The organism is Geodermatophilus sp. SYSU D00691, assembly GCF_054050275.1.
Map to the genome: position 1 here is coordinate 1 of NZ_JBJGYZ010000026.1, position 56114 is coordinate 56114.

A 56114-nucleotide genomic window follows, 5' to 3' on the forward strand; every position below is an offset into this window, starting at 1 on the left:
CGGTCGTCGACGGGTACAAGCACCCCGCCCGCAAGTGGAGGTCGCAGCCCCCCCCCCCCGCCTGAGACCGCTTTCCCCGCCGAAAGCGGTACCGCTTTCGGCGCGGAAAGCGGAAGGGATCTAGCGTCGCTCCCCGTGGAGCGCTGGGACGTCGTCGTCGTGGGCGCCGGACCGGCGGGGACGGCGGCCGCGCTCGCCGCCGTCCGGGCGGGCGCCACGGTCCTCCTGCTCGACCGCGCCGACTTCCCCCGGGACAAGGTGTGCGGCGACGCCGTCGCGCCCGAGGCGTTCGACGTGCTGGCCTCCCTCGGCGTCGACGTCCGAGCGCTGACCGCCGGTTTCCCGCCGGTGCCGCGGCTGGCGCTGCGCTCCCCCGGCGGCGCGGTCGTCGAGCGGGCCACCGCCCGGCCGGCGCACGTCGTCCCCCGCGAGGTGCTCGACACGCGGCTGCTGGCCGCCGCCGTCGACGCCGGGGCGCGGTTCCGCCGGCACCAGGTGCGCCGGGTGGACGGCGTCGTGCTGGACGGGTGCATCGAGGCGGGGGTGCTGATCGGGGCGGACGGCGCGGAGTCCGTCGTCCGCCGGTCGCTGGGCATCCCGACGCACGCGCCGGCGCACCTCGCCGTGGCCATCCGCGGATACGCGCCGACGACGGACGACGGCGCGCTCGCGCTGGTGACGACGGGGCAGCGCTGGCCGGCCTACGCGTGGTCGTTCCCGATCGGGGACGGGCGGGCCAACGTCGGCTACGGCGAGCTGGTCGCCGGCGGCGCCACCCGCGCGGCGCTGGTCGAGGGGCTGCACCGGCTGCTGCCGGGCGTCGAGCCGGGGCCGCTGCGGGCCCACCGGCTGCCGCTGTCCACCGGGCGCCCGCGCCAGCCCGACGGCCGGGTGCTGCTCGTCGGCGACGCGGCGGGGCTGGTCAACCCGCTGACCGGCGAGGGGATCTTCTACGCCGTCCTCTCGGGGGCGCTGGCCGGGCAGGCCGCCGTCCACGGCGCGGACGCCGGTCGCCGGCTGCGCGTGGCGGTGCGCGGGCGGCTGGGCGGTCACTTCCGCTCCTCGACGGCCGCCTCGCAGCTGTCGCGCTGGCCCCGGCTGATGGACGCCGCCTTCCGGGCGGCCGCGGGGGACCAGCGGGTGTTCGACGACGTCGTCGACCTCGGCCTCGCCGACGGGCGGCTGACCGCGAGGACGCTCGCGGCCGCCGCCCGCCGGCTGTGGTGACGCGCTACTCAGGAACGACGACGCCCTGGCTCTCCAGGAAGTCCAGGTCGTCGGCCTGGTCGATCCGGTAGCCACCGCTGGTGCCAGCGCAGTTGGAGTTCGTCCCGTAGGAGACGACCGCCACGATGGCGAGGTCCGCCGAGAGGTACGGCCCACCGGAGTCGCCGAAGCAGGTGCCGCCGGTGTTCCGGTTGCTCGAGAACTTCGCCGACGTGCCGCCGCCGTTGCCGCCGACGCCGTTGAGGTTCACCAGCCGCAGGTCGGCCTTGCGCCGGGTGTCACCACCGAACGAGCTCTTGGGCCCTGAGCCCTCCAGCCCGTAGCCCACGGCCTCGTACGTCTGCTGCCGGTTCCCCGTGTAGAGGCGGTCCAGCTCCCCGAGCCCGGCGACTCGCGGGTACGCGGGAAGCGCGACCTGAGCGGTGTCCAGCTGCAGGACACCGAGGTCGTGCACGTAGAAGGCGGCGTCGTCGTACTCGGGGTGCGGGTAGGCGGTCGCCTCGATCCACTGGGGCGAGCCGTCCAGGGCCGCGGCGAAGGCCTCGTAGCGCTCCTGGTTGCGGTCGGGCGCGAAGCCGGCGCTGCTCGGCAGGATGGAGTAGTCGGGCGCCTCTGCGAAGCTGATCCAGACGTCGGTGCCGCCCGAGCCGTCGAGGTTGATCTCGCCGTCCTCACCGATGCCGTAGGTGCAGTGCCCGGCGGTGACCACGGTGTTCTCGTCGACCAGCGTGCCGGTGCAGTTGAACCAGCCGCCCGGGTCGTCGAACCGCGGGTCGACCGCGGTCGGGTCGTAGAAGAGCAACTGCCCGACGTAGGGGTGCTCCCCGCCGTCCGGCACCCCGTTGACGATGGCCTGGGCGTTCTGCGTGACCGCCAGCAGACCGGCGACGGCGACGAGCACCGTCAGGATCCGAACCCGCATCTGTTCCCCCTCCGGGATGGTTAGCCAGGGGAACGGATACTGCCGGTTCCACAACCCGGGCGGAACCCTCCGTCACGAACTTTCTACGGAGAGTGTTTGGGCGGCGTGGCGCGGGTATGCGGGGCTGTTCGGCCACCGGACGCGACGGTTCCGGTCGCCCGTCACCGTGCGGACACCTCGCGTCACGACCCTGGCGGCCGTGACCACGGTCCTCCCGGCTCGCACCGGAACCCGTAACCGCCCCCGGCTCGCCACCTCCGCGGCCGACGTCGCCATCGAGCTGACCGAGGCGGCCGCATGAGCGCCTGGCTGCCGGTCAACGACTGCCGGGCCGCCTGCGCCGACGACCCCGTGCCGCAGGTCGACGCGGCCACCCGGCGCCGGCGGACGCGGCGGCTGGCCGGCGCGGTGCTGACCGGCGCCGTGCGCACCGGCCTGCGACCGACCCGCCGGGCGCTGGTGTGCGCCGCGGCCGGCGTGCTGACCGCGCTCGGCATGCGCGTCGAGGTGCACTCCCCCGCCGTCGCCTGGCCGCGCCCGGGCACGGGGCGGCTGGTCGTCAGCAACCACGTCAGCTGGCTCGACGACCTGGCCCTGCAGACCGTCGTCCCCGGTGCGCCGGTGTCCAGGTCGGAGGTCGCCGGCTGGCCGGTGGTCGGCCGGGTGCTGGCCCGCTCCGGCGGCGTCTTCCTCGACCGCGGCCGGCTCCGCTCGCTGCCCGGCTCCGTGCGCGAGGTCGCCGACCGGCTGCGCGCCGGGGCGACCGTGCTCGTCCACCCGGAGGGGACGGCGGGCTGCGGCGTGCAGCTGGGCCGGTTCCGGCCGGCGCTGTTCCAGGCCGCGGTCGACAGCGGGGCGGCGGTGTGCCCGGTGGCGATCCGCTACCGCACCGAGCCCGGCGGCGACCCGACCGCCGTCGCCGGCTACCTGGCCGACGACCCGCTGTGGCGCAGCATCCGGCGGGTCGTGGCCACCCGCGGGCTGGTGCTGGAGGTGCACCTGCTGCCGGCGCTGGCGCCCGCGGCGGCCGACCGGCGGACCCTGGCCGCGCTCGCCGAGTACGCCGTCGCCGCGGTGACCGAGACGCGCCCGCCCGTGGTGGCGGCGCACCCGCGCCCGGCGCGCCTGCCGGGCGTTCTCCCGGCGGCCCCGCCGCGTTCACCTCGCCGTCCTAGGGTGCTCCGGCGCCGCCGCGCCGTCGGGTGAGGTGACGCTGTCGGAAGAGGAGCTGCTGCCGGACGATGACCAGGTGACCTCACAGCCCCGCTTCCGCCCTGTCGAGGGCGAGCCGTTCGAGCTGATCGACCTGCGGCAGTACCGGCTCAACGACCTCCCGGACGAGAACTCCGACGAGGACTGGGACGACGACCGCGAGCTGTACGGCCCCGACGGGCAGCGGATCGAGACCTGGCGCGAGGGCTACCCCTACGCCGAGCGGATGGAGCGGCGGGACTACGAGGTCACCAAGCGCCGGCTGCAGATCGAGCTGCTCAAGCTGCAGTACTGGGTCAAGGACACCGGCCAGCGGATGGTGATCGTCTTCGAGGGCCGCGACGCCGCCGGCAAGGGCGGCACGATCAAGCGCTTCACCGAGCACCTCAACCCGCGCGGGGCGCGGGTCGTGGCGCTGGACAAGCCCAGCGAGCGCGAGCAGACCCAGTGGTACTTCCAGCGCTACGTGCAGCACCTGCCCGCGGCCGGGGAGATCGTGCTGTTCGACCGGTCCTGGTACAACCGCGCCGGCGTCGAGCGGGTCATGGGGTACGCCACCGAGGAGCAGTACCGGGTGTTCATGCGCCAGGCCCCCGACTTCGAGCGGATGCTCGTCGAGAGCGGCGTCTCGCTGGTCAAGTTCTGGTTCTCGGTCACCCGGGGCGAGCAGCGCAGCCGGTTCATCGTGCGGCAGATCGACCCGGTGCGGCAGTGGAAGCTCTCCCCCACCGACCTGGCCTCGCTGGACAAGTGGGACGCCTACACCGAGGCCAAGGAGGCGATGTTCCTGCACACCGACACCGAGCACGCCCCGTGGACGGTGATCAAGAGCAACGACAAGAAGCGTGCGCGGGTCGAGGCCATCCGGCACGTGCTCGAGCGCTTCGAGTACACCGGCAAGGACCCCGCGGCGGTCGGCACGCCCGACCGCAAGATCGTGGGCTCCGCCGCGGACGTCCTGGACGACGACGCCGTCGTCTCCCTGCCCGGCACCAGCTGAGGAGCGCGCCGTGCCCCGAGGAGCCCTGGTCACCGCCGCCGGCCCGAGCATGCGGGCGGTGCTGCACGAGCTGGCGCTGCCCACGTTCACCCGCTGGGCCATCCGGTGGGACTGGGCGGTGCGGGCCACCGACCTGGGTGCCGACGGCGTGGCCGCCGACCCGGGCGCGCAGCAGGCCAAGTGGGCGAAGATCGGGCTGCTGCGGGCGGCGCTGCAGGAGTTCCCCCTGGCGCTCTGGCTGGACGCCGACGTCCTGCTGGTCCGCGACGACGAGGACGTCTCGGTGCACCTGCACCCCGACGCCTTCCAGGCCCTGGCGCTGGAGCAGGTGCCGGCCGAGCACCGGGTCAACCCGAACACCGGCGTGTGGCTGCTGCGCTCGTGCCCGGAGGCGTTCGCCTTCCTCGACGCGGTCGAGGCGGCCGGGGTGCAGCCCGGCCCGTGGGCCGACCAGGGCGCCGTCCTGGCCGCCCTGGGCTGGGACCGCGGCGACGAGCGCTACCACTGGGCGCGGCCCGGACCGGGGAACGCCTTCCTCGCCGGCACCAGCTGGCTGCCGACCGGCTGGAACCAGCCGTGGACCGGGGAGCGGGCCGAGGACGACTGCTTCAACAGCGCGGCGGCCTCCTACGCCGAGCGCCCGCGCGTCCCGCGGCCGCACGCGCTGCACTTCATGGGGATGACGCCCGCGGCCCGCTACCGCGCCATGGCCGCCGTCGTGGGGGCCGAGGCGCTCCCGGCGCCACGCGCCGCCGTCGACGCCTAGGGTCTCCGTCGTGCTCGGGTTCCTCGCGCTGCTGCTGGTCGTGTGGGTGGTGCTCGTCGTCGTCGGCGCCGTCGTGAAGGGGCTGTTCTGGCTGGCCGTGGTGGGCCTGCTGCTGTTCCTCGGGACCGCGGCGCTCGGCTGGATGCGCAGGCGCGGCTGAACCCCTGGCGGGTCGGGGCGTCGCTGGTCATCCTGTGCCGTCGGCGGGCGAGGGTCGCCCGCGGCGGAAAGGTGTGGTGAGGGTGGACGCGAGCTGGCAGCCGGACCCCAGCGGGGCGCACGAGCTCCGGTACTGGAACGGCACGGCCTGGACGGAGCACGTCTCCGACCAGGGGACGACGGGCCAGGACCCGCTGACCGCGGAGTTCCCGCCGCCCGGTCCCGCGGCGCCCCCGCCGGCGCCCCCGGCCTACGGCGCGACCGCCTACCCCGACCCGTCCGCCGCCGCCCCGGCGCCGGCCGCCGGCGGCAAGGTGAGCTGGAAGGACCGGCTCAAGCAGGCCGCCGACCAGGGCAAGGCGATGGCCGAGCAGGGCAAGCAGAAGCTGGCCGAGCAGTCGGCCAAGCGCACCGAGCAGTGGGCCAACGACCCCAACACGCTGTGGTTCGGCGAGAGCAAGGGCGGTGCCACCGGCGCGGCGGGCGTCTCCAAGGCCCGCTACCGCATCACCAAGGACCGCATCTGGATCGAGAGCGGCCTGCTCGGCACCCGCACCGAGAGCGTGCCGATGTGGGCCGTCCGCGACATGGACGTGCGGCAGGCGGTCTGGCAGCGCGGCAAGGACATCGGCGACGTCGTCCTGGGGCTCGACGACCCCGCGTACGGCGTCCACCAGGACACCTTCAACCTCACCGGCGTCCCCGAGCACGGCACCACGAGCGGCCAGGTCGTGCTCGACAACATCGAGAGCCCGTACTCGGTGGTCGACCTGCTCACCCCGCTCGTCAGCGAGGCACGGCACAAGAAGACCGTCGAGCGGCAGTCGTCGTACGTGCACATGCAGACGCCCGGCATGCCCTACGGCGTCCCCCCGGTGGCGCCGCCGCCCGCCCCGGCCGCCCCGGCCGCGCCGCCGCAGGTGGACATGGTCGAGCAACTGCGCAAGCTGGGCGAGCTGCGCGACGCCGGCATCCTCACGGAGGAGGAGTTCGCGGCCCAGAAGGCCAAGATCCTCGGCTCGTAGCGGACCTCGGGGGCTTCATCGCGATCAAGCACCCGCGCTTGATCGCGATGAAGCTCACCGCAGGGCGAGGACCATCGAGCAGCCGCTGTCGCCGAAGGGCTCCACCACGAACCCGAGCTGCAGCAGCAGGCCGGCGAGCGCGCCGTTCATGATCCGCTGGACGGCGTCGTCGGCGGCGGCGCCGCGGCTGCGGTCGATGCTCATCCGGTCGTGCGGGCGCCAGCTGACCAGCACCCCGCGCAGGTCCAGGTCGGGGACCAGGCAGGCGCCACCGGCCGCGGTGGGCCGCTCGCCGCGCTGCGCGCAGTCGTGCAGCGGCACGCCGGCCTCGACGAGCGCGGCGGCGACCTCGACGACCAGCGTGGTCAGCGGGTCGGTGTCGGTGAGCAGCTCGTCCCAGTCCTCGGGCAGGCCGTCGAGGTGGTCGCCCAGCTCCGCCAGCCAGGCGCGCTCCTCCGGCGAGGGCTTGCGGGCCAGCCGGCCGTCCTCGCGCAGGGTGCCGTGCACGGCGCCGGCGGCCAGCCCGCTCGCCAGCGCGGCCCAGTCGGCGTCCATGCGGTCGGGGAACGGCCCGGCGACGACGTCGGAGTCGTTCTCGTCGACCAGCCACCAGCCGGTGCGCGACGCGGCGGCGGGCGCGACCGGCGCGCTCACCGGCGCCGGGGCGACCGCGACGGCGCCCTCCGCGCCGGCCGGCCGCGCCGCGCGGGTGCCGGCCGGGTGCGCGCTCCGGCTGGCCGCCTCCGCCGGCTGCGCCTGCTTCTGCGGCACCCGGTTGCGCTCGAACTCGTAGCGGGCGGTCGACGCCGCCCCCAGCGCCACCACCACGCCGGTCAGCAGCAGGAAGCCCAGCACGGCCACCGTCGGCCACATCAACACCACGCCACCTCACGCAGCTCGGCCGCGGCGGGGGAAGGCTGCCGCGGTCAGGGAGGAAGTTACGGATCCGCCGCCCCCGGCACGGCCGCTCCGACAGGCCGGTGACGGCGCCGTCACCGAACCGTTGTCGCAGGTCGGCGGGCGGACGGGTCACGTGTCCTTCCCTGCGGCGTCATGTCGACACGGTGACCGTTCCCCCAGCGTGGAACGGCTCTTGCGGGCGTCGGTCATGCCGGCGACACGTCCGGTGGGCGGCGTGTCGGGCCGTCGGCGGCGTGGAGCAGAGTGAGGGGGTGCGTGCTCCGGCCTCCGCCTCGACGGCTCCGTCCCGGTCCGGGAGCGCGCTGCGACTGGTCCTGCCCGCCGCCGCGATGGTCGCGGCGGCGCTGTGCCTGCGGGGTCCGTTCGCCGCGGTGGGTCCGCTGCTCGGGCCGCTCGGGGAGGAGTACGGGCTGTCGACCCCGGCCCTGGCCGTGGTGACCGCCCTCCCCCTGGTCTGCTTCGGCGTCGTCTCGCCGTTCGCGCCGGCCCTCGCCGCCCGCCTCGGCCTGCACCGGGCGCTGCTGGTCGGCATGGGCGCCCTCGCCGTCGGCGTGCTCGCCCGGTCGGCGGGCGCGGCGGGGCTGTTCGCCGGCACCGTGGTGCTCACCGGCGGCATCGCCGTGGTCAACGTGCTGCTGCCGGCCGCCGCCCGCGAGGAGTACGGCCCCCGGAGCCCCGCGGTGGTGGGCGCGGTCGTCGCGTCGATGGCCGCCTCGGCCACGGCCGGCGCGGGCCTGGCCGCACCGCTGGCCGACCTCACCGGCAGCGCCCGCAGCAGCCTGCTCCTGTGGCTGGTGCCGGTGCTCGCGGCCGTGGCCGCCCTCGCCGTCCTCGCCCGGGCGCGGCGCTCCGTGCCGCCGCCCGCCGCCCCGCCCGGCGGCTCGCGCACCGCGATCCTGCGCGACCGGGTCGCCGTCGCGGTCACGGTCTTCTTCGGGCTCCAGTCGCTGACCTTCTACGCGATGCTCACCTGGCTGCCCGAGGTCCTGCTGGACGAGACGTCCGTGTCCGCCGCCACCGGCGGGGTGCTCACCGCGGTCGCCGCGGCGATGGGCATCCCGGCCTCCCTCGTCGTCCCGCAGCTGGCCGCCCGCCGGCCCGGGCAGGTCGGCTGGGTGCTCGCCGTCACCACGCCGACCACGGTCGCCGTCGTCGGGCTGCTGCTCGCCCCCGGCGCCGCGCCGCTGCTGTGGGCGGTGCTCTACGGCCTCGGCACCGGCACGGCGTTCCCGCTGGCGATGACGCTGGTGCTGCAACGCACGCGCGACGCCGGGCAGACCGGGCGGTTGTCGGCCGGGGCGCAGAGCCTCGGGTACCTGCTCGCCGCCGTCGGCCCCTTCCTGCTCGGCCTGCTGCACGAGCTGACCGGCGGCTGGACCGCCGGGCTGGGGGTCCTGCTCGTGGTGCTCGCCGCACAGGCGCTGGTCGGGGTGGCCGCCGCGCGTCCCCGGCTGGTGGACGCCGCCGTCTGACCCCCGGCGGGCACCGGAACGGAGGACGTGGGATTCGAACCCACGATGGGTGTGACCCCATAGCGGTCTTCAAGCCTGCTGCCGAGACGGCACCAACCATCGACCATCCAGCATGTCCGCAGCTCAGAGGTCCACTTGTGCTGTCCATACAACACCGCGGTTGACCCCTACGTGCCCGTACTACGGGCACGTAGCGGGCACGTCTGAGGTGCCCTCCTCGCAGCGCGACCACCGCCTCGGGCGAGCCCCGCCGCGTGCCCCAAAGGCGGCCTCAGAGACAGGTGCTTGCCTGACGAGCTGACTAGTGCATCGTGCCGCTCTCTGCCTCACGGCCTGGGTCGGGCGCGGCGCGTCCCCGCTCGTCCAGCAGCGAACAGATCAGGGTGTCGCCGAGCCACGCCTGGTACTCCCCCGCACTCCACCCGCGCCTGATGACGAGGCTGTCGTAGTTGGCTTGGGCACAGATCGTCCAGATGAGGTCCGCCGCCCGATCAGCGGTCAAGCCCGGGCGAAGTGCTGCACGGTCGTGCAGCAGCTGGGCGAAGCGACGCAGCCCGTCGAGCCGCTGGGCCGCGAGTTGGTTCCGCAGCGCCACCAGCGCGGGGTCGTGCCCGGTGGCGGCTTCGAGGACGGAGAGGAGCGGACCGCTCCGGCGTCATGCACGTCAGGGACCCGCCATTTGCGCGGGGCTGTCTCCGAGCGCTTGCCCGAGTAATCGCGAAAGAGGGACCAGCTGTCGCCTTCCGGAGTGAGCAGCCCGCCAGGGTGTGGTCCAGTCCCGATCTGTCCCAGAGCGGCCCACTCAGGGACACGCCGCACGGTGCCGTGGAGGCCTGGACGTTTGCGCGTCAGGCTAGACAGGAGCGGTAGGGGTGGGGCGCGGGTCGAGCCCGGCCGCGCGGTAGATCGAGTCGAGCACACGCATCTGTGTCAGCGCGGCCGAGGCGTCCGTCGAGACCGACCCGTCGCCGCGCACCGCGTCCCGAAATGCCTCCAGCTGGTAATCGTAGGTGGACCGGCGAACGGGGCGCTCGATCCGCACGCCCGCGGCCCCTCGGACTCGGATCCGCGCGACCCGCAGCTGAGGGTGGTACGGGCTGATGACCCGCATGCGTCCCGCGTCGCCCACGACGTCGAGATGTGAGTCGATCAGGCGACGCGACCACAGTGACGAGAGCACGGTGGCCCGGACGCCGCCGTCGAAGACCAGCCCGGCGTCGACCCGTCGATCGATTCCGTTCGGCGCCGTTGCGCGCGCCCAGGCCACTTCCGGCTCCGAGCCGAAGAGCTCCCGCAGCACCCGCACCGGGTAGTAGCCGACATCGAGGAGGCCGCCACCGCCGAGCGTCAGGTCGTAGCGGATGTTGCCGCCGGGCGGCAGCGGGACGGCGAAGGCGGCGGCGGCCGTGCGGATCGTGCCGAGCTCCCCGGACGCCAGGATCGCGGCGAGTCGCTCCAGCGCGGGGTGGTAGCGCGAGTGGTACGCCTCCATGACCACGCATGGGGACGACGAGGTGGCCTCGAGAACCTCCTCAGCCTGGGCGGCGTTCGCCGTGAATGGCTTCTCGCAGAGCACGTGCTTCCCGGCCGCGACGGCCGCCAGGGTCCAGCGCGCGTGCAGGGCCGCCGGGAGCGGCACGTACACCGCGTCGACCGCAGGGTCGGCCAGCACGTCGTCATACGTGCGGTGCACGCGCGGGATGCCGTTGCGCTCGACGTATGCCGCCGCTCGTGCGGGATCACGGGCTGCGAGCGCGACTACCTCCACGCCGGCAACCCGCCGGCTGGGCTCCAGCAGCGCCATCCGCACGATCCGAGCCGCACCTAACACACCAATGCGCACCGCGTCCATCTGCACTCCGCAGCACAGGGATGTCCACCGAGTGGCACGGCAACGCTAGACCCACCGGCGGCCTGCACACCAGCGATCGCAGAACTCATCGAGCCGCGCGGCGGTGCGGGGCAGCCCACATGGAGCATCGCGCCGATTCGGTCAGCGCCGACACGGCGGAGGAAGCTCGCCTGGCCAGCCTCGACGAGGCCTACTACCGCCTCGCCGCGGGCCGTGATCTCGTCACGCACGATGCAGCCGCCTACGTATCGGCCCACCCCGACGAATTTCCGGCCTCACCTAACCCGAGGGGTGCGTTCCTGCAGCCATCCTCCGGGCGCAGTTGCGGTGCGTCTTTGAGCGGCCCATCCAGGGACAGCCGAGACGTCCAGGTCTATTCCCGAGACCATCCCCGGTGATAACCGGGCTACGGGGTGCCGACGTCGGGATCATGTGACATCGGAGGCTGCCGCTGCGAGCCACCGCTTTCTTCGCGAGCTGAGGGGCATGCGGACTCGCTGGGATAGGCGCGCGGCGCCTGACACGGCAGGTCCAGCCGTGCCCGCACAGCTCGAGAGGGGTCGCCGCACCGCGACGAGCGCAGCGACGGCCGGACCGATCCGCTGAGGTGGGTTCGGCTGCAGGTCCATGTTGCAGCGTCCGGCCAGGGCGCGTCATGCGAACCACCCGGTGACGTCACAACGCAGGAATGCATTGTCCCCGGAGGACGCCGAGGCAGAGCATTCCGACATGGCTCGGCGTGCATCCCGGAGTGCACTCGCGGCACTCCTCTGCACGCTCATCGCTGGCTGCAGCGGGGACGCCGAGCGAGCGACGAGCACGGCGACGTCGGCCACGACCGCTCCGCAGGCAGGACTTGAGCAGTACCTGATGCAGGACGACGAGGTCCCTGGCCTGACACCCGTCGAGTCGCCTCGGACCGACTCCGGGCAGCCCTTCGACCTCCCGGAGGACGGTGCCGAGCTGCTCCGGCGCAGTGGCTACATCTCGACGACCTACCAGCCCGCCCAAGGCGACCGCAGCGGCGGCGTCAGCAGCGTCCTGCTCTTCGAGACGGAGGCCGGCGCGCGCGACTGGATGGCCTACGAGACGAGCGACGAGGCGATCCAGCACCAGATCCCCGGCGCGGAGATCGAGCGGTTCCAGGTTCCCGGCGTTCCTGGCGCCAGCGGATGGACGGGCCCCGACCTGCACGGCAACGCGATCGGCCACGTCTACTGGACCCAGGGCCGCTGCATGATGCTCATCGGCCTCGAGACCGAGGGGCCGCGTGTCGAGCGGCTGTCGGCCGGCGCCAAGGCAATCTACGAGCGCACGGGGGGCACCTGCCCCGACTGAGGCGCGTCGGGCGGCCCCGCGAGCGGGGCAGATCCCGCCGGACCGGATGCCGAAGCCTCGGGCACCGTAGGGGTGTCCCCGAAACCGCCTTGAGGGACGCGGCTGTGAGTCTGCGTTCGCAGTCGCCGGAGCCCGATCTCCTGCGGGGGACCGGCGGTTGGCTGCCCGCTCCGCCCAGAGGTCGCCGTTGCGCGTTCCCTGGGGGACAAACGTCTGCGCCCTGCCGCCCAGAGTCCCCCGGTGGCCGCCGGACTCCTCGACGACCGCGGAGGCGGGTCGGACAACTGCTCGGCCAACGTCCGCGCCTGCAGGGCGCAAGCGATCGCCACGGCGCGATCACTGACGCGGAACAGGAAGCCCACGCGGGCGGCGGTGCGGACGCATCACCCTGCACCGTGGCGGAAGGAGCCGGCGCTCCTCGTCCCAGGAGGGCCCATGGCCGCGAGGAGAGTGGAGATCAGCGGTCGGGGAAGTCCGTGCCGACCATCACCCGTAGCGCGTTGGGCTCGAGCGTGATCCGCACGGGGGTGTGTCCGCGGATCTCGCCGTCGACGTCGAGCGCGAGGGGCGGGTCGGTCTCCAGCCACACCTCGCCGGCCGTGAGGAACCGGGTGCGGACCAGCGGCCGGCGGGGCCCGATGACCGTCTGGCGGACGGTCGCCAGGCTCAGCCGGAGCCGGTTGGCGTCGCCGAGCCGGTACACCACCAGCTCGCGGTCGTCGAGGCCGGTGTCGGAGGCGATCGCACGGCCGGCGTGGTGACTGCCGTTGGCGATGTTGAGCTGGTGGGTCCCGAGTTCGTGGACCTCGTCGCCGATGCGCAGGCGCGCGGTGAAGGGCCGGTGGCCGGGCAGCAGTGCGAGCGCGGTCAGCGGGTAGGCAGCGCGGCCGAGCACCCGCTTCAGCCGGTGCGGAACGTGCTCGGCGACCTGCACCGACAGCCCCAGGCTGGTCAGGTTGGCGAAGTGTCGCCCGGCCACGTGGCCGAGGTCGACGTCAGCGACCTTGCCGCCGGTGAGCACACGCAGGGCGGCGGGCAGGCCGAGCGGCAGGCCAAGGCCGCGAGCGAAGTTGTTGGTCGTGCCGAGCGGAACCACGCCGAGGCAGACGTCGCGGTGAGCGAGCTGGTGCGCGGCTTCGCTCAGCGTGCCGTCGCCGCCGCCTACCACCACCAGGTCAGCGCCGCTGTCGGCCGCGGCGGCAAGTGCCTCCGGCAAGCCCCGCGGGTCGGCGACCGGGCGCACGTCGACCAGCTCCACGGTGGCCTTCAGCCATCGGCGCACCGCCGCGAAGTGACGGCGTCCCCGGCGGGACCGGACGTTGACGACCAGCGCGGTGCGGCGCCGGGTGCGGATGTCGGCGTCCATTGCCGCCTTCGACCGCTGGTGCACAGGTCCCGTCACGACGGTCTCCGTCCTCCCGGCGCGGGTGGCTGCCCCCGCGGGCGCCGCCCAGAGGGCAGCGGCAACCTCGGCGGGACCTTGCATCAGGGGCCGGTACGCCCCGTTCGTCAAGGATCCCTCTCCGGCGACGGGGAACGCAGGCCCGCTGACGCGCCGCAGGTCGAGAGGGCGGGCTCGTGCGTGGACCGTCAGATCCGGGCCTGTGCCGGTACCTGCCCGGCCCCGGCGACGAAATCCCGCACGAAGTCGCCGAGCGTCGTCGGGGGCACGCCGAACGTCCGGCTCGGCTCGGTCATGTCCAGCGGTGAGTCGTAGGTCTCCAGGGCCGTGAGCACGCCGTTCACAGCCTCGGGCAGACCCGGCGCGGACGTGCCGAGCGGCACCGAAAGGGTGGGCACCTCGCGACCGAGGGCCTCCTCGAACGTCCACACGACGTCGTGCCAGCTCAGCGGCTGGGGCCCGCCGATCACCAGCACGCGCCTGACCGCCTGGGGATGGTCGAGGGCCGCGACGGCGTAGGCCGCGACGTCCCGCGCCGCCACGAACGAGTGCCGTCGGCGGCCCTCGCCCACGATCATCACCGGCTCTCCGGCCAAGGCGGGGCCGCCGACCACGGCGGGCACCCACGTGTCCATGAACAGGTTCGGTTGCAAGATCGTCCAGTCCATGCCGCTGGCCCGCAGATGCTTTTCGGTATCCGCTTTGGCCCGCAGGAAGGGAACCGGGCTGTCAGGGGAGGCGCCGAGGGCCGAGGTGAATACGAAGCGCTGGACGCCGGCCGCAGCAGCCGCCTCTACGAGGTCGTGGTTTCCGCGGCGGTCCACCGACTCGACCGTGTCCACGCCGGCCCGCCCCACCGAGTTGGCGGTGGTGACCACGGCCGACACCCCGCGGCAGGCCGTCGCGAGCGACCGGGGGTCCTTCAGATCGCCGACCATGGTCTGCGCGCCAGCAGGCACCGCGGCGTCCGCGGAAGCACCCCGAACCAGGGCCCGCACCGGTCTGCCTTGGTCGAGCAGTGAGCGGGTGATCAGGCCACCCAAATGACCGGTGGCTCCTACCACGAGAATCACGACGGCTCCCTTTGTTCTCGGAGGATGCTGCCGGCGGTCGCCTGGGTGCGGCCGCCGACGAGATCACTGCTGCCTGGCTCGAGTGCGGTCGCCCGGAGCACCCACCACTCGGCGGGTGTGGACGTCGACGTCGCCGCTCGTGTGCTCCACCGGCTCGAGGTAGAACCGCGCCGAGCGGATCGTGTCACCGTCGAGGACGAAGATCACCACGCCGCGCATGAGGAAGGGCGCGCCGTCCGGGCGCGTCCCGGACATCTCCCACTCGGTCCAGAGCCGGTCGCGATCGAGGCTGTACCGCGGCACCTCGGCCCGGAAGTCAGCGATGGCGAAGATCTGCGCCCAGTTCCGGCGCACCTGATCGTTGCCGCGGAAGCCGCGTTGCGGGTGAGCAGGCGTCTCGTTCACATAGCGCACCGCAAAACAGGAGACGAGCGCGTCGAGGTCGCGGGCTTCGACCGCGCCGAGCAGCCGTTCGAGCACAGGCGGGTGACTGTCTGCGCGGCTCATGCCGTCCCCAGCTGCTACAGTTTACTGTAATGAATACAGGAGGATGGACCCGATGACGGGGGGCGTCAAGACCCGGCGACGGTACGACTCCAGCGGGCGCAAGGAGCAAGCTCGCCGGACCCGGGAGCTGCTCATAGACACGGCGGAACGGCTGTTGCTGGAGGCCGGCTATGCGGCCACGACCGTGGCCGCGATTGCCGCAGAGGCCGGCGTCTCGGTAGAGACGGTCTACAAGTCCTTCAGAGGCAAGTCGGGTCTGGTCCGGGCGATCTACGACCGGGGCCTGCTAGGGGCCGGCCGGGGCGCGGCCTACGAGCGCTCGGACCAGATGCGGGAACGCGAGACCGATCCCCGGGTGATCATGCGGAAGTGGGGCGAGCTCACGACGGAAGTCGCCTCAGTCATCACCCCCATCCGGTTGCTCATCCGCGCGGCCGCCGCCACCGATCCGGAGATGGCGTCTCTGCTGGCCGACAGCGAGGCTGAGCGGCTGACCCGGATGGAGCACCATGCCCGCTTCCTCGCCGAACGCGGCTACCTGCGCGACGGCGTCACGGTCGCCCGGGCCGCGGACGTGCTGTGGACCTCCAGCTCGCCCGAGTTCTACGAGCTCCTGGTCCTCAACCGCGGGTGGTCGCCGGCGGAATTCGCGCGGTTCGTCGCCGACTTCATGATCGACGCGTTGTTGCCGCCTGCCGGGTGACCGTCATGCTGCGGCCCCTGCGATGTCTGTCGGCCTTCAGGCGGAGTCGAGAAGCTGGCTGATCGGCACTGGTCACGAGCGGAGGGCGTGGGATTCGAACCCACGATGGGTGTGACCCCATAGCGGTTTTCAAGACCGCCGCCATCGGCCGCTAGGCGAGCCCTCCTGAGGGGACCGAGGCTAGCCGGTGGCCCCGGCGGCGAGGTGGGCCGGGACGCGCACGCCAGCAGCGTGCCGCGTAGCGGGCACGCCCGTGGTCTCGCGGGGAGAGGGCGGCTGAACCCGTCGCGAACAGTCACCGGCCGTGCGGAGAACCCACCACCACGCCCGGGTGCGCTCGGTGCGGCACGTCGGTGAACAGGTCGACGAGGGCGTCCCAGCGGGTCCGCCGCCCGGCCGGGAACCGCGCCTCCGCACGCTCCCGGCGGCGCGAGCCCTCCGGGTAGCGGCGGCGCGCCCAGGGCGAGTGCGGGCGGGCCAGCCGCACCGCCCCCACGACCGCGACCACGGGGACGAAGACGCCGACGACGCCGAGCACGACCCGGCCCTTGAGGATGGCGACCAGGGCGAACGCGAGGTTGGCGAGCACCGTCGCGACGACCGGCACCTCCCCGCGCGCCTGGTCGGCGTCGAAGGGGTTGGCCCCGATGAGCAGCAGCCCCCCGACGACGAGTGCCACCAGCACGGCGTCGACCGAGCTGCGGCCCTCGCGGCTCCAGTACACGTCCTCCAGGTGCAGCCACAGCGCGAACTCGTCGAGGGTCAGCGCCGCCCCGACGCCGAAGAGGACGGCGAGCACGTACAGCCACGGCGGGCCGGGCCGGTAGGTCAGCTCCACGGTGCCCGTGCCGAGCAGCAGGAAGATGCCGTAGACCTCGTGGTGGACGTGCACGCCGCCGACGCTGGCGTCGCGGAACGGCCCGCGACCGGTGCGGATCGCCCGCGTGACGAGCCGGGTGACCAGGAACGTCACCAGGAAAGCGCCGAGCATCCAGGCGACCACCGCGCGGCGCCCCGCGAGCACGGGGAACAGCTCCGGTTCGATACCCACCCGGCACACCTTGTCCTGCGGCGACGTCAGCGGGAAGGTCTGCGGGCGGGGGGCAGTACCGGAAGGCGGCCATGGACGACGCCCTGGCGATCGACGCCCTGGTGCCGGTCGCTGCCGTGGCGCTGCTCGCCCCGGTCCTGCTCGGACTGGTCCCCCGGCTCCCCATCCCGCAGGTCGTGCTGCTGCTCGCCGGCGGCGTGCTGATCGGCCCGCACGCGCTCGGCCTGGCCGCACCGGCCGAGATCCGGGTCCTGGCCGATGTCGGGCTCGGCTTCGTCTTCCTGCTCGCCGGCTACGAGGTCGACCTGCGGTCGTTCGCCCGCGACCCGGGCCGCCGGGCGATCGCGGCCTGGTTCGTCTCCCTGGCCCTCGCCCTCGGCGTGGTCGCGCTGCTGGCGGCGGCCGGGCTGGTGCGCGCCTTCGTGCCGGTCGCGCTGGGGCTGACCACCACCGCGCTGGGCACGCTGCTGCCGATCCTGCGCGAACGCGGTCTGCTGCACGGCACGCTCGGCCGCTACCTGCTGCCCGCCGGCGGCGTCGGCGAGCTGTTCCCGGTGCTGGCCATCGCGATCTTCCTCGGGACGCAGAGCCGGTTCGTCGCCCTGCTGTCCCTGGGCGCGGTCGCCGTCCTGGGCGTCGTCCTGGCCGTCGCCCGGCGCGCGGTGCGCGACGGCTCCCGGCTGGCCACGGTCATCGCGCTGGGCCAGAACGAGACGGCGCAGATCACGCTGCGCGGCACCATCCTGCTGCTCATCGCCCTGATCGCGCTCACCGACGAGTTCCACCTCGACGCGGTGCTCGGCGCGTTCCTCGCCGGCGTGGTCCTGCGCTCGTGGGCCGGCCCGACCGCGCCGGTGCTGGAGTCGAAGCTCGACGCCGTCGGCTACGGGTTCTTCATCCCGCTGTTCTTCGTCTATTCCGGGATGTCCCTCGACCTGCCGGCGATCGCCGACGCGCCGCTGCGGCTGCTGCTGTTCTTCGGGCTGATGCTCGCCGTCCGCGGCGGTCCGGCGCTGGTCGTCTACCGCGGCGTCCTGCCGCTGCGCGAACGGGTGCAGACGGCGCTGATCACGACGACGGCGCTGCCGGTGCTCGTGGCGCTCACCGAGATCGGCCTGCGCAACGGGACGATGCTGCGTGAGAACGCCGCCGCCCTGGTCGGGGCCGGCGCCCTCACCGTGCTGGTGCTGCCCGCGCTGGCCGTGGCGATCGACCGGCCGGACCGGTCCGCGCCGCGCCCGGCCCCGGCTCCCGCGGAGGGCTGAGGACCGTCAGCCGACGCGCCCGCTGCCCATGGACCCGCCCAGGAAGTTCCCGGCGAGGTTCGGCACGCTCCCCAGGCGGGCGAGCGCGACGCCGAGCCGGTGGTGCCCCTGGCGGCGGGCGGCCCAGGACGCCGCGAACACCAGCGTGGCGAGCCCCTGCAGCGACGCGTGGGTCATGCCGGCCCGCCGGGTCGCGCGGTCGGCCGCGGCCCACTCCGCCCAGCCCGCGACCGCCGTCGGCACCGCGGCGGCGACGCCGAGGCCCACGAGCCGGGTCGCCGCGATCCGCGACGCCTCGTCGCGGAGCAGGTCGAAGTACATGGCGAGGAACCAGGCGCCGAGCGGCGCGTCGGTGAGGATGCCGTGCAGCGGCACCCCGGTCGCGTCGCCGTGGAAGAGGCGGCGCACCGGCGGCCGGGCGATCAGGCGGTCGGCGACCGGTGCCACCGCGGCGATGGCGCCGTCCCAGGCGGTGCTGCGTCCGAGCCGCCGGAGCAGCCGGGCGTACGCGCCGTCGGCGGGGGTGTGGACGCGCTCGGGAGAGCGCAGGGTGTCGCTCACGACCGCGGACGCTACTACGGGCGTAGTGTGAAGTCACTACGTCTATAGTGACCGAGTGGCGACCACCCGGAGCCGCGTGCTGGACGCGGCGGTCGACGTGCTGGGCGCGGAGGGCCTGCGCGCGCTGACGCACGCCCGCGTCGACGCGCGGGCCGGGTTGCCGAAGGGGTCCACCTCCAACCACTTCCGGACCCGGCGCGCGCTGCTGTCGGGGGTCGTCGAGCACCTCGCGGCCGTCCAGCTGCAGCAGGCGAGCGACGCCTTCGAAGTGGCGACCGCCGACGACCTGGTCGAGGGGCTCTGCGCCCTGGTGGAGCGCGCGACGGGGCCGGACCGGGCGCTCACCACCGCGCGGTACGCGCTGTTCGTCGAGGCCGGGCACGACGCCGACCTGCGCGAGCAGCTCGCGCGGGGGCGCGCCACCGTGGAGGCGCCCCTCGTCGTCGCCCTGGCCGGCCTCGGCGCCCCCGACCCGCGGGCGGCGACCGCCGTCGTGGTGCCCTGCGTGCAGGGGCTGCTGCTGCGCCGCATCGCGCGGCTCGACGAGTCCGACCCCCGCCCGGTCGTGCGCCAGGTGGTGCGGGCGGTCCTCCCCTGACCGCCCCGGCTCAGCCGAGCGCGACCTCGGCCAGCAGGTCGACCTGGCGGACGTCGGGCACGGTCGGGTCGAGCACGAGCTCGTCGACACCCGCCTCGGCGAAGCCGGTGATGACGTCGCGGATCGCCTCGGGCGAGCGGTGCGCGCCGCCGGCGATCCCCTCGGCGGCCTCGCGGCCCATCGGCGCGTAGTAGTCGAGCAGGTAGGCCCGCGACTGCTCCTGGGTGTCGCCCAGGCCGAAGTAGTTGAGCGCCACGATGCGCGGCGAGCCCTCCCGGCCGGCGTCCTGCCAGGCGGCGCGGACCTTCTCCACCCAGGGGGCGACCAGCTGGGGCGGCAGCCCGCCCGCCGTCCAGCCGATGCCGTGCTCCACGGCGCGGCGGACCGCCGCGTCGGTGTGCCCGCCCACCAGCAGCGGCACCGCCGGGGCCTCGTCGGGCACCACCGGGGCGGTGCCCTCCAGCAGGGGCTCGCGCGCGAAGGCGCGGCGCAGGTCGGCCAGCTGCTGGTCGAAGACGCGGCCGCGGCCGGCGAAGTCGCGGCCGGTGAGCGCGTAGTCGGACTGCCGCCACCCGACGCCCAGGCCGAGGGTGAGCCGGCCGCCGGTGATCGCCTGCACCGTGGCCGCCTGCTTGGCGAGCTCCGCGGTGCTGCGGGTCGGCGCGAGCAGGACGTTGGGGAGGAAGCGGATCCGCTCGGTGACGGCGCCCGCGGCGGCGAAGACGGTGAGCTCCTCGTAGCTCGGGTACGACACCGCGCCGATCGAGGCGAGGGTCGAGAAGCCGGCGGCGTCCGCCCGCCGGGCCCACTCGAGCAGTTGCGGGCCCGTGGTGCCACGGACGCTGTTCGGGATGCCGATGCCGATCTCCACCGCGTTCTCCTCCTGTTCAGGACGTCGACGACCACCCCGTCCACTGCTGGACGGTCACCACGAGGAGCGGCCCGGACGGCGGCGCCCCGCGGTACTGCGGGAACCGCTCGACCAGCGCGCTGATTCCGGGGTGGTCGGGCTCCGGCGTGTCGACCACCCGCGCGACGCCGTCAGCCCGCACCCACCACAGCCGCGACCAGTCCTCGTCGTAGGCGTCGACGAGCAGCGAGCAGCGCGGCTCGACCCGGACGTTGGCCAGCCGCTGCAGGCGCCGGGTGCGCTTCGGCTTGGCGTCGACGGCGGTGTAGACGGTGTCGCCGACCAGCGCGAACACGCAGGGGACGACGTGCGGTGCGCCGTCGGGTCGCACGGTCGCCAGCCGCGCGACCGGGGATGCGGCGAAGCGCTCTCTCAGCTCGGTGTCCTGCACCCACCCGTCGTACCGCCTCCGCTGCTAGCTTGCCGCGCATGACCGGGCCAGGCCCCGCTCCGACCCCCGGTGCACCGCCGCCCGGGCCGCGGTACCCGGTGCCCGCCCCGCCCGGCTGGCCGGCGTCGCTGCCCTCACCGCCGGCGCACCTGCCGACCTGGGTGGAGGAGAGCCCCCCGCCCTCCGACCCGCGGCCGCTGCACCTCCCGCCCGAGCTGGCCGCGTCGGTGGACCGCGTGCTGGTCGCGGCCGTGGACGTGCTCGACGGCGCTGCCTCGATCGGCCCCGACCACCGCCCGGACGGCGGGGACCCGGACGTGGCCGCGGTCGACGCCGCGCTGGACGCGATCCTGCAGCCGGCGCCGGAGCTGCCCTGGAGCGGCTCGGCCGACGACGCCCGGACCGGCCTCCAGGTGCGGCTGACCGGCTGGCTGACCGGGGCCCAGGCGCTGACCGGTGACCCGCTGCCGCACCTCCCCCCGACCGCGCACGACCACCTGTGGGGCGCCGCGGCGGTGGTCGCGCGGGCGGCCGCGGCGGCCCGCGCCACGGGGGACGAGGACGGCGGGCTGGCGTGGGTGCTCGACCGCGCCGGGAGCTCCCTGCCCGGTGGCGCGTGGGAGCCCGACCGGGCCCTCGTGCCCGTGCGGCGGGAGCTCCGCTACCGGCTCACGGCCCTCTACGACGGCGGCTCGGGGCACCTCCTGTGGGCGGTCGACGACGCGGCGCGGGACCGCTGGGACTACCCGGTCGACCACTTCGACCTCCCCGTGCCGCTCGCCCTCGCCCGGCGGGTGCAGGCGCTGGTCGACCGGTACGACCTCGACCACCCCGACGTCGGCAGCGAGCACCGCCCGATGACACCGGCCGAGCAGGACGCGTTCCGCGCGGAGCACGCCGCGGTCGTCGCCGAGCTCGGCCGCACGCTGGGCCCGGCGTACGGGATCGACGACCGGGCCTGGTTCGGCCCGCCGGCGGAGGCGGACCGGACGACGGTCTCCGCCGAGCTCCCGGACGGCCCGGCGGAGGGCCCCGGCCCGTCGTCCCCACCCACCCGGTGGACCGAGAGCCTGCTGCGGGCACCGGTCCCGGCCGGCTGGTTCGTCAAGGAGTCGCTCACTCTGCTGGCGCCCGACGGCCAGGCGAACGTCATCGTGTCGCGGGAGCCGCTGGACCCGACGCTGACCACCGAGCGGTACGCGGAGGTGCAGGGCGGCCTGCTGAGCCGGGAGTTCCCCGGGTTCAGGGAGCACTCGTTCGAGCCGGTCGAGCTGTCCGCCGGCCACGCGCTGCTCCGGTCGTTCTCGTGGACCCCGCCCGACGGCGTCGCCGTCACCCAGCGGCAGCTCTACCTCGCCCGCTCGGGGACGGGCTTCACCGCGACGGCGACCTCGCCCAGCACTCAAGCCGACCGGTTCGCGGAGGTGTTCGACGAGGTGCTGCGCGGGCTGGAGCTGGGCGAGCCGGAGGCGGTCGAGCCGCCGCCGGCGCCGGAGCCCCCGCCGGTGCCGGAACCGCCGCCGCTCCCGGAGCCCCCGCCGCTGCCCGAGCCGCCGCCGGTCCCCCAGCCTCCCCCGGTGCCCGAGCCGCCGCCGGTGCCGGAGCCGTTCCCGGTGCCGCAGCCGCCGCCGGTGCCGCAGCCGCCGCCCCCGCCGGTGGTGTCCGCCCGCGATCCGCTGCTCACTGCGGTCGACCGGGTGCTGGTCACCGCCGTCGACGTCGCCGCCGCGCAGCTGCGCCCGGCGCCCGAGCCGTTCGACGACGACGTCCGCAGCGTCCAGTCCGGCCTCGTCGGGGTGGTCACGCCGCGCGCCGGCCGGCCCTGGCCGTGGCAGGAGGAGCCCGACGTCGAGGGGCGCGTGCACGGCCGGATCACCGCCTGGGCCGAGCGCGTGCACCTGGTCACCGGCACGCCCGTCCCGGTCCCCGGCGAGCCGGCCGAGCGGCTGTGGTGGACGGCGCAGACGATCGCCTGGGCCGCGGCGCACGGGACGGACGGGTCCACCCGGCTGGCCGGCGTCCTCGACCGGGTGCTGCAGGGCCTGGACTCGCCCGAGGCGGCGTGGGACGACGAGGCCCGGGCCCCGGTGGTCTGGCGGGCCCGCCGCTACCGGCTGACCACCGTGCTCGACCGGGGTTCCGGCCGGTTCCTGGTGGCCGGCAACCCGGCGGCGCAGGCCCGCTTCGGCTCGGTCGTCGACCCGTTCGACCTGCCCGTCGCGCTGCGGCTGGCGCACCGCGTGCGCGACCTGCTGGCGCAGTTCGACGCGGGCTTCGAGCTGCCGCCCGGGGTCACGGCCGTGCGCGACCCGCGGGACGCCTTCACCGACAGCTACCGGTTCGTCGTCGAGCGCCTGCGGGCGGCCCTGGGTCCCGCCTACGAGGTCGTCGACGGCGCCAGCTTCTGACCGCCGCGGTTCGCATCCGGTCGATCGTCCTCGACTTCGGCGTCGTCGTACGCCTGCACGCCGGTCCCGGACCCCGTGCCCTCACGCCTGGAGCGGCCGGACCGCCGCCACGAGGTGGCCGGTGCCGCTGGTGGCGTTGCGGACGGCGGCGTCCCAGCCCCCGCCGGCCTCGGCCGTGGCCAGCGTGACCGTCGAGGGCAGGAACAGCGGCTTCTGGAAGCCGACGTCCACGGTGAACGCGTCGGGCAGGCGGCCGGTCAGGGCGCCGAGCACGCGGGCCTTGACCCACATGCCGTGCGCGATCGCCCGCTTGAAGCCGAACGCCTTCGCGCTGAGGCCGGAGAGGTGGATCGGGTTCACGTCGCCGGAGACCTTGGCGTAGCGGCGGCCGGCGTCGTCGGGCACCCGCCAGGTGGCGACGGGACGGACCTCGCCGATCGCCACCGTCGTCTCCGACCCCGCCGCGCCCTCCGGCGCCGCGGCGCCGCGGGCCAGGTAGGTCGACCGGCCGCGCCAGACCTCCGCGCCGTCCACCGTCGCCGACGCGCACAGGTCGACCGTCGCCCCCTTGGCGTGCCGCGCGAAGCGCTCGGCCCACACCTCGAGGTCGAGCGCCTCGTCGGCGCCGATCGCGCGCAGCAGGTCGATCCGGTTGCGCACGTGCACCAGCCCGGGCAGGGCCAGCGGGAACGACCGGTCGCTCATCAGCGCGACCTGCAGCGGGAAGGCCAGCACGTACGGGTAGGTGGCCGGCAGGACGTCGGACAGCGGGAACCCGCACACCCGGTCGTAGGCGGCCAGCTCCCCGGGGTCGACCCGGACGCCGGTGCGGGCCAACCGTGCGTCGGGCAGGGCACCGCCCCGCCCGCGCGCGGTGAGCACGGCGCGCGCGAACAGCTTCGGCATCGCCGGCGGCGAGCTCAGGACCGTGCGGGCGTCCATCACGCCCCCAGCATCGACTGGCCGCACACCCGCACGACCTGGCCGTTGACCCCGGCGCTGGCCGGCTGGGACAGCCAGGCGATCGTCTCGGCGACGTCGACGGGCAGGCCGCCCTGCTGCAGCGAGTTGATCCGCGACCCGACCTCGCGGGTGCCGAACGGCATCTTCGCCGTCATCTCGGTGACGATGAAGCCCGGCGCGACGGCGTTGATCGTCGCCCCGCGCTCGGCGAAGGCCGGCGCCCAGGCGCGGACCATGCCGATCACGCCGGCCTTGCTGGCGGCGTAGTTGGCCTGGCCGCGGTTGCCGGCGATGCCCGACTGCGAGCTGACGGCCACCACCCGGCCGCCGGGCTTGAGCACGTCCTCGTCGAGCAGCGCCTGGGTGATGTCGAGCTGCGCCCGCAGGTTGACCGCCAGCACCGAGTTCCAGCGGGCGGCGTCCATGTTGACCAGGAGCTTGTCCCGCGTGATGCCGGCGTTGTGGACCACGACGTCGACCCCGCCGTGCCGCTCCCGCAGGTGCGCGATCAGCCGCGCCGCCGCGTCGGGGGCGGTGATGTCGAGCTGGAACGCCGTCCCGCCGATCTCGTTGGCGACGTCGGCCAGCGACTGCCCCGCCGCCGGGACGTCGACGGCGACCACGTGGGCGCCGTCGCGGGCCAGCACCCGCGCGATCGCGGCGCCGATGCCCCGCGCCGCGCCGGTGACGACCGCGACCTCGCCCGCGAGCGGCCGCTCGTCGTCCTGGTCGGGGACGTCGGCCACCGACACGGTGACCGGCTGCCCGTCGACGTAGGCCGACCGGCCCGACAGGAAGAAGGTCAGCGGGGCGGCGACCGAGGCCTCGGCGCCGGCCGGCACGAGGACCAGGTTCGCCGTCGAGCCGTTCAGCAGCTCCTTGCCGATGCTCCGCACCAGCCCGTCCAGGGCCTGGCGGGCGGCGGCCTGCGCCGGGGAGCCCGCGTCCGAGGCCGGCTCGCCGAGGACCACGACCCGGCCGCTCGGCCGCAGCCGCTTGACGGCTGGCGCGAGGAAGTCGTGCGCGGCGGCCAGGTCGGCCGGGCCGGTGAGCCCGGTGGCGTCGAGGACGACGGCGGCGAGCTCCTCGCCGTCGCTCGACCCGTCGGCGGCCACCGGGGACAGCACGGTCACCCCGGCGTCCTTGAGGACGGCGGTCACCGTCTCGCGCAGCCACCCCTCCCCCGCGGAGCCGACGACCGCCGGGCCGGGCAGCAGCGGCTGGCCCGGCTCGTAGCGGCGCAGCACGGCCGGCCGGGGCAGGCCCAGCTGCTTGGTGATCGTCGTCCCGACGCCCGAGTTGGCGAAGTTCGTGTACCAGTCAGCCACTTGCAGGTCCTCCACGTGTGCTTTGTCGCGATGAAGCGCGGGATCAGGACTCGAGGATCGCGACGACGCCCTGGCCGCCGGCGGCGCAGATGGAGATCAGGCCGCGCTTGCCCGGACCCGCCTCGTGCAGCTGCTTGGCCAGCGAGGCGACGATCCGGCCGCCGGTCGCGGCGAAGGGGTGCCCGGCGGCCAGCGACGAGCCGTTGACGTTCAGCTTCGACCGGTCGATCGACCCGAGCGGGGCGTCGAGGCCGAGCCTGCCCTTGCAGTACTCCGGGTCCTCCCAGGCCTTGAGCGTGGCCAGGACGGTCGACGCGAACGCCTCGTGGATCTCGTAGAAGTCGAAGTCCTGCAGGGTCAGGCCGGTGCGGGCGAGCAGCACGGGCAGCGCGTATACCGGCGCCATGAGCAGGCCCTCGCCGCCGTGCACGTAGTCGACGGCGGCGGTCTGCGCGTCGACCAGGTGGGCCAGGACGGGCAGCCCGCGCTCGGCGGCCCACTCGTCGGAGGCCAGCAGCACCGCGGAGGCGCCGTCGGACAGCGGGGTGGAGTTGCCGGCCGTCATGGTGGCCTCGGCGCCCTCGGGCAGCGCCCTGCCGAACACCGGCTTCAGCTTCGCCAGCTTCTCCAGCGAGGAGTCCGGCCGCAGGTTCTGGTCGCGGGTCAGGCCCAGGAACGGGGTGACCAGGTCGTCGAAGAAGCCGCGGTCGTAGGCGGCGGCCAGGTTCTGGTGCGAGCGGACGGTGAGCTCGTCCTGCTCCTCGCGGCCGATCTCCCACTCGTGCGCGGTGACCTGGGCGTGGTCGCCCATGGCCAGGCCGGTGCGCGGCTCGGCGTTGCGCGGGATCTCCGGGGCGAGCATGCCGGGCCGGATGCCGCCCAGCGCCTTGAGCCGCTGCTGCACGGTCGTGGCGTTGTTCAGCGAGATCAGCACCCGCCGCAGGTCGTCGTTGACCGCGAGCGGGGCGTCGGAGGTGGTGTCGACGCCGCCGGCGATGCCCGACTCGATCTGGCCCAGGGCGATCTTGTTGGCGACGAGCACCGCGGCCTCGAGGCCGGTGCCGCACGCCTGCTGGACGTCGTAGGCGGGGGTGGAGGCCGCGAGCCGGGAGCCCAGCACGCTCTCGCGCGTCAGGTTGAAGTCGCGGGAGTGCTTGAGGACGGCGCCGGCGACGACCTCGCCCACCTGCGCACCCTGCAGACCGAAGCGCGCGACGAGACCGTCGAGCGTCGCGGTGAGCATGTCCTGGTTGGACGCCTGCGCGTACGTCGAGTTCGACCGGGCGAACGGGATGCGGTTACCGCCGACGATCGCGGCCTTGCGGGTCATCGGGACCTCCGGGGTCGATGGAATTGCTCGATACCAACGGTATCAGGTACCGTCTTTCACATGAAACTTGAGGCGGTGAGACCTGCGTCGCAGGAGAAGATCGCCCAACCACGGGACCGCCGCGACTCGAGGTGGGACGAACACCGGGCCGAACGCCGGCGCCAGCTGGTCGACGCCACCCTCGCCGCGGTCGGCAAGCACGGCGCCGGCGTGGGCATGGAGGAGATCGCGGCCGAGGCCGGCACCAGCAAGGCCGTCGTCTACCGGCACTTCGCCGACCGCGCCGAGCTGCATGTCGCCGTCTGCAACCGGGTGGCCTCCCAGCTGCTGCCCAAGCTCCGCGAGGCGTTCGAGAGCAGCGGCGAGCCGCGGCGGATGCTGGCCGCCGCGATCGACACCTACCTCGGCTTCCTCGAGGCCGACCCGGAGCTGTACCGCTTCGTCGTCCACCCGCCGAACCTCGACCGGTCGGCGACCAGCGATCCCATCGACACCCTGTCCGACCTGGTCGGCGACCAGGCCGCCGCCGCGGTCTCGGTCGCGCTGCAGCAGGCCGGCCGCGACCCGGCGGCCGCCGCGCCCTGGGGCCACGGCGTCGTCGGGCTGGTCCGCTCGGCGGCCGACTGGTGGCTCCGAGCGGAGCGCCCCATGCCCCGCAGCGAACTCGCCGCTCATCTTACGGATCTCGCGTGGTCGGGGCTCTCGGCCATCGGCTCGACCCCTCAGGAGGAGAAGTGACTGCCAGTCTTCCCGCGTCGGTGGACCCCCGGGCGATCCAGGAGGTCCTCGACGGGCGCTGGGGGCACGTGCGCCGCGACGCCCGCGAGCACCTGGGCGACCCCGAGTTCGCGCCGGTGTACGGCGAGACCATGCCGGAGGCGCGCGAGCGGATCACCCGGCTGGCCAAGAAGCTCGCCGGCAGCGGTCGCGTCGGCCTCGGCTTCCCCAAGGAGTACGGGGGGCAGGACGACGCCGGCGGCTCGGTGGCCTCCATCGAGATGCTGGCGTTCGGCGACCTGTCGCTGATGGTCAAGGCCGGGGTCCAGTGGGGCCTGTTCGGCGGCGCCGTCCAGCTGCTCGGCACCGAGCGCCACCACACCGCGTACCTGGCCCACATCATGAGCTTCGACCTGCCCGGCTGCTTCGCCATGACCGAGACCGGGCACGGGTCCGACGTCCAGCAGCTGCGCACGACGTGCACCTACGACCCCGCGACGCAGACGTTCGACCTGCACACCCCGCACGAGGCGGCGCGCAAGGACTACATCGGCAACGCCGCGAAGGACGGCCGGATGGCCGTCGTCTTCGCGCAGCTGATCACCCGGGGGGAGAACCACGGCGTGCACGCCTGGCTGGTGCCGATCCGCGACGCCGACGGCACGCCGTGCGCGGGCGTGACCATCGGGGACGACGGCCCGAAGGCCGGCCTGCTCGGCGTCGACAACGGCCGGCTGACCTTCGACCACGTCAAGGTCCCCCGGGAGATGCTGCTCGACCGCTACGGGCAGGTCGCCGAGGACGGCACCTACACCTCGAGCATCGAGAACGAGACCCGCCGCTTCTTCACCATGCTCGGCACGCTGGTGCGCGGCCGGGTGAGCGTCGGCGGCTCGGCCGGCTCGGCGACGAAGCTGGCGCTCGACATCGCCGTCCGGTACGGCGACGTGCGCCGTCAGTTCGCCGCCCCCGGCAGGGACCGCGAGATCGTCGTCAACGACTACCTCGTGCACCAGCGCAAGCTGCTGCCGGCCCTGGCCACCTCCTACGCGCTGCACTTCGCGCAGGAGGAGCTGGTCAGCGCGATGCACGACGTCCAGTACAGGACGCACGTCCTGGGCGAGGAGATCGACGAGCAGGGCCAGCGCGAGCTGGAGTCGCGGGCGGCCGGGCTCAAGGCGGCCAACACCTGGCACGCCACCCGCACCATCCAGATGTGCCGCGAGGCCTGCGGCGGCGCCGGTTACCTCGCCGAGAACCGGCTGCCCGCCCTCAAGGCCGACACCGACGTCTTCACGACGTTCGAGGGCGACAACACCGTCCTGCTGCAGCTGGTGGCCAAGGGCCTGCTCACCGGCTACCGCGACGCGTTCGGCTCGCTCGACGGGTGGGGCAAGGTCGGCTTCGTCGCCGACATGGTCCGCGAGACGGTGCTGGAGCGGACGGCGGCCCGCAACCTCATCGCGCGGCTGGTCGACGCGGTGCCCGGCCGGGACGACGACGTCCCCCTGCTCGATCGCGGCTGGCAGCTGAAGATGTTCGAGTTCCGCGAGAAGCACACCCTCGAGGGCGCGATCAAGCGACTGCGGAGGAACGCGGCGACCGAGGGCATGGAGCCCTTCGACATGTTCAACGACGTCCAGGACCACGTGCTGCGGACGGCGCAGACGCACATCGACCGGATCGTGCTCGAGGCGTTCGTGGCCGGCGTCGACCGCACCACCGACCCGGACGCCAGGCGGCTCCTCGACTCGCTGTGCGACCTCTACGCGCTGTGGACGATCGAGCAGGACAAGGGCTGGTTCCTCGAGCACGGCCGGCTCACCCCCACCCGCGCCAAGGCGCTGACGGCGACGGTGAACGCGCTGCTCAAGGACCTGCGGCCGCACATGACCACGCTGGTCGACGCGTTCGCGATCCCGGCGGCGTGGAAGGCCGCGCGGATCCTCGAGGAGGAGGGCGACCGGCAGGAGGCGATGGCCGCCCGGGACGCCGAGGTGCGCGCCCAGGCGGAGGCCACGCGGGCGCCCGGTGACACGGCCACCGACCTCGAGGTCCCGCCCGGCCAGTAGCCGACCTCCGCTTTCGGCGCCGAAAGCAGTGCTGCTTTCGGCGCCGAAAGCGGGAGTGGGGGTTACGCGAGGGCCGGCTCGCGGGTGGGCGGCGCGGGGAAGCCGCCGACCAGCTGCTCGAAGGCGTGCGCGACCCTCAGGCAGGTGGCGTCCTCGAACCGCCGGCCGACCAGCATCATCCCGACCGGCAGCCCGTCGACCAGCCCGGCCGGGACGCTGGTCGCCGGGTGGCCGCTGACGTCGAACGGCGCGCAGTTGACGATCATCTCCAGCGCCCGCGCCACCTGGATCTCGAGCGGGTCGTCGGGCGCGGGGATCGGCGGGGCGACCATCGGCACGGTGGGCAGCACCAGCAGGTCGACGTGCGACAGGGCCTGGTCGTAGCGCTCGCGCACCTCGATGGCCAGGTTCTGCGCCATGGCGTAGTGGCGGCCGTGCATCCGCTCGGCCGACCAGCGGCCGGCCATCGCGACCAGGTTCACCGTGGGCGACCAGCGGTCGGCGACCTCGCGGCGCTGCCGGCCGTAGTGCTCGACCAGCTCGGGGTCGTAGAGCCCCTCCCAGTTCAGGCCGTAGCCCTCGCCGTTGATCATCTGGGCCGCGGCGCCGTCGGTGGCGATCACGTTCCAGACGTGCATCGCGTGCCGGTGCCACGGCAGGTCGACGTCGACCACCTCGATGCCGAGCTCACCGAGCCGGCCGGCGGCCGCGCGCACCGTGTCGTCCACCCCGGGCTCGGACAGCTCGGCGAACCCGAACCCCTGGGCGAGGACGCCCACCCGGAGGCCGGCGACGTCGCCGCCGAGCGCCGCGGCGTACTCCTCGGGCACCAGGCCGGCCGGCTGCCGCGGGTCCAGCCCGTCGCGCCCGGCGACGACGTCGAGGACGGCGGCGGCGTCGGCCACGGTGCGCGTCATCGGACCCAGGTGGTCGAGGGTCAGCTCGATCGGGAACGCGCCCGTGTAGGGCACCAGGCCGTGGGTCGGCTTGTGCCCCACGATGCCGCTGAACGCCGCCGGCATGCGGATCGAGCCGCCCTGGTCGCCGCCGAGCGCGAGGTCGACCTCCCCCGCGGCCACGAGCGCGGCGCTGCCGCTGGAGCTGCCGCCGGTGGTGCGGGACGGGTCCCACGGGTTGCGCACGGGACCGCTGCACGAGGTGTGGCTGCCGCCGGAGAAGCACAGGTCCTCGCACACGGCCTTGCCGGTGATCGTCGCGCCGGCGCCGAGCAGCCGGCTGACCACGGTGGCGTCGCGCCGGGGGACGAAGCCCTCCAGGGTGTGCGAGCCGTTCATCATCGGGACGCCCGCGACCGCGATGTTGTCCTTGACCGCGACGGTCCGCCCGGCCAGCGGCCCGGCGTCGGCCCCGCGGATCTCGGTGCGCACGTACCAGGCGCCGAGCGGGTTCTCCGCCTCGTCCGGCCGGGAGCTCGGGCGGTCGGTGCGCTCCGGCGGCGCGATCGCCGCGTAGAGCTCCTCGACCGCCTCGTAGGAGTCGAAGGTGCCCGCGACGAGCAGAGCGTAGGTGTCGAGTTCGGCGTCGCTGGGCTGCATGCCGTAGGAGCGGGCGAGCGCGGCGACGTCGTCCTTGCCGGGACGGTGGACGGTCATGGCGACCTCCGGGGAGGGGTGGCGGTGCCGTCAAACTAAGGCGGCACCGGCGCCCCTGTCACCGCCCCGGCCGGGACGGACCTCCGCTCTCGGCGCCAGGAACGCAGGGCGGGGCTCAGGCCGGGGCCGGCTCGATGTTCTGGTTGCCGCGGAAGACGTTCTCCGGGTCGAACCGCCGCTTGACCGCCGCCAGCCGGGCGTAGTTCTCCGGTCCGTAGGCCGCCCGGATCCGGTCCTGACCCTCCGCGCCGATGAAGTTGAGGTAGACCCCGCCGTTGGCGTACCGGGCGATGTCGCGCCGGAAGTTGCGCGCCCACGCCACGTTGACCTCGGTGTCGGCCGGGTCCGACCAGGTGGCGAACGGGTGCGTGATCCAGGCGGCGTCCCGCCGGGCCAGCGGGGTGGCGTCCTCCGGCAGCCGCGCCACGGCACCGCCCCACGGCGCCAGCAGCTGCTGGCTGAGCGGCGACGGCCGGTCGGCGCCGTACTTCACGAACACGTCCATCGCCTCGTCGGGCATCGCGTCGTGGTAGTCGCCGCTCCAGTACTGGTGGAACCCGGGCGGGTCGTCGAGCATGGAGTTGAACGCGGCGTACGGCATGGGGCCGACCAGGTCGACCTCGGGGCGCAGTTCGCGCAGCGGGCGGACCGCCTCCGGGCCGTCGGCCGGGTCCCCCGACCAGAGGACGGCGACGGCGGCGACGGTGGCGCCCTGCAGGTGCTCCGGGACGAACGGCTCCGGCGGGCCGGTGAGGAACACCAGCGCCGACCCCAGCTCGTCAGGCGTCCTGGGGGCGAGGTCGCGGTAGGCGAGGGCGACGTCGCGGCCGACCGTCCCCGGCCAGATCAGCAGCCCCGCCAGGACCTCCGGCCCGACCGGGTGCAGCCGGAAGGTGAAGGACGTCGCGACGCCGAAGTTGCCGCCGCCGCCGTGCAGCGCCCAGAACAGCTCCGGCTCCTCGCTCGCGCTGGCCGTCACCCGCTCGCCGTCGGCCGTGACCAGGTCCACCGACAGCAGGCTGTCGCAGGTCAGGCCGAAGCGGCGCTCGAGCCACCCCGACCCGCCGCCCAGCGTCAGCCCAGCCACTCCGGTCGTCGACACCCGCCCGCCGGTGGTCGCCAGCCCCACCTGCTGGGTCGCCTCGTCGAACCGGCCCCAGGTCGTCCCGGCGCCCACCGTGACCGTGCGCGCGTCCCGGTCCACCCGGACGTCGGTCATCGGCCGGACGTCGACCACCAGGCCCCCTTCGTTGACGCTGAAGCCGGCCACCGAGTGACCGCCCGCTCGGACGGCGACGTCCAACCCGCCGTCGCGCGCCGTCCGCAGCGCCTCGGCGACGTCGGCTGCGGTCGCGCACCGCGCGATCACGGCGGGGCGCCGGTCGATGCCGGCGTTGAAGACCCGGCGGGCGTCGTCGTAGACGGCGTCCCCGGGGCGGATCAGGTCCATGGTTGCCTCCTCGCTCGACCGGCGCGCACGCTGCTCGCGGCCGGGGCGGGGCACCAGGGCCGACCGGCACCGGCCTCGCGACCACCGGAGTGGCCGGACGGCGGGCGAGCGGAAGATGTCCCTCCGTGGAACTCCTCGCCGTGGCCGAAGCGCTCCGCGTGCCGCTGTCGGTCGACCTCGCCGCGATCGTCATCGGCGCGCTCACCGGCGGGCTGCTCGCCGCCCGCGAGGGTTTCGCCGTCTCCGGCGTGCTGCTGCTCGCGATCAGCGGCGGGCTGGGCGGCGGCCTGATCCGCGACGTGCTGCTGGCCGAGGGCCCGCCGGTCGCGCTGACCAACGAGGCGTACCTGCCCACCGTGGCGATCACCGCGATGGTGACGTTCTATTTCTCCGGCTGGCTGTCGCGGCTCACGGGGCTGCTCGTGGTCCTCGACGCGGTCACGCTGGGCTTCTTCACCGTGGTCGGCGCGCAGCGGGCGGAGCTGGCCGGGCTGCCGGTCGCCTCGGTGCTGTTCATCGGCACGCTCACCGCGGTCGGCGGCGCGCTCATCCGCGATGTGCTGCTGGCCCAGCGCGCCGACATCGTGCAGCCGGGGCCGTACAACGCGGTGGCCGCGCTGCTCGGAGCCGGGCTGCTGAGCGTGCTCTCCGGGCCGCTGGACCTCGACCCGCTGCCGGTCGCGATCGCGGTGATCGTCTTCGTCGCGGCCCTGCGGGTGCTGTCGGTCTGGCGCGGCTGGTCCGCGCCGGTGGCGGTCGACCTGCCGGCCCGCACCCGGACCGCCGTCCGCCGTCGCCGCCGGGGCTGAGCCTCAGCGCCGGACGGGCGGGGAGGGCGCGATGCCCGGCGGGACGAGCTGCGGGCCGGCCACGGGCGGCCGGGGGCGGTCCTCGTGATGCAGGCGGACGGCGAGCAGGGCGACGTCGTCCTCGGTGTCGGGCAGGAACAGCCGGGTGAGCACCCGGTCGCACAGCTCGGCCAGCGGCAGCCCCACGCAGTCGCGCAGCACCTCGACCAGCTCCGCCGTGCCCGCGTCGATGTCGCGGTCGCGGCGCTCGACCAGCCCGTCGGTGTAGAGCAGCACCGTCGAGCCCCGCTCGATCTCGGCGACGTGGTCGCAGCGCTCGGTGTCGGGCGCCACCCCCAGCAGGAGGTCGAACGACCCGCCGTCGAGCACGGTGACCGCGCCGTCGGCGCCGAGCACGATCGGCGGCAGGTGCCCGGCGTTGGACCAGCGCAGCCGCGCCCGCCCCCCGGCGAGGTCGTCGGGGGTGCGCTCGAGCCGGGCCACCAGGCAGGTCGCCATGGTGTCCAGCGCCAGGCCGTGGACGGCGCGGTCGAGCTCGGTGAGCACCCGCGCCGGGGAGGCGCCGCTGGAGTAGCTGATGCCGCGCAGCAGGCCCCGGACCTGCCCCATCGAGGCCGCCGCGCGGCTGTCGTGGCCGACGACGTCGCCGATCGCGAGCACCGTGGCGCCGTCGGTCTGCAGGAACGCGTCGTACCAGTCGCCGCCGATCTCGGCCCCGGTGGCCGCGGCGGCCGGCACGTAGCGGACGACGATCTCGCTGTGGTCGGGCTCCGGCGGAGCCGTCAGCATGCTGCGCTGCAGCGTCTCGGCGAGGGCCCGCTGCTGGACGAACAGCCGCGCGTGCTGCAGCGCCAGCCCGGCCCGGCGGCCCACCTCGATCGCGGTGTCCACCTCGGCGGCGGAGTGCGGCCCGCGGTCGGGGCCGTTCAGCAGCCCGAGGGCGCCGAGCGTCTGACCGCGGCCGGCCAGCGGCACGATCGCGCTGGAGACCGCGCCCAGGCGGGCGAACAGCTCGCGCAGTGCGGGGTCGGGCAGGATCCGCTCCAGGTACTCCTGCTCGATCACCGGCATCACGACCGGCCGGCCGGTGCGCGACACCCGGTGCGGGCTGGCCTCCTCGGTGGCGCCGGCCAGCATCGACCGCACGTACTCGTCCACCTCGGCCCGGCGGGCGGGGTCGCGGTGACCGGTGGCCATCTCGTGCAGCCGGCCCTGCTCGTCGGTGACGACCAGCCAGCACCAGTCACCGAGGGCGGGGACGACGAGCGAGGTCAGCTCGTCGATCTGCGCGCTGATGTCGACGGTGTCCGACAGCACCTGGCCGACGTCGGCGAGCAGCTGCAGGTGCCGGTTGGCCTCGGCCATGGCCGTGACGGCGGCGTCGCGCTCGGCGTCGGCCTGCAGGCGGGACACCGAGAGGGCGATCTGCGCGGTGAGCGCGTCGAGCACCTCGAGGTCGTCCCCGGCGAAGGGGTGCTCCTCGGACCAGACGACGACGAAGCTGCCGAGCAGCCGCCCCTCGACCCGCAGCGGCAGCGCGGCGAGCGCGTGCACGCCGATCACGTCGGTGATCTCGGCCATCTTCGGGAACCGGGCCCGCGCCTCCTCGGCGGAGGACAGGAACACGCGCCGGCCGTGCCGCGCCACGTACTGGGTGGGCAGCGAGTCGTCGAGCTCGATCTCGACGCCCTCGGGCGGCAGCTCGACGTCGGCACCGGTGCGGACGGCGTCGACGAGCCAGTGGGTCAGGTGCAGCCGCAGCGGCGCGCCGCCGGGGTCGAAGACGGCCAGCGCGCTGGAGCGGGCGCCGAGCACCTGGGCGCCGCGCTGGGCGATCCCGGCCAGCTGCTCGATCCGCGTCGCGTTGGCCATCTCGGCGGCCACCTCGGCGATGGCCGCCGCCCGCTGCACGGCGGACAGCCGGCGCTCGGACTCCTCGCGCGCGTCGGTGACGTCGACGACGGTGCCGAGGACGCGCACCGCCTCCCCGCCGGGGTCGACGACGACGCGGGCGCGCGAGACGGTCCACCGGACCGCGCCGTCCGTCCGCAGCACCCGGCACTCCGCGACGAACTCGCCGCGCTCGGCCAGCGCGGTGGCCATCGCCTCGCGCACGCCGGCGTGGTCGTCGGGGTGGATGTGCTGCATCAGCTGGTCGAGGTCGTCGAGCTGGACCGCGCCCTCGAGGCCGAAGATCGCCGCGGCGCGCTCGTCCCAGAACACCGAGCCGGTGCGCAGGTCGCGCTCCCAGATGCCGACCGAGCCGGCCTCCAGGGCCACGTCCAGCCGCGCCGACGACGCGCCCACCGCCGACTGCGCGGCCGAGAGCTCGAGCTCGGCGACGACCGACGCCGACAGCTGCTCGAGCAGCCGGGCGGCGTCGTCGGACCAGGACCGCGGTGTCGGGTCGTAGACGGCGAGGACGCCGACGACGTGCCCGGACGCCGCGACCAGCGGTACACCCAGGTAGGCCTGCACCTGACCGGAGGTGACCGCGTGCAGGTGGGCCACCCGCTCGTCGTCGCGGGCCGCGGGGATGTTCAGCGTCTCGCCGCGGCGGACGACGATCTCCGACAGCGCGCCGGTGAGCATCGCCGGGCCGCCGATGACACCGGCCGGCAGGCCGTGCCCGCCGACGACGATGTCCTGGTCGGTGAAGATCGTGACCTTGGCGTGGCCGGTGCCGACGAGGCGGGCGGCGAGCGCGGAGAGCCGGTCGAACGCCGCCGGGCCGGGCACCTCCACGAGCAACCGGCGGGCGCTCGCGATGCGGTGCCGGTCGCGGAGCACGTCGACGGGCGCAGGAGTGGGCAGTGCCGACACGCACGTCTCCCCTCGAGCTCCCGGCAGCGGCGGGCGCACTGCTGGACCCGCGGTCGGACCCATGCTGTCACGTCGGTCCGTGCGAAACCGGATCGTCCCTCGAAGTGACGGCGCGCCGCCCTCCCCCGGACGGGTGACACGCCCCGGCCCGCCGTTCACGCCCGCCGCCGCGGCGCCGATCCACGAACCGTGCCCGGGACCCTCACCCTGCCGGACTGCAGGCCGCTGCTGGCGTCCCCGGACGACCTCGCCCTGGCCTTCCAGCCGATCGTCGACCTGGCCGGCGCCACCGTCGCCGGCTACGAGTCGCTGGCCCGCTTCCCCGGCACCGCCGGCCCCGACGTGTGGTTCGCCGCGGCCGAGGAGGCCGGCCTGGGCGCCGAGCTCGAGGCGCTGGCCGTCCACAAGGCGCTGGCCGCCGTCCCCGCTCTGCCCGAGAACACCTTCCTGACCGTCAACGTCAGCCCCCACCTGCTCGGCAGCGACCCGGTGCAGCGGGCCCTGGCGACCCGCCGCGACCTGACCCGCGTCGTCGTCGAGCTCACCGAGCACACCCCGGTCGACGACCTGGCCGCGCTCAGGCGGCAGGCCGACGAGCTGCGGGACCGCGGCGCCCTCATCGCCCTGGACGACGCCGGCTCCGGCTACTCCGGCCTGCAGCAGCTGGCCGCCCTGCGCCCCCAGGTGGTCAAGCTGGACCGGGCGCTGGTCAGCGACGCCGACTCCGACCCGGTGCGCGTGGCGCTGGCCGAGATGGTCGGCGAGTTCGCCGACCGGATCGACGCCTGGCTGCTGGCCGAGGGGCTGGAGACCGCGGGTGAGCTGGCCGCGTTCATGCGCCTGGGCGTCCCGCTGGGCCAGGGCTGGGTGCTCGGCCGGCCGTCGTCCGGGTTCGCGCCGCTGGCCCCGGAGGTGGTCCGGCTGGTGAAGGGCCAGGCCGCCCGCGTCCGGCTCACCGAGAGCGTCGCGAGCCTGATGCGCCCCGTCCGGCAGGTGCCGGCCGCGGACGCCGTCGAGGCCCCGCCCCCCGCCGTCCTGGTCGGCTCGTACGGCGAGCCGCTGCACCTGGTCCTGCGCGACCCGCGCACGGCGGAGACCTACGTCGCGCCGGTGTCGCTGCGGGTCCACCCCTCGGCGGACATCGGCGAGACGCTGCAGCGCGCGCTCACCCGTGCGCCGGCGGAGCGCTTCGACCCCGTGCTGGTGACCGACCAGGTCGGCGCCGTCCTCGGCCTGATCCGGCTCGACGACCTCGCCTCGGCCCGGCACGCGAAGTAGCCGACCCCGAACCCCGGGCGTCCGACCGGACGGCTCGGCCGCGCACCACCCCCGACGAGGAGTCCACCGTGAAGACCTTCGCCTGCGGCGACGTCATCCCCGGTTGCAGCGCCCGGTTCTCCGCCGCCGACGAGGCCGGCATCCTCGGCCAGGTCGCCGGCCACGCCGCCCACGACCACGGCGTCACCGACGTGACCCCGGAGCTGGTCCAGGCCGTCCGGGACCGCATCGTCGCCGTCTGAGCGTTGCGGAGTGGATCCGTGCGGGTGACCCGCACGGATCCACTCCGCATCAGGCCGACGCGTCGGTGAGGAGCTGCCGCTCGTCGTCGGCGAGCCGCAGGTCCTGCATCGGCAGCAGGTCGGCCAGCTGCTCGACGTTGCGGGCGCTGGCCAGCGGCGCGACCACGGTCGGCTGGTCGGCCAGCCAGCGCAGCGCCACCGCCGACCCGGTCACCCCGTGGGCGTCGGCGACCTGCGCCAGCGCGGCCAGGATCCGGTCCCCCCGCTCCCCCACGTGCTCGGCGGCCTTCGCCGCGCGCGGGGAGTCCACCCGCTCGCCGGCGCGGTACTTGCCGGTCAGGAAGCCGCGGGCCAGCCCGAAGTAGGGGAACGTGCCCAGGCCGTGCGCGGCGACCACGTCGCGCAGCTCGTCCTCGAACCGCGCCCGGTCGACCAGGTTGTAGTGCGTCTGCAGCCCGACGTAGCGGGTGACGCCGAGCTTCTCCGAGGTCTCCAGCGCCTCGGTCAGCCGCGCCGCCGAGTAGTTCGACGCCGCGACGTACCGGACCTTCCCGCTGGTCACGAGCTCGTCGAACGCGGTCAGCGTCTCCTCGAGCGGCGTCGTCGTGTCGTCGTAGTGGGCGTAGTACAGGTCGATCCGGTCGGTCCGCAGGTTGCGCAGCGACTGCTCGGCCGCCGTCCGGATCTCCACCGCCGAGAGCGGGTGCTCCTTCTCCATCGGCGAGGCCTTGGTGGCCACGACGAACCGGTCGCGGAGCCCGCGCTCGGCCAGCCACCCGCCCAGCAGCTGCTCGGAGCGGCCGCTGCCGTACATCTCCGCGGTGTCGACGAACGGGCTGACCGTCGACGGCGTCGCGTCGAGGTAGCGGTCGAGGACGGAAAGGAGCCGGGCTCATCCGCCGTCCAGCCGAAGACGTTGCCGCCCAGGCACAGGTCGCTGACGGTCAGGTCGGTCCCCGGGATCACTGGCACGCCGTCCACGCTATGCAGGGGGCCACGAGACCCGCTCACCAGCCCCCCGTGACGGACCGGTACGGCTGTGACTCCAGGGATTTCCCACCCCCCGCAGTGGCGTGATGGCTGGTCGGCATGGCACGGTGCCCCCTGGTCCGGCCTCCTGACGAGGCCGGATGCAACCGGGCGGGCGGCCGTGCGGTCCCCGGGGGAACTCCCCGACGCGGCTGACGCGTCGAGGGAGGACGGGGGCCGGCACCAGCCGCGCCCGGGCGCCAGACACGACACCGAGAGGAACCCTGTGAACAAGAGCGAACTGGTCTCCGCCATCGCCAAGCGCGCCGACGTGCCCGCGTCGACCGTCACCTCGGTCATCGACGGCCTCCAGGAGGAGCTCGTCGAGGCGATCACCCGGGGCGAGAAGGTCGCGGTCTCCGGCCTGCTGACCGTCGAGCGCACCCAGCGGTCGGCCCGGACCGGCCGCAACCCGCAGACCGGCGAGACCATCGACATCCCGGCCGCCAACACGGTCAAGGTGACCGCCGGCTCCAACCTGAAGAAGGCCGCCGGCAACGTCCCGGTCTGATCCGGACGGCACGGCGCCTGCCCCTGCGTCAGGATGCGGGGGCAGGCGCCGGCGCCGTCCAGGGAGCCATCCATCGGAGGAGACGTGACGGAACTCGAGGTGACCACCGACCCCGGTGAGGTGGGGTTCGACCCGGGACGGTTGTCCCGGCTGGACCGCCGGCTCGCCCGCTGGGTCGACGAGGGGCGGATCCCGGGCTTCCTGGTCACCGTCTCCCGGCACGGGCGGCTGGTGCACGTCGGCACCGCCGGACGGCGGAACGTCGAGGAGGGGCTGCCGGTCGAGGCCGGCACCCGCTGGCGCATCTTCTCGATGACCAAGCCGGTCACCTCGGTCGCGGCGATGATGCTGTACGAGGAGGGCGCGTTCGAGCTGAACGACCCGATCGCGAAGTGGCTGCCCGAGTTCGCCGAGCCGCGGGTCTACGTCGCCGGCTCCGCGCAGAAGCCGGTCACCCAGCCGGCGCTGGAGCCGATCCGGGTGCGGCACCTGCTCACCCACACCTCCGGGCTCACCTACGGCTTCCACCACGCGCACCCGTGCGACGCGATGTACCGGGCCGCCGGCCACGAGTGGGGCACCCCGCCCGGCGCCGACTCCGCCGAGGTCTGCCGGCAGTGGGCGGCCATCCCGCTGGTGTTCCAGCCCGGCAGCGAGTGGAACTACGGCGTCTCCACCGACGTCCTCGGCCGGCTGGTCGAGGTGCTCTCCGGGCAGCCGCTCGACGAGTTCTTCGAGCAGCGGATCTTCGCGCCGCTCGGCATGCGCGACACCTCGTTCGGCCTGCGGGACGGCGACGAGCCCGAGGCGCTGGCCCGCCTCTACGCCGCCGTCCCCGGTCCGCCCGGCGGGGCGCCGACCGGCTTCGCCCCGCTGGACGCCATGGGCGCCGCCGCCCACTCCAAGCCCGCGTTCCTCTCCGGCGGCGGCGGGCTGGTCTCCACCGCCGGTGACTACCTGCGCTTCTGCGAGCTGCTGCGCCGCGGCGGCGACCACGACGGCGGGCGGCTGCTCGGCCCGCGGACGATCGCGCACATGGTCCGCAACCACCTGCCCGGCAACCAGGACCTGGAGAGCTTCGGCCGGCCGCTGTTCGCCGAGACCCCGCTGCGCGGGGTCGGGTTCGGCCTCGGCTTCTCGATGGTGATCGACCCGGTGCGCTACGGCGTCGTGTCCAGCGTCGGCGACTACAGCTGGGGCGGGGCGGCGTCCACCGCGTTCTACGTCGACCCGGTGGAGGACGTCGTCGTCACCTTCTACACGCAGCTGCTGCCCTCGAGCACGCTGCCGATCCGCAACCACCTGCGGCAGCTGGTCAGCCAGGCCCTCGTGGACTGAGCGGGGAACCCGCGTGCTGCGCATCGGCTCGCTGGACGTGCCCGACGGCGCGTTCGTCGTCATGGCGATCGTGAACCGCACGCCCGACTCGTTCTACGACCGCGGGGCCACCTACGAGCTGCAGGCCGCCGTCGAGCGGGTGCACCGGGTGGTCGCCGAGGGCGCCGACATGGTGGACGTCGGCGGCGTCAAGGCCGCGCCCGGCGAGGAGGTGGACGCCGCCGAGGAGATCCGCCGCACCGTCGACCTGATCGCCGCGATCCGCGACGCCCACCCGGCGCTGCCCCTCTCCATCGACACCTGGCGGGCGTCGGTGGCGCGCGAGGCGCTGGCCGCGGGTGCCGACGTCGTCAACGACGCCTGGGGCGGGGTGGACCCCGAGCTGGCCGAGGTCGCCGCCGCGGCCGGCGCCGGGCTGGTGTGCACGCACGCCGGCGGCCTGCCGCCGCGCACCCGGCCGCACCGGATCGCCTACGACGACGTCGTCGCCGACATCGTGGGCCGGACGACGGCGCTGGCCGAGGCCGCGGTGGCGGCCGGCGTCGACCGCGAGCGCGTGATGGTCGACCCCGGCCACGACTTCGGCAAGAACACCCGGCACTCGCTGGAGGCCACCCGGCGGCTGGGCGAGCTGGTCGCCACCGGCTGGCCGGTGCTGGTCGCGCTGTCGAACAAGGACTTCGTCGGCGAGACCCTCGACGTCCCGCTGGAGGAGCGGCTCACCGGCACGCTCGCCACCACCGCGGTCAGCGCCTGGCTCGGCGCGCGGGTGTTCCGGGCGCACGACGTCGCGCCGACCCGGCAGACCCTCGACATGGTCGCCTCGATCCAGGGCACCCGCCCGCCCGCGCGCACCACCCGCGGCCTGGCCTGAGAGCGGTCGCCCCGCAGGATGGGCGGCATGGCGGAGATCCCCACCCTCGAGCCCGACGCCCGCACGCTGCACGGCTGGTTCGACCGCGACCTGCCGCCCGTGCTGAGCGTCGACCCCGGGACGACGGTCCGCTTCCGCACCCTCGACTCGGGCTGGTTCCTCGAGCCGCACACCGGCGACGTGGCCACCCGCCGCCGCGCCCCGGAGCACACCGAGGGCGCCGGTCACGCGCTCACCGGGCCGGTCGAGGTCCGCGGCGCCTCCCCCGGCACGGTGCTCGCCGTCCGGATCGACGACGTCGTCCCGGGCGCCTGGGGGACGACGTACGCCGGGCTGCGGCCGACCGCGTGGAACGTGCGGCTCGGCATCGATCAACCGGCCGTCGTCCCGTGGGAGATCGACGGCGGCACCGCGCGCAGCTCCGTCGGCACGGTCGCCGTCCGGCCGTTCCTCGGCGTGATGGGCATGCCGCCGGCCGAGCCCGGGCGGCACTCGACCATCCCGCCGTACTGGCACGGCGGGAACCTCGACTGCCGCGAGCTGGTCACCGGCGCGACCCTCTACCTGCCGGTACCGGTCGAGGGCGCGCTGTTCAGCGTCGGCGACGGGCACGCGGCGCAGGGGGACGGCGAGGTGAGCGGGACGGCGATCGAGTGCCCGGTCGAGCGCGCCGACCTCACCCTCGACGTCCTGCCCGACCTGTGCGACCGGCCGCTGACCACCCCGGTGGCCGACACCCCGGCCGGCTGGGTGGCGATGGGCCTCGGCGACGACCTCGACGAGGCCGCGGCCGACGCGCTGGATGCGATGCTCGGCCTGCTCGGCGCCCTGCACGGGCTGGGCCGGTCCGAGGCGATGGCGCTGGCCAGCGTCGTGGTCGACCTGCGGGTCACCCAGGTCGCCAACCAGGTGTTCGGCGTGCACGCCCTCCTCCCGCGGGGCGCCGTGCGGGCATAGCGTTCCGCCGTCCGTGAGGAGCTCATTGAGGAGGTGGCGGGATGTCCGGTCGGGTCGTGCACTTCGAGATCCCCTTCGACGACGGGGACCGTGCGCGCAGCTTCTACAAGGAGGCGTTCGGCTGGCAGTTGATGGAGATGCCCGAGATGGACTACACGATCGTCTCGACCGGCCCCAGCGGTGAGCAGGGACCGACCGAGCCGGGGTTCATCAACGGCGGGATGCTCTCCCGGCAGATCGCGGCGACGAAGGGCCCGGTGGTCGTCGTCGACGTGGAGAGCATCGAGGTCGCGCTGGAGCGCATCGGTGAGCTGGGTGGGTCGACCGTCGTGGGGAAGACGCCGGTCGGCGACATGGGCTTCGCCGCCTACGTGACCGATCCCGAGGGCAACGTCGTCGGCCTCTGGGAGACCGCCGCCGGCTGAGCCCCTCCCGCTTTCGGCGCCGGAAGCGGTCCCGCTTCCGGCGCCGAAAGCGGGAAGTAGGTTCCCCCGCATGGCCGCCACCGGGTTCCACACCGCCGACGAGCTCAACGACCTGCTCCCCGGCACGCTGCCCGGACTGCTCGGCCTGCGGATCACCGCCCACGAACCGGGGCGGCTGGAGGCGCGCCTCGAGGTCCGCCCCGAGGTGCTCGCGCCCAACGGCTACCTGCACGCGGCCACCGTCGTCGGCCTCGCCGACACCGCCTGCGGCCTGGCCACCCGCGCGCTGCTGCCCGAGGGGGCCAGCGGGTTCACCACCATCGAGCTCAAGTGCAACTACCTCGGGACGGCGCGCGACGGCGGGATCGCCGTCGTGGCCACCAACGCCCACGCCGGGCGGACGACGCAGGTGTGGGACGCCGTCGTCCGCGCCGAGGGCAGCGGGAAGACCATCGCGCTGTTCCGCTGCACGCAGTCGGTGCTCTGGCCGAAGTGACCCCCGGGTAACCCCCGCCACCCGGGATGTGAGACTGGCGCCACACCGCATCGCGAGGAGGAATCCGTGGCCCTGGCCAGCCCCTATCCCGACGTCGAGATCCCGGACCTGTCGGTACCCGAGTTCGTCCTGGCCGCGGGGCGCGAGCGGCCGGACTCCCCCGCGCTGATCGACGGCCTCAAGGGCGACACCATCACCCACGGCCAGCTCGCCGCCTACGTCGACCGGGTCGCCGCCGCGCTGCACGAGCGGGGCCTGCGCAAGGGCGACGTCGTCGCCGTCTTCTGCCCCAACACGCCCTGGTACCCGGTGGTCTTCCACGGGATCGCCGCCGCCGGCTGCGTGATGACGCCGATCAACTCGCTGTACACGCCCGAGGAGATCGCCTTCCAGCTGCGCGACTCGGGCGCCAAGGTTGTCATCACGATCTCGCTGTTCATGGACCGCGTCGGCGCCGCGGTCGAGAAGAGCCCGGTCGACGAGGTCATCGTCATGGACGGCATGGAGGGCCACGCCTCGCTGCTCGACCTGCTCGGCAGCCAGGCGCCGTCGGTGCAGGTCGACATCGACCCGGCGACCGACCTGGTCACGCTGCCCTACTCCAGCGGCACCACCGGCCTGCCCAAGGGCGTCATGCTCACCCACCGCAACCTGGTGGCCAACGTCGCCCAGTGCCGGCCGCTGATCCGGCTCGGCGAGGAGGAGCGGATCATCGCCGTCCTCCCGTTCTTCCACATCTACGGGCTGACCGTGCTGATGAACCAGGGCCTGGCCTGGGGCGGCGCCGTCGTCACGCTGCCGCGCTTCGACCTCGAGGACTTCCTGCGCACCATCCAGGACCACAAGATCACCCGCGCGTTCGTGGCGCCGCCGATCCTGCTGGCCCTGGCCAAGCACCCGCTGGTCGACCAGTACGACCTCTCGTCGCTGACCTCGATCCTCTCCGGCGCCGCGCCGCTGGACGAGGCGCTGGCCAACGCCGCCCAGGAGCGGCTGCGCAGGGGCGCCGACTCCGGTGTCACGGTGGCGCAGGGCTACGGCATGACCGAGCTGTCGCCGGTGTCGCACACGACGCCCGACCCGGGCGCCGAGCCGCCGGGCGCCGCCGGGGCGGTGCCGAAGGGCTCGGTCGGCTTCGCCATCCCGAACACCGAGTGCCGGCTGGTCGACCCGTCCACCGGTGCGGACGCCGCCGACGGCGAGCGCGGCGAGCTGTGGATCCGCGGCCCGCAGGTGATGAAGGGCTACCTGAACAACCCGTCGGCCACCTCCGACACGGTCGACGCCGACGGCTGGCTGCACACCGGGGACGTCGCCGTGGTCGACGGCAACGGCTGCTACACGGTGGTCGACCGGGTCAAGGAGCTGATCAAGTACAAGGGCTACCAGGTGGCCCCGGCCGAGCTCGAGGCCGTGCTGCTGACCAGCCCGGACATCGCCGACGCCGCGGTGATCGGCGTCAGGGACGAGGCGACCGGCGAGGAGCTGCCCAAGGCGTTCATCGTGCGGGCGCCGGGCTCGGAGATCTCCGAGCAGCAGGTCATGGACTACGCCGGGGAGCGGCTCGCGCCGCACAAGAAGATCCGCGCGGTGGAGTTCATCGAGCAGGTGCCGAAGTCGGCGGCGGGCAAGATCCTGCGCAAGGACCTCAAGAACAGGTGAGGACCGGAGTGGATCCGTGCGCGTCACCTGCACGGATCCACTCCGCTCATGTAAGGACCTCCGGTGTTGATCGCGCTGGTGGTCTCGGGTTGCATGAGCGGCCCGGCTGGTCCGGTGGGTGGCGTCGAGTTCCGCTCTGAGAACCGCGTTGAGGAACGTGGGGTCTCGTTCGTCTGATTGCCACCGCTGGCCCGGTCACGGAGTCCCGAATGAGGGAAGTGGGCCGATCCTTCGAGGTCGGGCCCGCTTGCAGCACATGAGTGGGTGCCGCGATCGGGATCGTCTCGGCCGGCGCTCGTCGCGCGTGGGGCCGTGACCGTGATCTTCGCGTCGCTCGTCGCGGCCGACCGGAGGCATCGATCCGGGTCGGCAGCGAGGAGCAGCCCATGTCAGCGGAACGTCGCCTGGTCGGAGTGGACCTGGGGATCGCCAGCGAGCACACCGTCCGGGTGCTTTGCGGTGATGGCAGCGAGGTCTGCCGCCGGCGGGCCCGCCCGACGGTGGAGAGCCTGGCCGCGGTGGAGGCCGCGGCGCTGGCCGGCGCCGTTCCGGGCACCCGCCTGGAGGTGGTGATGGAGCCCACCGGACCGGCCTGGCTGCCGGTCGCGGTGCTCTTCCTCAACCGGGGACATCTGGTGTTTCGGGTGGCCAGCGCCACGGCCGCCGATCTGCGCCGATTTCTGTCCCGGCACGCCAAGAGCAACGGCATCGACGCCGACACCCTGGCCCGGCTACCGCTGCTGGCTCCGCAGAGTCTGCAGCCGCTGGAACTGCCCGGCGCCGCAGCCGCCGCGCTGGACCGCCGGGTGCGCGCCTGCGACCGGCTGACCCAGCAGGGAGCGCTGCATCAGCGGCGGCTCAAGGACCTGGTCCGCCAGCTGTTGCCCGAGTCCCCACTGACCGGGGACCTGTCCAAGACCGACCTGGCAGTCCTGGAACGCTGGGCGGACCCACGGGCGCTGCTGGCCGCCGGCCGGACCCGGCTGCTGACGGTGATCAGCAAGACCTCCCAGGGCCAGCAGGGCGCCGCCCGCGCCGACGCCTGGCGGGCCGCCGCAGCGGCCGCGCTCGAGCTCTACGGCGAGCACCCGGCCGCGGCGTTCACCGACCTGGCCGCCGGGCCACCGAGGTGCGATTGCTGCAGGCCGTGCAGGCCGAGCTGACCGGCCACGCCATGGCTCGTGCCGAGGCCTACCGGTTCACCGACCCCGCCGCGCTGGCCGCCAGCCTGCCCGGGCTCGCCGAGATCGGCGCCCCGACGGTGACCGCGATCATCGGCCGCCCCGGCCGCTTCCGGACCGGCAAGCAGTTCCGCTCCTTCACCGGCCTGGCCCCGAAGGCCAGCGAGACCGGGAACACCGACCGCAAGGGCGAGCCGATGAGCAAGGCCGGCAACCGGCTGCTGCGCACCACGCTGATCCGCGCCGCGGACAACGCCCGCCGCCAGGACCCGCAGCTGGCCCGGATCTACTACGTGCAGATGGTCGAACGCGGCGCCGGACACCTCAAGGCCTGCTGCGTGGTCGCCGCCCACCTCGCCGAACGGCTGCACGCCGTCCTGGTCCGCGGCATGCCCTACGTCGTCTGCGACACCGACGGCACCCCGGTCGACCCGGCCACCGCCAAGAAGATCATCGCCGAGCAGTGGACCGTCCCGCCCGAGGTCCGCGCCCGCCGGCGCAGCCGCAAACGGGTTCCGAACAGCCGGGCGGGGAAGGCCCCTCAGCAAGTCCACACGGGACATGACAGGTCAGACACCCGAAGGGTCGACAAACGAGGCGACCTTCCCCGCGACCTCAGCCTGCGCGGCGCAAGAACGCCGGTCAAGACATCCACTTGACCGCGAAGCGGCCATAGGGAATCAGCCGAGGACGGCGTCGCGGCGGCGGGCGTAGCGCGTCGCGCCCAGGCTCAGCAGCAGCCGCGTGCGCGGGTCGGCGTCGGCGAGCACCTGCGACAGCTCCGCCGGGTGGCACTGGTCGGCGACCCACGGGACGACGAACAGCAGCCGGCTCAGCGGGGTGTCGGCGCGCAGCCGGTCGACCGCGCGGGCCATCTCCTCGCCGGTCACGTGCGCGTGCAGCAGCGGGAAGACCACCGCCTCCTCCTCGGCGAGGTGCTCCTCGACCAGGTCGGCGATGTTCCACAGCACCGGCGCGAGCAGCGGCGCACCCGAGCTCGGGCAGCGGGCGAACACCGGCAGCACCGACCAGGCCTGCGCCAGCAGCCGCTCCAGCGCGACGTGGTGGGCGGTCAGCGGCGCGAGCTCGGCCCAGTCGTCGGCGGAGACGATGGTCAGCGGCCACAGCGCGGCGTCCTCGTGCACCAGGTGCGCGCCGACCTCGCCGAGCACGGCCTGCGCGAACTGGGTGATGCCGCGCTGCCGCTGCCGGTCGCAGGCGTCGTCGCGGGCGATGCCGTCCACGGCCTCGGCGAGCAACCGGGTGCCGGAGCGCAGGGCGCGGTGGACCAGCGTGAAACCGGTCAGGTCGGGAGCGGCCGGCTCGGTGCGGCTGGTCGGGGTCCGGTCGGCGCTGGTCGGAACGGTCGTCGTCATGGCGGTCACCTTCGGCGGAACCGCTGGTGAGGCGCTTGCGTCCCGCTTGCACCCCGGCTTGCACGTAGGCTGCGCGGCGCTATGACGGTGGAGTTCGGGGTGCTGGGCGGCGTCTGGGCGGCCCTGGACGGCGACCCCGTCGACCTCGGCGGGCACCGGCAGCGGTCCGTCGTCGCCCGGCTGCTGGTCGCGCGCGGCGCCGTCGTCCCCGCCGACCTGCTCGTCGGCGACCTCTGGCACGCCGAGACCCCGCCGCGCGCCCAGGCCGCCCTGCAGGCGCACATCAGCCACCTGCGCCGCTCGCTCGAGCCCGACCGGCCGCCGCGCGCGCCGGCCCGGCTGCTGGTCACCGTGCCGCCCGGGTACGCGCTGCGACCCGACGACGAGGCGGTCGACGCGCTGCGCGCCGCGCGGCTGCTGGCCGAGGGCGACCGGCTGGCCGGCGACGACCCGGCCGCCGCCCGCGACCGCTACGCCGCCGCCCTGGAGCTGTGGCGGGGACCGGCCTACGCCGAGTACGCCGGCGACCCGTGGGCCGCGCCCGAGGCCGCCCGGCTCGACGAGCTGCGGCTCACCGCGGTCGAGCGCTGGGCCGCCGCGTCGCTCGACGTCCCCGGCGGCCCCGACCCGCTGGCCCAGCTGCGCGCGCACGTCGCCGAGCACCCGCTGCGCGAGGAGGGCTGGCGGCTGCTCGCGCTGGGGCTGTACCGGGCCGGCCGGCAGGCCGACGCGCTGGCCGCGCTGCGCGAGGTGCGCGGCCGGCTGGCCGACGAGCTCGGCGTCGACCCGGGTCCGGCGCTGCGCGCGCTGGAGGACGACGTCCTCGCCCAGGCGCCGCGCCTCCTGCACCCGCCGGGAGTGTCCGCGCGTGCTGGTGCTCTGCATGCACCGCGCACGCAGAGCACCAGCACGCCGGAGGACGTCCCTGGGCCTGCGCTGCTCGGCCGGGACGCCGAGCTGACCGCCCTGCACGCGGCGGCGTCCGCGGCGGCCGGCGGGCGGCTGCAGGTCGCCGTCGTCACCGGCGAGGCGGGCAGCGGCAAGTCGGCGCTGGTCGAGCGGCTGGCGGCCGACCTCGCCGCCGCGGGCTGGACGACGTGCCCCGCCCGCTGCCCCGAGACCGACGGCGCCCCCAGCGGCTGGCCCTGGACCGAGGCGCTCGGCCGGCTGGCCCGCACGCACCCGCCCGCCGAACCCGACCGGCTCGCCCCGCTCCTCGGCGACGCACCCGAGCCCGCCGCCGGTGACGCCGCCGCCTCGCGGTTCCGGCTGCACCGCGCCGTCGCCGGCTGGCTGGCCGACGTCGCCGTCGCCGCGCCGCTGCTCGTCGTCCTCGACGACCTGCACCGCGCCGACCAGGAGACCGCCGCCCTGCTGCGCGACGTGGTCGCGGCGCTGGAGCGCGCCCGGGTGCTGGTCGTCGTCGCCACCCGGCCCGAGCCGCTGCCCGAGCTGGACGCCGCGCTCGCCGCCCTGGCCCGCCGCTCGCCGCTGCGGCTCGCGCTGGGCGGGCTCGACGACGAGGCGGTCGGGCGCCTGGTGGACGACGTCACGGCTACCCCGGTCGGCGACGCCGTCCGCGCCGCCATCGCCGAGCGCACCGGCGGCAACCCGTTCCTCGTCCGCGAGCTGGCCCGCCTGGTCTCGGGCGGCGCCGACGTGGGCGCGGTGCCCAGCGGGGTGCGCGACGTCGTCCGGTCGCGGCTGGCGGCGCTGCCCGCGCAGACCGGCAGCCTGCTGCGGCTGGCCGCGGTCTGCGGCCGGGACGTCGACGTCGACGTGCTGCTCGCCGCCGCGCAGGCCGACGAGGACGACGACGCCGTGGTCGACGCCCTGGAGTCGGCGCTGGTCAGCGGCCTCCTCCTGGAACCGGGGCCGGGGCGGCTGCGGTTCGTGCACGCGCTGGTGCGCGACACCCTCTACCAGGACCTCTCCTCGCTGCGGGCGACGCGGCTGCACGACCGGGTGGCGCGGGCGCTGGAGGAGCTGCGGCCGGGCGACGTCACCGCGCTGGCGCACCACTCGGAGGCCGCCGGGCCGGCCCGGGCCGCGGCGACCGCGCGCCACGCCGCGGCCGCCGCCGAGCTGGCCGAGCGCCGCTTCTCCCACCGCGACGCCGCGCAGTGGTGGCAACGGGCGGCGCGGGCGGCCGCGACCGCGCACCCGGACGACGAGGCCGGGCGGCTGCGGCTGGTGGCCCGCGGGGCGCGGGCGGCGACGCTGGCCGGCGACCTGCCCACCGGCCGCGGGCTGCGCGACGCGGCGCTGCCGGAGGCCGAGCGGCTGGGCGATCCCGTGGTCACCGCGGAGGTGCTGCTCGCCTGCGACGTCCCCACGATGTGGATCCCCCGGCACACCGCCGTCGACGACCGGGTCGTCGCGGTGGCCGAGCGGACCATCGCCGCGCTGCCCGACCGGCCGGACCTGCGCAGCCGGCTGCTCGGCGTCATCGCCTTCGCGCTCTCCGGCGCCCCCGACCCGCGCGGCTACGAGGCCAGCCTGGAGGCCGTCGAGCTGGCCCGCGCCACGGGTGACCCGCTGCTGCTCGCCTCGGCGCTGAACGCCCGCTACCTGAACACCTACCGGTACGGCGGGCTCGACGAGCGCGGCCGGCTGGGCCGGGAGCTGCTGGAGCTGGCGCAGCGCGAGGACCTCGGCCTGTTCGAGGCGACCGCGCGGCTGGTGCTGGTCCAGCACAGCTGCGGCGTCCTCGACCTGGCGGCCGCCGACGAGCACGCGGCCGAGGCCGAGCGCCTGGCGCTGGCCTTCGGGCTGCCGCTGCTGCGCGGCATCGCCACCTGGTACCGCGGCCTGCGCGCCGCGCTGGCCGGCCGGTACGACGAGGCCGAGGAGGCCTACGGCACCGCCGTCGGCCAGGTCGGCGAGACCGGCTTCTGGGCCGACCAGGCGCACGCGCTGTGGTGGATCTCGGTGTTCTGCCTGCGCGTCGCCGCCGGCCGCCACGACGGCCTGGCCGAGTCGACCCGCGCCATGTACGACACCGCGCCCGAGGACGCGCACGAGGTGCTCGCCGCCGCGCTCGCCCTGGAGGACCGGCTGGACGAGGCCCGGGAGCTCGCCGCCACCCGCTACCCGGTCGGCCAGGACTTCTTCACGCCGCTGTGGCTCTACCTGCGCGGGGTCCTCGGCCTCGCCGTCCGCGACGAGGGGCGGGTCGCCGAGGCCTACGCCGGGCTGCTGCCGCACGAGGGCACCGTGTGCGGCGCCTGGACGGCGACGGTCGCCCTCGGCCCGACCGCCACCCTGCTGGCCCGGCTGGCCGCGCACCGCGGGGACGCCGCGGCGGCGGCCCGGCACCAGCGGACGGCGGCCGAGGTGGCCCGGCGGACCGGCAACCCCGACTGGGTCACCGCCGCCGAGCACGCTCTCGATCGAGCTTCATCGCGATCAAGCACGGGTGCTTGATCGCGACGAAGCACCATCAGGCGCCGACCACCAGGGCGTGGCGGCGGTGCCAGCGGCGCTCGCCGAGCGTGAGCAGCAGCTTCAGCGGCACCGGGGCCTCGCCCAGCACGGCGGCCCGCTCGGCGGGGGTGCACTGCCCGATGACCCACGGCAGCACGAACAGCAGGTGCGCCGGGCTGGAGCCCTTCTGGAACCTCTTCTCGCAGGCCGCGAAGTCCTTCGCCGACACGTGCGTGCGGATCACCGGGAAGACCTCGGCCTCCTCCTCGGCGATGTGCTCGTCGAGCAGGTCGGCCATGCCGGTGAGCACGGTGCCCAGCGGCGCGGCGGTCGCCCGCAGGTCGGCGCCGGGCGCGGCGAAGGCGGCCAGCGCCTGCTCGGCACGGGCGAGGACGGCGTGCAGTTCGGTGTGGTCCTCGGTGAGCGGCTCGAGGTCGACCGCGGCGCCGGCGGAGGCGGCGATCACCGGCCACAGGACGTCGTCCTCGCGGCTGTGGTGGACGTGGATCTCGGCGAGCACCTCGGTGGCGAAGTGGACGACCGCCCGGTGGCGCTCGGGCGGGCACGGGGCACCGGTCGCGATGCCGGTGACCGCCACGGCGAGGTCGCGGGTGCCCGAGCGCAGCGCCCGGTGGATGAGGGAGAAACCGGTCAGGTCGGCCTCGGGGTCGCCGGGGCGGCGGGGGGTCACGGGGAACGGCAGCGGCGGGGTCTTCGTCGTCATGGCCCCACCGTCGCCGGGACCGCTAGCGAGCCACTTGCCGGTGACTCAGCGGCCGGACGACGCCGAGGCGGCGGCGCACCACAGGTAGGCGGCGGCCGTGGACGACCGGGTGGCCGCGGCCCGCCGCGCCCGCGTCCGGGCGCGCGCGATCGCCCGCGCCCGCTCCACCTCGCGCACCGAGGTGACCAGCTCAGAGGTCTGCAGCGTCATGGACCGAACCCTGGTGCCCGCCGCTTGCGGCCGGCTTGCAGCGCGCTGGAGGCGTCCTGTCAGAGGCCGCGGGCGAGCTCGGCGAAGACGTCGGCGGCCGGACCGGTGCGGGCGAGCCGGTGCCCGGTGCCGGCCCACAGGTGCAGCCGGTCGGCGTCCCCGGCGGCCGCGGCGGCGGCCCGGAGCTGCCGCGTCAGGTGGTGGACCTCGGGGTAGCCGAGCGGGGCGGACGCCGAGTACCGCTCGAGGAAGCCGTTGCGCAGCCCGCGGGCCGGCCGGCCGGTGAAGGCGCGGGTGAGCGCGGTGCCGGGGAACCGCGGGTCGACCAGGGCCTCCCGGTGGGTGGGGTGCGCGCCGCACTCGTCGGTGCGCAGCAGGGCGGTGCCGGCGACGGCCGCCACGGCACCGGCCGCGACGGCGTCGCGGACCTGCCCGGCGGTGGCCAGGCCGCCGGCGGCCAGCAGCGGCAGGCCGGTGACCGCGCGGACCCGGGCCAGCAGCTCGGGCAGCGGCACCGCGGGCAACGGCCGCGCCGGGTCGTGGACGCCGCTGTGCCCCCCGGCGTCGGTGCTCTGCACGACGAGCCCGTCGGCACCCGCCTCCTCGGCGGCGCGGGCCTCGTCGGCGGCGGTCACGGTGACCAGCACGGCGCTGCCCGCCCGCCGGAGCGCCCGCACCACGTCGGCCGGCGGCACGGCGAAGGTGAAGCTCACGGCCGGCACCGGGTCGGCGAGCAGCAGGTCGACCTTGGCCCGCCAGCCGTCGTCCTCCCAGCGGGGGTCGGCGCCGGCCAGGTCGAGGCCGTAGGGCGCCCCCTCGCCGGCGATCTCGCGCGCGTACCGCCGGAAGTCCGCCTCGGCCATGGGTGCGGACGAGGGCAGGAAGAGGTTCACGCCGAACGGGACGCCGGCCGCCCGCACCTCGGCGATCTCGGCGGCGACCGCCTCGGGTGCCTTGTAGCCCCCGGCGAGGAAGCCGACGCCGCCCGCCGTCGCCGCGGCGAGCACCAGCGCGGGCGTGCCGGCGCCGCCGGCCATCGGCGCGGCGAGAACCGGCAGGTCCACGTCCAGGAAGTCGAGGGCGGCCACGCTGCAGGGTCCCACCGCGAGCGGGCGAGCGGTGGGGGGCAGCGTGGCCCTCCTAGGGTCGGCTCATGCGTGCCATCACGATCCGCGAGCCCGGCGGTCCCGAGGTGCTCGAGTGGGCCGAGGTCCCCGACCCGGTCTGCGGGCCGGGAGAGGTGGTCGTCGACGTCGCGGCCACCGCGGTCAACCGCGCCGACCTGCTGCAGCGGCAGGGCTTCTACCCGCCGCCCCCCGGGGCGAGCGACGTCCTCGGCCTCGAGTGCAGCGGGGTGGTCAGCGAGGTCGGCGACGGTGTCACCGGCTGGCAGGTCGGCGACGAGGTGTGCGCGCTGCTCGCTGGTGGTGGCTACGCCGAGCGGGTCGCCGTCCCGGCCGGGCAGCTGCTGCCCCGCCCCGCGGGGGTGGAGCTGGCCACCGCCGCGGCGCTGCCCGAGGTCACCTGCACCGTCTGGTCCAACGTGTTCCTGCTGGCCCGGCTGGGGCGCGGCGACACCTTCCTCGTGCACGGCGGGTCCAGCGGCATCGGCACCATGGCCATCCAGCTGGCCGCCCGCGCCGGCGCCCGCGTGTTCACCACCGCCGGCACCCCGGAGAAGCTCGACGTCTGCCGCGAGCTCGGCGCGGAGGTGCTGGTCAACTACCGCGAGGAGGACTTCGTCGAGCGGGTCCGCGAGGAGACCGACGGCGCCGGCGTCGACGTCGTCCTGGACAACATGGGCGCGAAGTACCTGGCCCGCAACGTCGACGTCCTGGCCGTCGGCGGGCGGCTGGTCTGCATCGGCATGCAGGGCGGCACCAAGGCCGAGCTCGACCTCGGCGCGCTGATGCGCAAGCGGGCCGCGGTGCACGCCACCACGCTGCGCTCGCGCCCGCCGGCCGGCCCCGGCGGCAAGGCCGAGATCGTCGCCGCGGTGCGCCACGACGTGTGGCCCGACGTCGAGCGCGGCGTCGTCCGGCCGATCGTCGACCGGCGGCTGCCGATGTCGCGGGCGGCGGAGGCCCACCGGGTGGTCGAGGCCAGCGAGCACGTGGGCAAGGTGCTGCTGATCACCGACGAGTAGCGGTGCGCAGCGCGGCGACGGAGTCGATCACGTAGCCGACCTCGTCGGCGGTGTTGTAGTGCTGCAGGCCCAGCCGCACCGCCCCGCCGGCCTCGTTGACCCCGAGCGCGTCGAACAGCTCGCGGGCGTAGTAGTCGCCGTCCCAGGCGCAGATGCCCTGGCGGGACAGCTCGGCGGTCACCTGCCGCGGGGTCATGCCGGCGACGCGGAACGACAGCGTCGGCGTGGGGTCGGCCGGGCGGCCGAGGACGTGCACGTGCCGCATCGCCCGCAGCGCGTCGTCCAGCCAGCCGAACAGCTGGCCCTCGTAGGCGGCGACCGCGGTCATCGAGGTGCGCAGCCGGTCCCGCCGCGAGCCCGTCGCCTCCCCGCTGAGCGAGGCGAGGTGGTCGACGGCGGCCGGGACGCCGGCCAGCAGCTCGAACGGCGGGGTGCCGGTCTCGAAGCGGTCGGGCACGCGGTCGGAGGCGGGCAGCACCTTGTCGGGCCACATCTGCTCCAGCAGCCCGGGGTCGGCGACGACGGCGCCGACGTGCGGGCCGCACCACTTGTAGGCCGAGAGGGCGAGGAAGTCGGCGCCGAGCGCGCGGCGGTCGAGCAGGCCGTGGGGGGCGGCGTGCACGCCGTCGACGTAGACCAGCGCACCGGCGGCGTGCGCGCGGGCGGCGATCGCGGCGACGTCGGGCCGGGTGCCGATCGCGTTGCTCGCGGCCGTGACGGCGACCAGGCGGGTGCGGGAGGTGAGCAGCCGGTCGTACTGCCAGACGGGCAGCTCGCCGGTCTCGATGTCCACCTCGGCCCAGCGCACCAGGACGCCGGTCTCCTCCGCGACCTGGATCCACGGCCGGATGTTGGCGTCGTGGTCGAGCCGGCTGACCACGATCTCGTCGCCGGGGCGCCAGGTGCGGGCCAGCGTGCGGGCGAAGCGGTAGGTCAGCGTGGTCATGTTGCCGCCCAGGACGACGCCGCCGGCGACCCCGCCCACGAGGTCGGCGACCGCGGAGCGGGCCGCGGTGACGATCGCCTCGGCCCGGCCCGACGCGGGGAAGACCCCGCCCCGGTTGGCGACCGGCATGCGCAATGCGTGGGCCACCGCGCGGGCCACGCTCTCGGGCACCAGCGTGCCGGCCGGGCCGTCGGTGTGCACGAAGCCGTCGGCGAGTGCGGGGAAGAGACCGCGCACCCGCGCGACGTCGAGCCGGGCCTCCCCCACGCCCGCAGACTAGTGCGCCACGGTCTTCCGGTGACCGCCCGTTCCGGTGCCCGGCGGTTCCCCGGCCACCGGCGTGGCGGTCGCCGGCACGAGGCAGGATGGGGGGCATGACCGCACCCGGGAACGGCAGCGAGCGTCCGCAGCAGATCGTCGTGGTGGGCCCCGACGGGCGTCCGGTCGGCGCGGTGCCGATGCCGGTGGCCGCCGAGGGGCAGGACGGCGGCGAGCTCCCCGAGGGCGCGCAGGGCGTCGCGGCCATGGTCGAGGAGCCGGCCAAGGTCATGCGGATCGGCACGATGATCAAGCAGCTGCTGGAGGAGGTGCGGGCCGCGCCCCTCGACGAGGCCAGCCGCAACCGGCTGCGCGACATCCACGCCGCGTCCATCCGGGAGCTGGAGGAGGGGCTCTCGCCCGACCTGCGCGAGGAGCTGGAGCGGATCACGCTGCCGTTCAGCGAGGACGCGACGCCCTCGGACGCCGAGCTCCGGATCGCGCAGGCGCAGCTGGTCGGCTGGCTGGAGGGCGTGTTCCACGGCATCCAGACGGCGCTGTTCGCCCAGCAGATGGCCGCCCGCGCCCAGCTGGAGGAGATGCGCCGGCGGGCGCTGCCCGGCGGCGCCCCGCAGCAGCCCCAGCCCGACTTCCGCCCGGGCGGCGGCCAGTACCTGTAGCCGCCGGCGTTCACCCGCGCGGGTGAACGTCGCCGTTCACGTTGCCGCAGGTGAGCGGCGGAATCACCGTTCCTCCCGACGGCCGGAGAAGCCGGCCCGAGTTGTCGGAGGCACGCGTGACCACAGATGGTTCGGCTACCACTCGCAGCACGCAGAACGGCATGGGCATCGCCGGGCTCGTCACCGGCCTGGTCGGTCTGCTCCTGTCCTGGCTGATCCCGCTCGTCGGGCTCGTCCTGGGCGTCCTCGGCGTCGTGCTCGGCGGCATCGGGCTCTCGCAGGGGCGCAAGCAGGGCCGCACGACCGGCGCGGCGACCGCCGGCGTGGTCCTCGGGGTGCTCGCGGTGATCGCCTCGATCGTCTTCTGGGTGATCGCCTACAACATCCTCACGTCGTGAGCTGACCCCCGGCCGGTCGTCGCCACGATCAGCCTCCCTGATCGAAAGGGGTCCTCCCCCACGCCGCAGCGTGGGGGAGGACCCCTTCG

53 protein-coding genes and 1 tRNA gene are annotated in these 56114 nt (G+C 74.9%); 30 read left to right on the forward strand and 24 right to left on the reverse strand.

Annotated elements, in window-relative coordinates; all coding sequences use genetic code 11:
- Positions 1–135: 135 nt before the first annotated feature.
- Positions 136–1227 carry an NAD(P)/FAD-dependent oxidoreductase gene (locus ACI797_RS18095; RefSeq protein ID WP_456860136.1) on the forward strand — a complete coding sequence of 364 codons (1092 nt, stop codon included), beginning with the start codon at positions 136–138 and terminating at the stop codon, positions 1225–1227.
- Positions 1228–1231: 4 nt separating this feature from the next.
- Here ACI797_RS18095 and ACI797_RS18100 read toward each other — a convergent pair whose 3' ends face one another.
- Complete coding sequence (locus ACI797_RS18100) at positions 1232–2149, reverse strand: trypsin-like serine protease (protein ID WP_456860137.1); 918 nt, start codon at positions 2147–2149, stop codon at positions 1232–1234.
- A 297-nt stretch (positions 2150–2446) separates the two neighbouring features.
- Between ACI797_RS18100 and ACI797_RS18105 the strand changes: the two genes are divergently transcribed.
- From ACI797_RS18105 to ACI797_RS18125, 5 genes are all read left to right on the forward strand, one after another.
- Positions 2447–3355: a lysophospholipid acyltransferase family protein gene (locus ACI797_RS18105; RefSeq protein WP_456860138.1), complete on the forward strand. Its 909-nt coding sequence runs from the start codon at positions 2447–2449 to the stop codon at positions 3353–3355.
- 43 nt (positions 3356–3398) lie between these two features.
- Positions 3399–4361 (forward strand): polyphosphate kinase 2, encoded by a 963-nt coding sequence (gene ppk2 / locus ACI797_RS18110; RefSeq protein WP_456860139.1) that lies wholly within the window; start codon positions 3399–3401, stop codon positions 4359–4361.
- 10 nt (positions 4362–4371) lie between these two features.
- Positions 4372–5127: a hypothetical protein gene (locus ACI797_RS18115; protein ID WP_456860140.1), complete on the forward strand. Its 756-nt coding sequence runs from the start codon at positions 4372–4374 to the stop codon at positions 5125–5127.
- 10 nt (positions 5128–5137) lie between these two features.
- Positions 5138–5287, forward strand: coding sequence for a hypothetical protein (locus tag ACI797_RS18120; RefSeq protein WP_456537696.1), 150 nt, complete (start codon positions 5138–5140; stop codon positions 5285–5287).
- 82 nt (positions 5288–5369) lie between these two features.
- The gene (locus ACI797_RS18125; RefSeq protein ID WP_456860141.1) at positions 5370–6311 is read left to right on the forward strand and encodes a PH domain-containing protein; all 942 of its coding nucleotides are present in this window, start codon (positions 5370–5372) and stop codon (positions 6309–6311) included.
- Between the two features lie 54 nt (positions 6312–6365).
- Here ACI797_RS18125 and ACI797_RS18130 read toward each other — a convergent pair whose 3' ends face one another.
- Positions 6366–7184: a hypothetical protein gene (locus ACI797_RS18130; protein ID WP_456860207.1), complete on the reverse strand. Its 819-nt coding sequence runs from the start codon at positions 7182–7184 to the stop codon at positions 6366–6368.
- Between the two features lie 299 nt (positions 7185–7483).
- Here ACI797_RS18130 and ACI797_RS18135 point away from each other — a divergent pair, with 299 nt between their 5' ends.
- The gene (locus tag ACI797_RS18135) at positions 7484–8704 is read left to right on the forward strand and encodes an MFS transporter (RefSeq protein WP_456860142.1); all 1221 of its coding nucleotides are present in this window, start codon (positions 7484–7486) and stop codon (positions 8702–8704) included.
- A 301-nt stretch (positions 8705–9005) separates the two neighbouring features.
- On the opposite strand, the gene ACI797_RS18140 is transcribed toward ACI797_RS18135, so the two are convergent.
- Complete coding sequence (locus ACI797_RS18140) at positions 9006–9299, reverse strand: hypothetical protein (protein ID WP_456860143.1); 294 nt, start codon at positions 9297–9299, stop codon at positions 9006–9008.
- Positions 9300–9557: 258 nt separating this feature from the next.
- Positions 9558–10556, reverse strand: coding sequence for a Gfo/Idh/MocA family protein (locus ACI797_RS18145; RefSeq protein WP_456860144.1), 999 nt, complete (start codon positions 10554–10556; stop codon positions 9558–9560).
- 870 nt (positions 10557–11426) lie between these two features.
- Between ACI797_RS18145 and ACI797_RS18150 the strand changes: the two genes are divergently transcribed.
- Positions 11427–11894 carry a hypothetical protein gene (locus ACI797_RS18150; protein ID WP_456860145.1) on the forward strand — a complete coding sequence of 156 codons (468 nt, stop codon included), beginning with the start codon at positions 11427–11429 and terminating at the stop codon, positions 11892–11894.
- Positions 11895–12351: 457 nt separating this feature from the next.
- On the opposite strand, the gene ACI797_RS18155 is transcribed toward ACI797_RS18150, so the two are convergent.
- From ACI797_RS18155 to ACI797_RS18165, 3 genes are all read right to left on the reverse strand, one after another.
- Positions 12352–13296, reverse strand: coding sequence for a diacylglycerol/lipid kinase family protein (locus tag ACI797_RS18155; protein ID WP_456860146.1), 945 nt, complete (start codon positions 13294–13296; stop codon positions 12352–12354).
- Between the two features lie 188 nt (positions 13297–13484).
- Positions 13485–14369 (reverse strand): SDR family oxidoreductase, encoded by an 885-nt coding sequence (locus ACI797_RS18160; protein WP_456860147.1) that lies wholly within the window; start codon positions 14367–14369, stop codon positions 13485–13487.
- Positions 14370–14432: 63 nt separating this feature from the next.
- Positions 14433–14876, reverse strand: a complete 444-nt coding sequence (locus ACI797_RS18165; RefSeq protein ID WP_456860148.1) for a nuclear transport factor 2 family protein — start codon at positions 14874–14876, stop codon at positions 14433–14435.
- A gap of 52 nt (positions 14877–14928) precedes the next feature.
- On the opposite strand from ACI797_RS18165, the gene ACI797_RS18170 reads away from it, so the two are divergent.
- Positions 14929–15579, forward strand: a complete 651-nt coding sequence (locus ACI797_RS18170) for a TetR/AcrR family transcriptional regulator (protein ID WP_456860149.1) — start codon at positions 14929–14931, stop codon at positions 15577–15579.
- A gap of 79 nt (positions 15580–15658) precedes the next feature.
- Here ACI797_RS18170 and ACI797_RS18175 read toward each other — a convergent pair.
- A tRNA-Ser gene (locus tag ACI797_RS18175) sits at positions 15659–15745 on the reverse strand.
- A gap of 129 nt (positions 15746–15874) precedes the next feature.
- Positions 15875–16630, reverse strand: coding sequence for a hypothetical protein (locus ACI797_RS18180; RefSeq protein WP_456860150.1), 756 nt, complete (start codon positions 16628–16630; stop codon positions 15875–15877).
- Between the two features lie 71 nt (positions 16631–16701).
- On the opposite strand from ACI797_RS18180, the gene ACI797_RS18185 reads away from it, so the two are divergent.
- Positions 16702–17895, forward strand: coding sequence for a cation:proton antiporter (locus ACI797_RS18185; protein ID WP_456860151.1), 1194 nt, complete (start codon positions 16702–16704; stop codon positions 17893–17895).
- 6 nt (positions 17896–17901) lie between these two features.
- On the opposite strand, the gene ACI797_RS18190 is transcribed toward ACI797_RS18185, so the two are convergent.
- Positions 17902–18456 (reverse strand): DUF2231 domain-containing protein, encoded by a 555-nt coding sequence (locus ACI797_RS18190; RefSeq protein ID WP_456860152.1) that lies wholly within the window; start codon positions 18454–18456, stop codon positions 17902–17904.
- A 55-nt stretch (positions 18457–18511) separates the two neighbouring features.
- On the opposite strand from ACI797_RS18190, the gene ACI797_RS18195 reads away from it, so the two are divergent.
- Positions 18512–19054: a TetR/AcrR family transcriptional regulator gene (locus tag ACI797_RS18195; protein WP_456860153.1), complete on the forward strand. Its 543-nt coding sequence runs from the start codon at positions 18512–18514 to the stop codon at positions 19052–19054.
- A 10-nt stretch (positions 19055–19064) separates the two neighbouring features.
- On the opposite strand, the gene ACI797_RS18200 is transcribed toward ACI797_RS18195, so the two are convergent.
- A complete protein-coding gene (locus tag ACI797_RS18200; RefSeq protein ID WP_456860154.1) occupies positions 19065–19925 on the reverse strand; it encodes an LLM class flavin-dependent oxidoreductase in 861 nt (286 codons plus the stop codon).
- Between the two features lie 16 nt (positions 19926–19941).
- Positions 19942–20355: a TIGR03668 family PPOX class F420-dependent oxidoreductase gene (locus ACI797_RS18205; protein WP_456860155.1), complete on the reverse strand. Its 414-nt coding sequence runs from the start codon at positions 20353–20355 to the stop codon at positions 19942–19944.
- 38 nt (positions 20356–20393) lie between these two features.
- On the opposite strand from ACI797_RS18205, the gene ACI797_RS18210 reads away from it, so the two are divergent.
- Entirely contained in the window at positions 20394–22763 is a 2370-nt protein-coding gene (locus tag ACI797_RS18210) for a DcrB-related protein (RefSeq protein ID WP_456860156.1), read from the forward strand.
- An 81-nt stretch (positions 22764–22844) separates the two neighbouring features.
- Here the strand turns inward: ACI797_RS18210 and ACI797_RS18215 are convergent, their stop codons facing one another.
- The 3 genes from ACI797_RS18215 to ACI797_RS18225 are packed head-to-tail and all read right to left on the reverse strand — an operon-like array spanning position 22845 to position 26384.
- Positions 22845–23705 carry a MaoC family dehydratase gene (locus ACI797_RS18215; protein WP_456860208.1) on the reverse strand — a complete coding sequence of 287 codons (861 nt, stop codon included), beginning with the start codon at positions 23703–23705 and terminating at the stop codon, positions 22845–22847.
- A complete protein-coding gene (locus tag ACI797_RS18220) occupies positions 23705–25054 on the reverse strand; it encodes a 3-oxoacyl-ACP reductase (RefSeq protein ID WP_456860157.1) in 1350 nt (449 codons plus the stop codon). The genes ACI797_RS18215 and ACI797_RS18220 overlap by 1 nt, the downstream gene beginning before the upstream one ends.
- A gap of 43 nt (positions 25055–25097) precedes the next feature.
- A complete protein-coding gene (locus ACI797_RS18225) occupies positions 25098–26384 on the reverse strand; it encodes an acetyl-CoA C-acetyltransferase (RefSeq protein ID WP_456860158.1) in 1287 nt (428 codons plus the stop codon).
- Between the two features lie 60 nt (positions 26385–26444).
- On the opposite strand from ACI797_RS18225, the gene ACI797_RS18230 reads away from it, so the two are divergent.
- Both ACI797_RS18230 and ACI797_RS18235 read left to right on the forward strand, forming a co-directional pair.
- On the forward strand, positions 26445–27122 hold the full coding sequence (locus tag ACI797_RS18230; protein ID WP_456860159.1) for a TetR family transcriptional regulator: 678 nt from the start codon (positions 26445–26447) through the stop codon (positions 27120–27122).
- Entirely contained in the window at positions 27119–29173 is a 2055-nt protein-coding gene (locus tag ACI797_RS18235) for an acyl-CoA dehydrogenase family protein (RefSeq protein ID WP_456860160.1), read from the forward strand. Before ACI797_RS18230 ends, ACI797_RS18235 begins: the two co-directional genes overlap by 4 nt.
- Positions 29174–29235: 62 nt before the next feature.
- Here ACI797_RS18235 and ACI797_RS18240 read toward each other — a convergent pair whose 3' ends face one another.
- Both ACI797_RS18240 and ACI797_RS18245 read right to left on the reverse strand, forming a co-directional pair.
- Positions 29236–30786, reverse strand: coding sequence for an amidase (locus ACI797_RS18240; RefSeq protein WP_456860161.1), 1551 nt, complete (start codon positions 30784–30786; stop codon positions 29236–29238).
- Between the two features lie 115 nt (positions 30787–30901).
- Positions 30902–32236, reverse strand: coding sequence for an FAD-binding oxidoreductase (locus ACI797_RS18245; RefSeq protein WP_456860162.1), 1335 nt, complete (start codon positions 32234–32236; stop codon positions 30902–30904).
- 125 nt (positions 32237–32361) lie between these two features.
- On the opposite strand from ACI797_RS18245, the gene ACI797_RS18250 reads away from it, so the two are divergent.
- On the forward strand, positions 32362–33045 hold the full coding sequence (locus ACI797_RS18250; RefSeq protein WP_456860163.1) for a trimeric intracellular cation channel family protein: 684 nt from the start codon (positions 32362–32364) through the stop codon (positions 33043–33045).
- A 3-nt stretch (positions 33046–33048) separates the two neighbouring features.
- Here the strand turns inward: ACI797_RS18250 and ACI797_RS18255 are convergent, their stop codons facing one another.
- The gene (locus ACI797_RS18255; protein WP_456860164.1) at positions 33049–35868 is read right to left on the reverse strand and encodes a SpoIIE family protein phosphatase; all 2820 of its coding nucleotides are present in this window, start codon (positions 35866–35868) and stop codon (positions 33049–33051) included.
- Between the two features lie 189 nt (positions 35869–36057).
- On the opposite strand from ACI797_RS18255, the gene ACI797_RS18260 reads away from it, so the two are divergent.
- Both ACI797_RS18260 and ACI797_RS18265 read left to right on the forward strand, forming a co-directional pair.
- A complete protein-coding gene (locus tag ACI797_RS18260) occupies positions 36058–37146 on the forward strand; it encodes an EAL domain-containing protein (protein WP_456860165.1) in 1089 nt (362 codons plus the stop codon).
- 68 nt (positions 37147–37214) lie between these two features.
- On the forward strand, positions 37215–37388 hold the full coding sequence (locus ACI797_RS18265) for a DUF1059 domain-containing protein (protein WP_456860166.1): 174 nt from the start codon (positions 37215–37217) through the stop codon (positions 37386–37388).
- A gap of 49 nt (positions 37389–37437) precedes the next feature.
- On the opposite strand, the gene ACI797_RS18270 is transcribed toward ACI797_RS18265, so the two are convergent.
- Positions 37438–38202, reverse strand: coding sequence for an aldo/keto reductase (locus ACI797_RS18270; protein WP_456860167.1), 765 nt, complete (start codon positions 38200–38202; stop codon positions 37438–37440).
- A gap of 441 nt (positions 38203–38643) precedes the next feature.
- Here ACI797_RS18270 and ACI797_RS18275 point away from each other — a divergent pair, with 441 nt between their 5' ends.
- From ACI797_RS18275 to ACI797_RS18315, 9 genes are all read left to right on the forward strand, one after another.
- The gene (locus ACI797_RS18275) at positions 38644–38928 is read left to right on the forward strand and encodes an HU family DNA-binding protein (RefSeq protein WP_456537623.1); all 285 of its coding nucleotides are present in this window, start codon (positions 38644–38646) and stop codon (positions 38926–38928) included.
- Positions 38929–39012: 84 nt separating this feature from the next.
- Entirely contained in the window at positions 39013–40266 is a 1254-nt protein-coding gene (locus ACI797_RS18280; protein ID WP_456860168.1) for a serine hydrolase domain-containing protein, read from the forward strand.
- A 13-nt stretch (positions 40267–40279) separates the two neighbouring features.
- Positions 40280–41140: a dihydropteroate synthase gene (gene folP / locus ACI797_RS18285; protein ID WP_456860169.1), complete on the forward strand. Its 861-nt coding sequence runs from the start codon at positions 40280–40282 to the stop codon at positions 41138–41140.
- Between the two features lie 27 nt (positions 41141–41167).
- On the forward strand, positions 41168–42097 hold the full coding sequence (locus ACI797_RS18290) for an acetamidase/formamidase family protein (protein ID WP_456860170.1): 930 nt from the start codon (positions 41168–41170) through the stop codon (positions 42095–42097).
- 41 nt (positions 42098–42138) lie between these two features.
- The gene (locus ACI797_RS18295) at positions 42139–42522 is read left to right on the forward strand and encodes a VOC family protein (RefSeq protein ID WP_456860171.1); all 384 of its coding nucleotides are present in this window, start codon (positions 42139–42141) and stop codon (positions 42520–42522) included.
- A gap of 70 nt (positions 42523–42592) precedes the next feature.
- The gene (locus tag ACI797_RS18300) at positions 42593–43018 is read left to right on the forward strand and encodes a PaaI family thioesterase (protein ID WP_456860172.1); all 426 of its coding nucleotides are present in this window, start codon (positions 42593–42595) and stop codon (positions 43016–43018) included.
- Positions 43019–43084: 66 nt separating this feature from the next.
- A complete protein-coding gene (locus tag ACI797_RS18305; protein ID WP_456860173.1) occupies positions 43085–44680 on the forward strand; it encodes a 4-coumarate--CoA ligase family protein in 1596 nt (531 codons plus the stop codon).
- A gap of 386 nt (positions 44681–45066) precedes the next feature.
- On the forward strand, positions 45067–45843 hold the full coding sequence (locus ACI797_RS18310; protein ID WP_456860174.1) for an IS110 family transposase: 777 nt from the start codon (positions 45067–45069) through the stop codon (positions 45841–45843).
- The gene (locus tag ACI797_RS18315) at positions 45816–46520 is read left to right on the forward strand and encodes a transposase (protein WP_456860175.1); all 705 of its coding nucleotides are present in this window, start codon (positions 45816–45818) and stop codon (positions 46518–46520) included. Before ACI797_RS18310 ends, ACI797_RS18315 begins: the two co-directional genes overlap by 28 nt.
- Positions 46521–46541: 21 nt before the next feature.
- Here the strand turns inward: ACI797_RS18315 and ACI797_RS18320 are convergent, their stop codons facing one another.
- Positions 46542–47237, reverse strand: a complete 696-nt coding sequence (locus tag ACI797_RS18320; RefSeq protein ID WP_456860176.1) for a hemerythrin domain-containing protein — start codon at positions 47235–47237, stop codon at positions 46542–46544.
- An 81-nt stretch (positions 47238–47318) separates the two neighbouring features.
- Here ACI797_RS18320 and ACI797_RS18325 point away from each other — a divergent pair, with 81 nt between their 5' ends.
- The gene (locus ACI797_RS18325; RefSeq protein ID WP_456860177.1) at positions 47319–50663 is read left to right on the forward strand and encodes a BTAD domain-containing putative transcriptional regulator; all 3345 of its coding nucleotides are present in this window, start codon (positions 47319–47321) and stop codon (positions 50661–50663) included.
- Between the two features lie 16 nt (positions 50664–50679).
- On the opposite strand, the gene ACI797_RS18330 is transcribed toward ACI797_RS18325, so the two are convergent.
- From ACI797_RS18330 to ACI797_RS18340, 3 genes are read right to left on the reverse strand one after another with little or no spacing between them, the layout of a single operon-like run.
- Positions 50680–51387 (reverse strand): hemerythrin domain-containing protein, encoded by a 708-nt coding sequence (locus ACI797_RS18330; RefSeq protein WP_456860178.1) that lies wholly within the window; start codon positions 51385–51387, stop codon positions 50680–50682.
- A gap of 45 nt (positions 51388–51432) precedes the next feature.
- A complete protein-coding gene (locus ACI797_RS18335; protein WP_456537613.1) occupies positions 51433–51597 on the reverse strand; it encodes a hypothetical protein in 165 nt (54 codons plus the stop codon).
- A 59-nt stretch (positions 51598–51656) separates the two neighbouring features.
- Positions 51657–52685: a nitronate monooxygenase gene (locus tag ACI797_RS18340; RefSeq protein WP_456860179.1), complete on the reverse strand. Its 1029-nt coding sequence runs from the start codon at positions 52683–52685 to the stop codon at positions 51657–51659.
- Between the two features lie 65 nt (positions 52686–52750).
- Between ACI797_RS18340 and ACI797_RS18345 the strand changes: the two genes are divergently transcribed.
- Positions 52751–53743, forward strand: coding sequence for an NAD(P)H-quinone oxidoreductase (locus tag ACI797_RS18345; protein ID WP_456860180.1), 993 nt, complete (start codon positions 52751–52753; stop codon positions 53741–53743).
- Here the strand turns inward: ACI797_RS18345 and ACI797_RS18350 are convergent.
- Entirely contained in the window at positions 53730–54956 is a 1227-nt protein-coding gene (locus ACI797_RS18350) for a cysteine desulfurase-like protein (protein WP_456860181.1), read from the reverse strand. The genes ACI797_RS18345 and ACI797_RS18350 overlap by 14 nt on opposite strands.
- Before the next feature lie 107 nt (positions 54957–55063).
- Here ACI797_RS18350 and ACI797_RS18355 point away from each other — a divergent pair, with 107 nt between their 5' ends.
- Both ACI797_RS18355 and ACI797_RS18360 read left to right on the forward strand, forming a co-directional pair.
- Positions 55064–55627 carry a bacterial proteasome activator family protein gene (locus ACI797_RS18355; protein ID WP_456537609.1) on the forward strand — a complete coding sequence of 188 codons (564 nt, stop codon included), beginning with the start codon at positions 55064–55066 and terminating at the stop codon, positions 55625–55627.
- Positions 55628–55743: 116 nt separating this feature from the next.
- Positions 55744–56025, forward strand: a complete 282-nt coding sequence (locus ACI797_RS18360) for a hypothetical protein (RefSeq protein ID WP_456860182.1) — start codon at positions 55744–55746, stop codon at positions 56023–56025.
- Positions 56026–56114: the final 89 nt, after the last annotated feature.

Excerpts from the sequence above, each read along its gene's own strand:
- ACI797_RS18100 (WP_456860137.1), bottom strand. The coding sequence starts at position 2,149 with ATGCGGGTTCGGATCCTGACGGTGCTCGTCGCCGTCGCCGGTCTGCTG.
- ACI797_RS18105 (WP_456860138.1), top strand. The coding sequence starts at position 2,447 with ATGAGCGCCTGGCTGCCGGTCAACGACTGCCGGGCCGCCTGCGCCGAC.
- ACI797_RS18130 (WP_456860207.1), bottom strand. The coding sequence starts at position 7,184 with ATGTGGCCGACGGTGGCCGTGCTGGGCTTCCTGCTGCTGACCGGCGTG.
- ACI797_RS18145 (WP_456860144.1), bottom strand. The coding sequence starts at position 10,556 with ATGGACGCGGTGCGCATTGGTGTGTTAGGTGCGGCTCGGATCGTGCGG.
- ACI797_RS18150 (WP_456860145.1), top strand. The coding sequence starts at position 11,427 with ATGCAGGACGACGAGGTCCCTGGCCTGACACCCGTCGAGTCGCCTCGG.
- ACI797_RS18165 (WP_456860148.1), bottom strand. The coding sequence starts at position 14,876 with ATGAGCCGCGCAGACAGTCACCCGCCTGTGCTCGAACGGCTGCTCGGC.
- ACI797_RS18170 (WP_456860149.1), top strand. The coding sequence starts at position 14,929 with ATGACGGGGGGCGTCAAGACCCGGCGACGGTACGACTCCAGCGGGCGC.
- ACI797_RS18185 (WP_456860151.1), top strand. The coding sequence starts at position 16,702 with ATGGACGACGCCCTGGCGATCGACGCCCTGGTGCCGGTCGCTGCCGTG.
- ACI797_RS18210 (WP_456860156.1), top strand. The coding sequence starts at position 20,394 with ATGACCGGGCCAGGCCCCGCTCCGACCCCCGGTGCACCGCCGCCCGGG.
- ACI797_RS18215 (WP_456860208.1), bottom strand. The coding sequence starts at position 23,705 with ATGGACGCCCGCACGGTCCTGAGCTCGCCGCCGGCGATGCCGAAGCTG.
- ACI797_RS18225 (WP_456860158.1), bottom strand. The coding sequence starts at position 26,384 with ATGACCCGCAAGGCCGCGATCGTCGGCGGTAACCGCATCCCGTTCGCC.
- ACI797_RS18230 (WP_456860159.1), top strand. The coding sequence starts at position 26,445 with ATGAAACTTGAGGCGGTGAGACCTGCGTCGCAGGAGAAGATCGCCCAA.
- ACI797_RS18240 (WP_456860161.1), bottom strand. The coding sequence starts at position 30,786 with ATGACCGTCCACCGTCCCGGCAAGGACGACGTCGCCGCGCTCGCCCGC.
- ACI797_RS18245 (WP_456860162.1), bottom strand. The coding sequence starts at position 32,236 with ATGGACCTGATCCGCCCCGGGGACGCCGTCTACGACGACGCCCGCCGG.
- ACI797_RS18270 (WP_456860167.1), bottom strand. The coding sequence starts at position 38,202 with ATGTACGGCAGCGGCCGCTCCGAGCAGCTGCTGGGCGGGTGGCTGGCC.
- ACI797_RS18290 (WP_456860170.1), top strand. The coding sequence starts at position 41,168 with ATGGCGGAGATCCCCACCCTCGAGCCCGACGCCCGCACGCTGCACGGC.
- ACI797_RS18295 (WP_456860171.1), top strand. The coding sequence starts at position 42,139 with ATGTCCGGTCGGGTCGTGCACTTCGAGATCCCCTTCGACGACGGGGAC.
- ACI797_RS18300 (WP_456860172.1), top strand. The coding sequence starts at position 42,593 with ATGGCCGCCACCGGGTTCCACACCGCCGACGAGCTCAACGACCTGCTC.
- ACI797_RS18310 (WP_456860174.1), top strand. The coding sequence starts at position 45,067 with ATGTCAGCGGAACGTCGCCTGGTCGGAGTGGACCTGGGGATCGCCAGC.
- ACI797_RS18320 (WP_456860176.1), bottom strand. The coding sequence starts at position 47,237 with ATGACGACGACCGTTCCGACCAGCGCCGACCGGACCCCGACCAGCCGC.
- ACI797_RS18325 (WP_456860177.1), top strand. The coding sequence starts at position 47,319 with ATGACGGTGGAGTTCGGGGTGCTGGGCGGCGTCTGGGCGGCCCTGGAC.
- ACI797_RS18330 (WP_456860178.1), bottom strand. The coding sequence starts at position 51,387 with ATGACGACGAAGACCCCGCCGCTGCCGTTCCCCGTGACCCCCCGCCGC.
- ACI797_RS18335 (WP_456537613.1), bottom strand. The coding sequence starts at position 51,597 with ATGACGCTGCAGACCTCTGAGCTGGTCACCTCGGTGCGCGAGGTGGAG.
- ACI797_RS18345 (WP_456860180.1), top strand. The coding sequence starts at position 52,751 with ATGCGTGCCATCACGATCCGCGAGCCCGGCGGTCCCGAGGTGCTCGAG.
- ACI797_RS18355 (WP_456537609.1), top strand. The coding sequence starts at position 55,064 with ATGACCGCACCCGGGAACGGCAGCGAGCGTCCGCAGCAGATCGTCGTG.